Origin of the sequence: Geomonas subterranea (assembly GCF_019063845.1) — a bacterium.
Lineage (GTDB): Bacteria > Desulfobacterota > Desulfuromonadia > Geobacterales > Geobacteraceae > Geomonas > Geomonas subterranea.
Genome location: NZ_CP077683.1, coordinates 748,345 through 803,950 on the forward strand (window position 1 = coordinate 748,345; position 55,606 = coordinate 803,950).

At 63.5% G+C, this 55,606-nt stretch carries 57 protein-coding genes and 1 pseudogene (2 of these 58 running past the window's edge); 41 read left to right on the top strand and 17 right to left on the bottom strand.

Annotation, left to right across the window (positions count from 1 at the left end; translation table 11 throughout):
• Both KP001_RS03265 and KP001_RS03270 read left to right on the top strand, forming a co-directional pair.
• On the top strand, positions 1-332 hold the end of the coding sequence (locus KP001_RS03265) for a M24 family metallopeptidase (protein ID WP_217288159.1). The gene continues 859 nt to the left of window position 1, outside the view; the window shows 332 of its 1,191 coding nt (coding positions 860-1,191); the start codon falls outside the window, past its left edge; it ends in the stop codon at positions 330-332.
• A gap of 218 nt (positions 333-550) precedes the next feature.
• Entirely contained in the window at positions 551-1,876 is a 1,326-nt protein-coding gene (locus KP001_RS03270; protein ID WP_217288160.1) for a citrate (Si)-synthase, read from the top strand.
• 267 nt (positions 1,877-2,143) lie between these two features.
• Here the strand turns inward: KP001_RS03270 and amrA are convergent, their stop codons facing one another.
• On the bottom strand, positions 2,144-2,698 hold the full coding sequence (gene amrA, locus KP001_RS03275) for an AmmeMemoRadiSam system protein A (RefSeq protein ID WP_217288161.1): 555 nt from the start codon (positions 2,696-2,698) through the stop codon (positions 2,144-2,146).
• 485 nt (positions 2,699-3,183) lie between these two features.
• Between amrA and KP001_RS03280 the strand changes: the two genes are divergently transcribed.
• From KP001_RS03280 to coaBC, 16 genes are all read left to right on the top strand, one after another.
• Positions 3,184-3,390: a hypothetical protein gene (locus tag KP001_RS03280; protein ID WP_199388243.1), complete on the top strand. Its 207-nt coding sequence runs from the start codon at positions 3,184-3,186 to the stop codon at positions 3,388-3,390.
• A gap of 147 nt (positions 3,391-3,537) precedes the next feature.
• Positions 3,538-3,951, top strand: coding sequence for a nucleoside-diphosphate kinase (gene ndk / locus KP001_RS03285; RefSeq protein WP_183346629.1), 414 nt, complete (start codon positions 3,538-3,540; stop codon positions 3,949-3,951).
• Positions 3,952-4,016: 65 nt separating this feature from the next.
• Positions 4,017-5,048, top strand: a complete 1,032-nt coding sequence (rlmN, locus tag KP001_RS03290; protein WP_217288162.1) for a dual-specificity RNA methyltransferase RlmN — start codon at positions 4,017-4,019, stop codon at positions 5,046-5,048.
• 315 nt (positions 5,049-5,363) lie between these two features.
• Positions 5,364-6,227 carry an S-methyl-5'-thioadenosine phosphorylase gene (gene mtnP / locus KP001_RS03295; RefSeq protein WP_217288163.1) on the top strand — a complete coding sequence of 288 codons (864 nt, stop codon included), beginning with the start codon at positions 5,364-5,366 and terminating at the stop codon, positions 6,225-6,227.
• Positions 6,228-6,317: 90 nt separating this feature from the next.
• The gene (locus tag KP001_RS03300; protein WP_217288164.1) at positions 6,318-7,235 is read left to right on the top strand and encodes a PfkB family carbohydrate kinase; all 918 of its coding nucleotides are present in this window, start codon (positions 6,318-6,320) and stop codon (positions 7,233-7,235) included.
• Between the two features lie 103 nt (positions 7,236-7,338).
• Entirely contained in the window at positions 7,339-8,091 is a 753-nt protein-coding gene (locus KP001_RS03305) for a tetratricopeptide repeat protein (RefSeq protein WP_217288165.1), read from the top strand.
• A 1-nt stretch (position 8,092) separates the two neighbouring features.
• Positions 8,093-8,629 carry a helix-turn-helix domain-containing protein gene (locus KP001_RS21875; protein WP_239027879.1) on the top strand — a complete coding sequence of 179 codons (537 nt, stop codon included), beginning with the start codon at positions 8,093-8,095 and terminating at the stop codon, positions 8,627-8,629.
• Complete coding sequence (locus KP001_RS21880; protein ID WP_239027880.1) at positions 8,626-8,955, top strand: DUF4115 domain-containing protein; 330 nt, start codon at positions 8,626-8,628, stop codon at positions 8,953-8,955. The genes KP001_RS21875 and KP001_RS21880 overlap by 4 nt, the downstream gene beginning before the upstream one ends.
• A gap of 246 nt (positions 8,956-9,201) precedes the next feature.
• A complete protein-coding gene (locus KP001_RS03315) occupies positions 9,202-9,582 on the top strand; it encodes a response regulator (protein ID WP_015719816.1) in 381 nt (126 codons plus the stop codon).
• A gap of 28 nt (positions 9,583-9,610) precedes the next feature.
• Positions 9,611-10,054 carry a universal stress protein gene (locus KP001_RS03320; protein WP_217288166.1) on the top strand — a complete coding sequence of 148 codons (444 nt, stop codon included), beginning with the start codon at positions 9,611-9,613 and terminating at the stop codon, positions 10,052-10,054.
• An 88-nt stretch (positions 10,055-10,142) separates the two neighbouring features.
• Positions 10,143-11,333: a hybrid sensor histidine kinase/response regulator gene (locus tag KP001_RS03325; protein ID WP_217288167.1), complete on the top strand. Its 1,191-nt coding sequence runs from the start codon at positions 10,143-10,145 to the stop codon at positions 11,331-11,333.
• Between the two features lie 72 nt (positions 11,334-11,405).
• Positions 11,406-11,813: a response regulator gene (locus KP001_RS03330; RefSeq protein WP_217288168.1), complete on the top strand. Its 408-nt coding sequence runs from the start codon at positions 11,406-11,408 to the stop codon at positions 11,811-11,813.
• A gap of 10 nt (positions 11,814-11,823) precedes the next feature.
• Positions 11,824-13,395 (top strand): NAD(P)/FAD-dependent oxidoreductase, encoded by a 1,572-nt coding sequence (locus tag KP001_RS03335; protein WP_217288169.1) that lies wholly within the window; start codon positions 11,824-11,826, stop codon positions 13,393-13,395.
• A gap of 108 nt (positions 13,396-13,503) precedes the next feature.
• Positions 13,504-14,664, top strand: coding sequence for a 3'-5' exoribonuclease YhaM family protein (locus KP001_RS03340; protein WP_217289540.1), 1,161 nt, complete (start codon positions 13,504-13,506; stop codon positions 14,662-14,664).
• A gap of 34 nt (positions 14,665-14,698) precedes the next feature.
• Positions 14,699-15,328, top strand: coding sequence for an MBL fold metallo-hydrolase (locus KP001_RS03345; RefSeq protein ID WP_217288170.1), 630 nt, complete (start codon positions 14,699-14,701; stop codon positions 15,326-15,328).
• 8 nt (positions 15,329-15,336) lie between these two features.
• Positions 15,337-16,551 (top strand): bifunctional phosphopantothenoylcysteine decarboxylase/phosphopantothenate--cysteine ligase CoaBC, encoded by a 1,215-nt coding sequence (coaBC, locus tag KP001_RS03350; protein WP_217288171.1) that lies wholly within the window; start codon positions 15,337-15,339, stop codon positions 16,549-16,551.
• Between the two features lie 138 nt (positions 16,552-16,689).
• Here coaBC and KP001_RS03355 read toward each other — a convergent pair whose 3' ends face one another.
• Positions 16,690-17,610, bottom strand: a complete 921-nt coding sequence (locus KP001_RS03355; RefSeq protein WP_217288172.1) for a zinc dependent phospholipase C family protein — start codon at positions 17,608-17,610, stop codon at positions 16,690-16,692.
• 34 nt (positions 17,611-17,644) lie between these two features.
• On the opposite strand from KP001_RS03355, the gene KP001_RS03360 reads away from it, so the two are divergent.
• Positions 17,645-18,322, top strand: a complete 678-nt coding sequence (locus KP001_RS03360; RefSeq protein WP_217288173.1) for a uracil-DNA glycosylase family protein — start codon at positions 17,645-17,647, stop codon at positions 18,320-18,322.
• Here KP001_RS03360 and KP001_RS03365 read toward each other — a convergent pair.
• Positions 18,319-18,735 carry a hypothetical protein gene (locus tag KP001_RS03365; protein WP_217288174.1) on the bottom strand — a complete coding sequence of 139 codons (417 nt, stop codon included), beginning with the start codon at positions 18,733-18,735 and terminating at the stop codon, positions 18,319-18,321. The two genes, KP001_RS03360 and KP001_RS03365, sit on opposite strands and share 4 nt — an antisense overlap.
• A gap of 171 nt (positions 18,736-18,906) precedes the next feature.
• Here KP001_RS03365 and KP001_RS03370 point away from each other — a divergent pair, with 171 nt between their 5' ends.
• A complete protein-coding gene (locus KP001_RS03370; protein ID WP_217288175.1) occupies positions 18,907-19,227 on the top strand; it encodes a BON domain-containing protein in 321 nt (106 codons plus the stop codon).
• Between the two features lie 44 nt (positions 19,228-19,271).
• Here KP001_RS03370 and KP001_RS03375 read toward each other — a convergent pair whose 3' ends face one another.
• From KP001_RS03375 to treZ, 4 genes are all read right to left on the bottom strand, one after another.
• Positions 19,272-19,577, bottom strand: coding sequence for a DUF2795 domain-containing protein (locus KP001_RS03375; RefSeq protein WP_217288176.1), 306 nt, complete (start codon positions 19,575-19,577; stop codon positions 19,272-19,274).
• A gap of 109 nt (positions 19,578-19,686) precedes the next feature.
• The gene (locus KP001_RS03380; RefSeq protein WP_217288177.1) at positions 19,687-19,923 is read right to left on the bottom strand and encodes a hypothetical protein; all 237 of its coding nucleotides are present in this window, start codon (positions 19,921-19,923) and stop codon (positions 19,687-19,689) included.
• A 7-nt stretch (positions 19,924-19,930) separates the two neighbouring features.
• Positions 19,931-21,970, bottom strand: coding sequence for an amylo-alpha-1,6-glucosidase (locus KP001_RS03385; RefSeq protein WP_217288178.1), 2,040 nt, complete (start codon positions 21,968-21,970; stop codon positions 19,931-19,933).
• Positions 21,967-23,844 (bottom strand): malto-oligosyltrehalose trehalohydrolase, encoded by a 1,878-nt coding sequence (treZ, locus tag KP001_RS03390; RefSeq protein ID WP_217288179.1) that lies wholly within the window; start codon positions 23,842-23,844, stop codon positions 21,967-21,969. The genes KP001_RS03385 and treZ overlap by 4 nt, the downstream gene beginning before the upstream one ends.
• Before the next feature lie 335 nt (positions 23,845-24,179).
• On the opposite strand from treZ, the gene KP001_RS03395 reads away from it, so the two are divergent.
• From KP001_RS03395 to KP001_RS03475, 17 genes are all read left to right on the top strand, one after another.
• Entirely contained in the window at positions 24,180-25,301 is a 1,122-nt protein-coding gene (locus tag KP001_RS03395) for an NAD-dependent epimerase/dehydratase family protein (RefSeq protein ID WP_217288180.1), read from the top strand.
• Entirely contained in the window at positions 25,298-27,352 is a 2,055-nt protein-coding gene (locus KP001_RS03400) for an NAD-dependent epimerase/dehydratase family protein (RefSeq protein ID WP_217288181.1), read from the top strand. Before KP001_RS03395 ends, KP001_RS03400 begins: the two co-directional genes overlap by 4 nt.
• Positions 27,352-28,323, top strand: coding sequence for an MDR/zinc-dependent alcohol dehydrogenase-like family protein (locus KP001_RS03405; RefSeq protein ID WP_217288182.1), 972 nt, complete (start codon positions 27,352-27,354; stop codon positions 28,321-28,323). The genes KP001_RS03400 and KP001_RS03405 overlap by 1 nt, the downstream gene beginning before the upstream one ends.
• Before the next feature lie 13 nt (positions 28,324-28,336).
• On the top strand, positions 28,337-29,338 hold the full coding sequence (locus tag KP001_RS03410; protein ID WP_217288183.1) for a Gfo/Idh/MocA family protein: 1,002 nt from the start codon (positions 28,337-28,339) through the stop codon (positions 29,336-29,338).
• Between the two features lie 204 nt (positions 29,339-29,542).
• Positions 29,543-30,688, top strand: coding sequence for a glycosyltransferase family 4 protein (locus tag KP001_RS03415; protein ID WP_217288184.1), 1,146 nt, complete (start codon positions 29,543-29,545; stop codon positions 30,686-30,688).
• Between the two features lie 41 nt (positions 30,689-30,729).
• Positions 30,730-31,821, top strand: coding sequence for a CgeB family protein (locus KP001_RS03420; protein WP_217288185.1), 1,092 nt, complete (start codon positions 30,730-30,732; stop codon positions 31,819-31,821).
• A gap of 198 nt (positions 31,822-32,019) precedes the next feature.
• Positions 32,020-33,129 carry a CgeB family protein gene (locus KP001_RS03425; RefSeq protein ID WP_217288186.1) on the top strand — a complete coding sequence of 370 codons (1,110 nt, stop codon included), beginning with the start codon at positions 32,020-32,022 and terminating at the stop codon, positions 33,127-33,129.
• Positions 33,126-34,181, top strand: a complete 1,056-nt coding sequence (locus KP001_RS03430) for a CgeB family protein (RefSeq protein ID WP_217288187.1) — start codon at positions 33,126-33,128, stop codon at positions 34,179-34,181. Before KP001_RS03425 ends, KP001_RS03430 begins: the two co-directional genes overlap by 4 nt.
• 15 nt (positions 34,182-34,196) lie before the next feature.
• Positions 34,197-34,976, top strand: a complete 780-nt coding sequence (locus tag KP001_RS03435; RefSeq protein WP_217288188.1) for a TIGR04290 family methyltransferase — start codon at positions 34,197-34,199, stop codon at positions 34,974-34,976.
• 244 nt (positions 34,977-35,220) lie between these two features.
• Positions 35,221-36,033: a TOBE domain-containing protein gene (locus tag KP001_RS03440; protein ID WP_217288189.1), complete on the top strand. Its 813-nt coding sequence runs from the start codon at positions 35,221-35,223 to the stop codon at positions 36,031-36,033.
• Between the two features lie 175 nt (positions 36,034-36,208).
• On the top strand, positions 36,209-37,075 hold the full coding sequence (locus KP001_RS03445) for an ABC transporter substrate-binding protein (protein WP_217288190.1): 867 nt from the start codon (positions 36,209-36,211) through the stop codon (positions 37,073-37,075).
• Entirely contained in the window at positions 37,076-37,774 is a 699-nt protein-coding gene (locus tag KP001_RS03450) for an ABC transporter permease (RefSeq protein ID WP_217288191.1), read from the top strand.
• A complete protein-coding gene (locus KP001_RS03455; protein ID WP_217288192.1) occupies positions 37,771-38,871 on the top strand; it encodes an ABC transporter ATP-binding protein in 1,101 nt (366 codons plus the stop codon). Before KP001_RS03450 ends, KP001_RS03455 begins: the two co-directional genes overlap by 4 nt.
• A 75-nt stretch (positions 38,872-38,946) precedes the next feature.
• Positions 38,947-39,291, top strand: a complete 345-nt coding sequence (locus tag KP001_RS03460; RefSeq protein ID WP_217288193.1) for a DUF2845 domain-containing protein — start codon at positions 38,947-38,949, stop codon at positions 39,289-39,291.
• Between the two features lie 219 nt (positions 39,292-39,510).
• A complete protein-coding gene (locus KP001_RS03465; RefSeq protein WP_217288194.1) occupies positions 39,511-40,074 on the top strand; it encodes a manganese efflux pump MntP in 564 nt (187 codons plus the stop codon).
• Positions 40,075-40,250: 176 nt separating this feature from the next.
• A complete protein-coding gene (locus KP001_RS03470; RefSeq protein ID WP_217288195.1) occupies positions 40,251-41,969 on the top strand; it encodes a PAS domain-containing hybrid sensor histidine kinase/response regulator family protein in 1,719 nt (572 codons plus the stop codon).
• 11 nt (positions 41,970-41,980) lie between these two features.
• Complete coding sequence (locus KP001_RS03475) at positions 41,981-42,421, top strand: EamA family transporter (RefSeq protein ID WP_217288196.1); 441 nt, start codon at positions 41,981-41,983, stop codon at positions 42,419-42,421.
• An 8-nt stretch (positions 42,422-42,429) separates the two neighbouring features.
• Here the strand turns inward: KP001_RS03475 and KP001_RS03480 are convergent, their stop codons facing one another.
• Positions 42,430-42,705 (bottom strand): DUF2917 domain-containing protein, encoded by a 276-nt coding sequence (locus KP001_RS03480; protein ID WP_217288197.1) that lies wholly within the window; start codon positions 42,703-42,705, stop codon positions 42,430-42,432.
• Positions 42,706-42,799: 94 nt separating this feature from the next.
• Positions 42,800-43,696, bottom strand: a pseudogene (locus tag KP001_RS03485) (GlxA family transcriptional regulator); the annotation flags it as partial.
• Positions 43,697-43,891: 195 nt separating this feature from the next.
• Between KP001_RS03485 and KP001_RS03490 the strand changes: the two are divergent.
• Together KP001_RS03490 and KP001_RS03495 are read left to right on the top strand one after the other, a co-directional pair.
• Positions 43,892-44,161 carry a DUF4160 domain-containing protein gene (locus tag KP001_RS03490; protein ID WP_217288198.1) on the top strand — a complete coding sequence of 90 codons (270 nt, stop codon included), beginning with the start codon at positions 43,892-43,894 and terminating at the stop codon, positions 44,159-44,161.
• 10 nt (positions 44,162-44,171) lie between these two features.
• Positions 44,172-44,405 (top strand): DUF2442 domain-containing protein, encoded by a 234-nt coding sequence (locus tag KP001_RS03495; protein WP_217288199.1) that lies wholly within the window; start codon positions 44,172-44,174, stop codon positions 44,403-44,405.
• Positions 44,406-44,518: 113 nt separating this feature from the next.
• On the opposite strand, the gene KP001_RS03500 is transcribed toward KP001_RS03495, so the two are convergent.
• Entirely contained in the window at positions 44,519-45,022 is a 504-nt protein-coding gene (locus tag KP001_RS03500; RefSeq protein WP_217288200.1) for a ferritin-like domain-containing protein, read from the bottom strand.
• A gap of 227 nt (positions 45,023-45,249) precedes the next feature.
• Between KP001_RS03500 and KP001_RS03505 the strand changes: the two genes are divergently transcribed.
• Positions 45,250-46,869, top strand: coding sequence for an NADP-dependent glyceraldehyde-3-phosphate dehydrogenase (locus tag KP001_RS03505; protein WP_217288201.1), 1,620 nt, complete (start codon positions 45,250-45,252; stop codon positions 46,867-46,869).
• A gap of 8 nt (positions 46,870-46,877) precedes the next feature.
• Here KP001_RS03505 and KP001_RS03510 read toward each other — a convergent pair whose 3' ends face one another.
• Positions 46,878-49,490: a GGDEF/EAL domain-containing response regulator gene (locus KP001_RS03510; protein WP_217288202.1), complete on the bottom strand. Its 2,613-nt coding sequence runs from the start codon at positions 49,488-49,490 to the stop codon at positions 46,878-46,880.
• A gap of 282 nt (positions 49,491-49,772) precedes the next feature.
• Between KP001_RS03510 and pstS the strand changes: the two genes are divergently transcribed.
• On the top strand, positions 49,773-50,801 hold the full coding sequence (gene pstS, locus KP001_RS03515) for a phosphate ABC transporter substrate-binding protein PstS (protein ID WP_217288203.1): 1,029 nt from the start codon (positions 49,773-49,775) through the stop codon (positions 50,799-50,801).
• A gap of 554 nt (positions 50,802-51,355) precedes the next feature.
• Here the strand turns inward: pstS and phoU are convergent.
• The 6 genes from phoU to KP001_RS03540 all read right to left on the bottom strand — a co-directional run.
• Entirely contained in the window at positions 51,356-52,027 is a 672-nt protein-coding gene (gene phoU, locus KP001_RS03520; RefSeq protein ID WP_217288204.1) for a phosphate signaling complex protein PhoU, read from the bottom strand.
• Between the two features lie 47 nt (positions 52,028-52,074).
• Positions 52,075-52,833: a phosphate ABC transporter ATP-binding protein PstB gene (pstB, locus tag KP001_RS03525; protein ID WP_217288205.1), complete on the bottom strand. Its 759-nt coding sequence runs from the start codon at positions 52,831-52,833 to the stop codon at positions 52,075-52,077.
• Positions 52,834-52,868: 35 nt separating this feature from the next.
• On the bottom strand, positions 52,869-53,711 hold the full coding sequence (gene pstA / locus KP001_RS03530) for a phosphate ABC transporter permease PstA (RefSeq protein WP_217288206.1): 843 nt from the start codon (positions 53,709-53,711) through the stop codon (positions 52,869-52,871).
• Complete coding sequence (gene pstC, locus KP001_RS03535) at positions 53,708-54,712, bottom strand: phosphate ABC transporter permease subunit PstC (protein WP_404813551.1); 1,005 nt, start codon at positions 54,710-54,712, stop codon at positions 53,708-53,710. The genes pstA and pstC overlap by 4 nt, the downstream gene beginning before the upstream one ends.
• A 318-nt stretch (positions 54,713-55,030) precedes the next feature.
• Positions 55,031-55,162 (bottom strand): hypothetical protein, encoded by a 132-nt coding sequence (locus KP001_RS22180; RefSeq protein WP_275423347.1) that lies wholly within the window; start codon positions 55,160-55,162, stop codon positions 55,031-55,033.
• A gap of 9 nt (positions 55,163-55,171) precedes the next feature.
• Positions 55,172-55,606 carry the 3' portion of a universal stress protein gene (locus KP001_RS03540; RefSeq protein ID WP_217288207.1) on the bottom strand. Its footprint extends 27 nt past the window's final position, so the window shows 435 of its 462 coding nt (coding positions 28-462); its start codon lies off the right edge, out of view; it ends in the stop codon at positions 55,172-55,174.

Sequence of the window (55,606 nt, forward strand, 5' to 3'; positions counted from 1 at the left end):
TGGAGCGCGCGGTGGAGGGGGCCAGCTGGGGGGGGATCTACGACGCCTGCCTCGATCTGGCGCGGCGCATGGGGTACGCGGATCACTTCATGGGGACGGCGGGGAGCCAGATCTCCTTCATCGGACACGGGCTCGGCATCGAGATCGACGAGTATCCCTTCATCGCCAAGGGGTTTTCCGCCGAGACACTGGACGTGGGCATGGCGTTCGCCTTCGAGCCGAAACTCGTGTTTCCCGGGGAAGGGGCGGTCGGCATCGAAAATTCATTTTATCTCTCCGAACAAGGACTTAAGCGTCTAACCTTCTCAAGTCAGGAACTGGTACTGCTTTAGCGCGTATTAAAATGTATGCAAAATAGTAAAACGCAATTTTTTTGTGTTGAAATTGAATCTGCTCAATGGTATACATTTGAAAAATCTTTGTATACAGTATACCTACCTCACGCAACCGGCCGTATGACATAACTCACCGGCACGGTGTCAGCGGGCGATTCGATTTGCTGTTTTCTGACGTATGTACCTCAACCCCAACAGAAAAGGAGATCTGGCACATGACGCAATTAAAAGAGAAGTTGTTTGAGAAGATCCAGGCCCACCGTCCCCGCATCACCAGACTGACCAAGGAGTTCGGCTCCGTGATCATCGACAAGGTGGACATCGGTCAGTGCATCGGCGGCGCCCGCGACATCAGGTCGCTCGTCACCGACATCTCCTATCTCGACCCGCAGGAAGGCATCCGTTTCCGCGGCAAGACCATCCCGGAGACCTTCGAGGCCCTGCCGAAAGCTGCCGGCTCTGAGTATCCGACCGTCGAGTCCTTCTGGTACTTCCTGCTGACCGGTGAAGTTCCGACCCTGGACCAGGTCGCCGCCGTTGAAGCTGAGTTCAAGACCCGCCAGGTCGTCCCCGAGTACGTCTACACCGCCGTACGCGCCCTCCCGAAAGAGAGCCACCCGATGGTCATGCTCTCCGTCGGCATCATGGCGATGCAGAAGGATTCCAAGTTCGCTGCCTTCTACAGCGGCGGCAAGTTCAACAAGATGGACGCATGGGAGTACGTGTATGAGGATGCCAGCGACATCGTCGCCCGTATCCCGGTTCTCGCCGCCTTCATCTACAACCTGAAGTACCGCGGCGACAAGCAGATCGGCATCGATCCGAAGCTCGACATGGGTGCGAACTTCGCCCACATGATCGGCCAGAGCGATCAGTACAAGGACGTGGCAAGGATGTACTTCATCCTCCACTCCGACCACGAGTCCGGCAACGTCTCGGCGCACACCACCCACCTGGTGCACTCCGCCCTGTCCGACCCGTACTACGCCTACGCCGCAGGCCTCAACGGCCTTGCAGGCCCGCTGCACGGCCTCGCCAACCAGGAAGTGCTCGGCTGGATCATGGAGTTCCAGAAGAAGCTCAACGGCGCCGAGCCGACCAAAGAGAACGTCACCAAGGCTCTGTGGGATACCCTCAACGCCGGCCAGGTCGTTCCGGGCTACGGCCACGCCGTTCTCAGGAAGACCGACCCGCGCTACACCGCACAGCGCGAGTTCTGCCTCAAGACCCCGGGCCTCAAGGACGATCCGCTGTTCAAGCTGGTCGCAATGATCTTCGAGACCGCACCGGGCGTCCTCACCGAGCACGGCAAGACCAAGAACCCCTGGCCGAACGTCGACGCGCAGTCCGGCGTCATCCAGTGGTACTACGGCCTCAAGGAGTGGGACTTCTACACCGTTCTCTTCGGTGTGGGCCGCGCGCTTGGCTGCATGGCCAACATCACCTGGGACCGTGGTCTGGGCTACGCCATCGAGCGTCCGAAGTCCGTCACCACCGACATGCTCGAGAAGTGGGCTGCCGAGGGCGGCAGGAAGATGTAATCGGCTTCGCCGCATAACACCGCACAACGAGAAGGGGGCGCCTTATGGCGCCCCCTTTTTATTTAAAGATCCTCTGGTTTACGCGATCGTCGTGACGGTGATGAAACCGTTTAACAGGGATAAAAGCGGATACAGGGGATAAAACTAAATCAAAAACCTTCTTGCCAGAAAAGCCCCGACTGCTTCAAGACCGATACTTCTCCTCCCTGTCTTGGCGGCTTTGCGTTACAGGGGGCGCCTCTATCCCTTTCATCCCCTTCATCCCTGTTAACAGCCGCTTTCTCCGAACACCTGGGCGCTGAAGACGTAGAGGTCCGCCCCTTCCTTCCAGTCGTCCTTTTTCAGTCCGGCTTTCAGAGCGGTCTGGTTCAGGAAGGTCTCCCGGTCCCATTTATGTTCCACTGCGACCTGCGGAAGGAGCACCCCGCGCGAGAAGTTCTTCTCCAGGTAGAGCCCGTGCCGGCCAACCTCCACCTCTTCGGGGGATGTGATCTTGCTAAGGGGGGACAGCACGGAGATCTCGAGCTCGTATTCGACCAGGTCCGCCTCCTTCATCGGGTAGAAGCGCGGGTCCCTGGTGGCGGCGGAGGCGGCCATCTCCTGGACCAGCTGGTAAAGCGGCATGTCGGAACTGAAATTGCCGATGCACCCCCTCAGGGTCCCCTGCTTCTTTATGGTGACGAAGCACCCCCGGGGGGTGGCAAGCCTGGGGTCGACCACCTGCTGCATCTTCAGTTTTCCGGTCTGGACCGTGGCGGTTATCGCCTCCCGGGCCAGTTGCAATAGAAGCTTCTTGTCTGCCGAATTAAGCGTATCGTTCACGGGTTCCCCCCCTTGGTGGCGCTGCTCCGTGCTCGCCGGAGATTAATTGGCCCAAAATAATATATTTGGGAGCCGTTTACAAGAAAGAAGCGCGCTCAGCCCCCATGTTTGTCACCGTTTTTTTCGATCCCGCCGCTCGAGGCGGGTGCTGCGAGGGGTAAAGGAACGGGCGGCGGGGAGGGATGAGTCGCCGGCTACCCTTGCCGCCCGGGAGTTTGACGCAGGAACGGCACGTTACGCGCCGGTCTCCTTATCGCGTCATCATTTTCCAGGTGGCGTGAAATCTGATATTTTGTTTTCTGCATGTTTGATGACGCTATCCGAAAGTTGGGGAAAAAGTTTTAACAATTTTTTCGGTTTTCCAGCTTTAAAAAGTATTGACTTTTGCGCGAATGCTAGTATATTCGGCCTTTGTTGTCGCACGAAAAAACCATGCGCCTTGCGCAGTAATGGTAAATCTAAAAAGAAAAGAGGTGATATCGTCAATGAAAAAACTGATCTCCTTGGCACTTTGCCTGGCTCTGGCCCTGTCCTTTGCTGCTGGCTGCAAGAAGAAAGAAGAGGCTCCGGCTCCGGCTGCTGAGCAGGCTGCTCCGGCTGCTCCGGCTCAGGCTCCGATGTCCTCCGCTAAAGCTCCGGAAGCTGCTCCGGCTGCTCCGGCTGCTCCGGCCGCTCCGGCTGAGAAGAAGTAAGCCGAAACAGGGCCGCCCTGTTTCACGAAGCCCACAGATTCATCTGTGGGCTTTTTTTGTCTATCTATCCGGCCATTTGCCTTGACAACGGGCGGACCGGAATGCTAATTAGAAGGGTCGTCAACTACAATGGGTTCGGAGGAAACAATGGAAAGAACATTTGCCATCATAAAGCCTGATGCAGTCGAAAGAAACGTCACCGGCAAGGTGCTCGCCATGATCGAGGCGGGCGGCTTCAAGATCGTCGGCATGAAGAAGATCCTGCTCTCCAGGGCGCAGGCCGAAGGCTTCTACTACGTGCACAAAGAGCGTCCGTTCTTCGGCGACCTCTGCACCTTCATGTCCCGCGGCCCGGTCATCGCGCTGGTGCTGGAGAAGGAAAACGCCATCGCCGACTGGCGCGGCCTCATGGGCGCCACCAACCCGGCCAACGCCGAGGCTGGCACCATCCGCAAGGAGCTGGGCGTGAGCATCGAGGAGAACACCGTTCACGGTTCCGACTCCCCGGAGTCCGCTTCCTACGAGATCCCCTACTTCTTCAACCAACTGGAACTGGTTTAACCCGAAGCTGGTTCAGGCAGATCAAGAGCCCTTCGCGAGAAGGGCTTTTTTAGTATCCGGAAAGCATGGAAAAGACAGATATAAAGAATTTGACCCTGCAGGGGCTCGAAGCCTACATCTCGGGCCTTGGCAAGGAGCGCTTCCGCGCCAAGCAGATCTTCAAGTGGCTCTACCAGATGGACGCCACGGATTTCGACGAGATGACCAACGTCTCCAAGGAGTTCCGGGCCGTGTTGCAGGAACGGGCGCAGATCAGCAACCTGGTCCCCGAGGCGGTCGAGGCGTCGGAGGACGGCACCAGGAAGTACCTGTTCCGGCTCTCCGACGGCGCCACCGTGGAGAGCGTGCTCATCCCCGACGAGGGGAGAAACACGCTCTGCATCTCGAGCCAGGTCGGCTGCGCCATGAAATGCGCCTTCTGCCTGACCGGCACCTTCGGCCTTGCCCGCGACCTCACCACCTCCGAGATCGTGAACCAGGTCTGCGCTGTGAAACGCGAGCACCCGGTAAACAACATCGTCTTCATGGGGATGGGTGAGCCTCTGGCCAACCTGGGCGCCGTGATCCCGGCGGTGAACATCCTCACCGACCCGGACGGTTTCCAGTTCTCCACCCGCAAGGTCACCGTCTCCACCTCGGGACTGGTGCCTCAGATGGCGGAACTGGGACGGGGGTGCACCGTGAACCTCGCCGTCTCCCTGAACGCGACCACCGACGAGGTGAGGGACCAGATCATGCCGGTGAACCGGGCCTACCCGCTCAAGGAGCTTCTGGCCGCGTGCAAGGCCTTCCCGCTTCCTTCCCGGCGCTGGATCACCATCGAGTACGTCATGATCCGCGACCTGAACGACACCCTGGAGGACGCGAAGCGCCTGGTGCGCCTGATCAGTAACATCCCGTCCAAGGTGAACCTGATCCCGTTCAACGAGCATGATGGCTGCGGCTTCAAGAGCCCGACCCAGGACACGATCGACCGTTTCCACAAGTACCTCCTGGACAAGCACGTCACCGTCATCACCCGCTCCAGCCGCGGGGGGGACATCTCTGCAGCCTGCGGACAGTTGAAGGGAAAGCTGGACCAGATGGGGCGGGAGTAGCCGCTACATCGACCGACCTCCCCGGTGCAAAGCCCTCACCCCGACCCTCTCCCAGAGGGAGAGGGAGGACGGACTGGGAGGCTGGTCTGCCGCTTCACTACTACTCTCTCCCGGAGGGAGAGGGAGGACGGACTGAGAGGATGGTCTGCCGCTTCACTACTACCCTCTCCCTCCGGGAGAGGGTGCCCGAAGGGCGGGTGAGGGCGTTGCCACGAAGTGCCGCCCTGCCCGGGGTGAGGGGCAGGTGAGGGATCTGTTGGGCCGGAGTGGCGGACATACTGCCAATCAGATATTACAATGACGCTGGAGGAAGCTATGGCTAACGAGGTAATCGGGGTAATCGGCGGCAGCGGTCTGTACGAGATGGAGGGGATGAGCGGGGTCACCCAGGTGACCGTGGACACCCCCTTTGGCCGCCCAAGCGACGAGTACGTGACCGGCACGCTGGACGGCGTGCAGATGGTCTTCTTGCCGCGCCACGGCAAGGGGCACCGCTTCACCCCGAGCGAGGTGAACTACCGCGCCAACATCTACGGCATGAAGAAGCTCGGCGTCACCCGGATCATCTCGGTCTCCGCTGTGGGGAGCCTTCGGGAGGAGATCGTCCCGGGGCACATCGTGGTGCCGGACCAGTTCATCGACCGCACCCGCGGCTTCAGGAAGGACACCTTCTTCGGCAACGGCGTGGTGGGCCACGTCCAGTTCGCCGACCCGGTCTGCGGTGAGCTCTCCGAGATCCTGTACCGCTCTGCGGGCGAGGTGGGCGCCACCGTGCACAAGGGCGGGTGCTACGTCTGCATGGAGGGGCCGGCCTTCTCCACCCGCGCCGAGAGCCACCTGTACCGCTCCTTCGGCGCCTCCATCATCGGCATGACCAACCTGACCGAGGCGAAACTTGCCCGCGAGGCCGAGATCTGCTACGGCGTCATCGCCCTCTCCACCGACTACGACTGCTGGCACGAGTCCCACGACGACGTCTCGGTGGAGGCGATCATCGAGATCATCAAGAACAACGTCGCCACCGCCAAGAAGATCATCCGCCAGGCCGTGGCAAGGGTCGCTGCCGGGCGCGGCTGCGCCTGCGGAGAAGCGCTCAAATACGCGGTGATCAGTGACACCTCGGTGATCCCCGTCGAGACCCGCGAGAACCTGGAGCTGATCCTCGGCAAATACCTGTAACGTCCGTTGCGGCGCCCCCGGTTGTGACCGGCGGCGCCGCTTTCGTCTGTAAGCAGAACCAACCTGATCCCGCAGCACACCGGAGGCTTCATGAGCATACTTGTCGTTGGATCCGTCGCGCTTGATTCCGTGCAGACCCCGTTTGGCGAGAGGGACCGCGTCCTCGGGGGCTCGGCCACCTACTTCTCCACCTCGGCCAGCTTCTTCACCGACGTCAACCTGGTCGCGGTGGTGGGGGAGGACTTCCCCGAAGAGCACACCCGCTTTCTCACCTCGAGAAACATCGATCTCACGGGACTTTCCCGCGTTCCCGGCAAGACCTTTCACTGGAAGGGGCGCTACGGCTATGATCTCAACGAGGCGCAGACCCTGGAAACCCACCTGAACGTCTTCGAGACCTTCAAGCCGGTGATTCCCGAGGCATACGCGGACGCGCAGTACCTGATTCTGGCCAACATCGACCCCGAGCTGCAGATGGAGGTGCTGAACCAGGTGAAGAACCCGCGCGTGGTTGCGTGCGATACCATGAATTTCTGGATCTCCTCCAAGGTCGAGGCGCTCAAGAAGGTGATCAGCAGGGTCGACTTCCTGATCATCAACGAAGGTGAGGCGCGCCAGCTCTCCGGCGAGGCGAACCTGGTCCGGGCGGCACGCTCCATCATCGCCCTCGGGGTCAAGAACCTGATCGTCAAGCGCGGCGAGTACGGCGTCCTGATGTTCAACGGCCACTCCGTCTTCGCCGCTCCCGCGTTTCCTCTGGAGGAGGTGTACGATCCCACCGGCGCGGGGGACACCTTCGCCGGCGGATTCATGGGGTATCTCGCCAACACCGGCAACCTCTCCGACGAGGGGGTGCGGCAGGCGATCGTCTTCGGTTCCGTGATGGCTTCCTTCAACGTCGAGGCCTTCAGCCTGGACCGCCTGAAGAGCCTGACCTATCCGGAGATCGAGGCCCGTTACCGCAGCTTCAAGAACATGACCCACTTCCAGGGGGTGGGAGAGCTGTAACAAGGCCGCGGCGTGGGACAAGGTAAAGGGGTCTTCATTGACAATGATGATCATTTCTGTTAGTTTTTTCCGGGTGTATTTCCGCGTGTTTACCGTGAGGTTTATGATCCGTCCCAAAACCTTCATGCCGGTTGCCTTCCTCCTGCTTGCCTCTGGATGCGCCTTGAGCCAGGCCGAGAAGAACAAGTCCATCTATCACTACCAGATGGGGCAGTCCTTCTTCGTCGAGAACAACTTCACCGGCGCGCTCCAGGAGCTGACCGAGGCCGAGAAGCTCACGCCAAAAGACCCCGAACTGCTCAACCTTTTGGGGCTCACCTACTTCCGCAAGGGGCGCTATGAACTTGCGGAGGCCAAGTACCTGAAGGCGCTCGATCTAAGGGAGAACTACTCCGAGGCGCGCAACAACCTCGGGGTGAACTACCTGGAGATGAAGCGCTGGGACGACGCCATCGCGCAGTTCAAAATCGTGCAGGAAGACCTGTTCTTCCAGGGGCAGGACAACGCGGCCGGCAACCTCGGGCTCGCCTACCTGGGGAAGGGGGACTACCCGCAGGCCCTGGCCGTGCTGCGCGCCCTGGTCGCCAAAAACGGCAGCGATCCGCGCTCCCGGGTGAACCTCGGCCGCGTCTACTTCGCCATGGACAAGACCGAACTCGCCGTGGAGGAGTACCAAAAGGCCCTGCGTTTGAACCGTTCCTACGCCAGCGCCCACTACCATATGGGGCTTGCGCAGATGAAACTGAAGGATGCCGAGGCCGCCAAAAGCGCCTTCCAGGAAGTGGTGCGAATGGCCCCCGATTCCGAGATGGGGCAGCTCTCCAGGGAGTACCTGGACCTGCTCAAGGTGAGGTAACGTGGCTGATCCAGAGGTTGAAAGCGGCGTCGAGACACCGGTTGGGGAGTACCTGCGTGGCGTCCGTGAGACGAAGGGACTCGAACTGGAGGAGGCGTCACGGGTCACCAAGATCGGCAAGAACTACCTTGCCGCCATCGAGCAGGGGGAGTTTCAGAAACTTCCCAACGCCGCTTACATCAAAGGGTTTTTGAGGCTTTACGCCGGCTTTCTCTCCCTTTCGGGAGACGAGGTGGTGGCGCGTTACGAGAGGGGGCTCGCTCCCCCGCCGGGAGCCCAGCCCGAGGCGGGTGCCCCGCGCGCAGCGCACGCCCCCCGGCCGCAGGCGATGGCGCCGCAGACCGGGATCGACACCCTGGAGCGGGCGAAGATCCGCACTCCCGGCCGCTGGATCATACCGGCGCTCCTTCTGGGTGCCGTGGTGATCGCGGCGCTCTTCTTCTCCGAGGGTGAACCGCCCAAGGTACAGGCGCCGGTGACCGCTCAGGCTCCGGCCGCCCCCCGGCGCCGGCCCCCCAGCCGGTGCAACAGCCCGTGAGCAGCGCGCGCAACGAGGGTGCTACCCTGCCCGCCGGGACCGAGACCGCACCTGCGGCACCGGCCGGCAGGCAAAGCGGCGTCGTGCTGAGGCTGCGCTTCAACCGCGACAGCTGGCTCAGCATCACCATCGATGACAGCATCTCCCAGCGCTACGACCTGAAAGCCGGCGACATCATCGAGTGGAAGGGGCAGCGTTCCTTCGCTCTGGACCTTGGGGACGGCGGCGCCGTGGAGGGTGAATTCAACGGGCGTCCTCTGAAGGCGCTTGGCGAAGCGGGGAAGCCGGCGCATGTGGAATTGAAGGGTGACCAGCCGGGCCCATGACGGCTGCCGTGAGAGTCGTGGCGCGTTTTCAAGCCGGGTCCCCGACCGGCTTAATGTGAATTCTGCCACCGGTGGACGACGCGCCGGTGTGGATGGGGATCTCCCGTTAAACGTCACAAGCTTTACCTGGCGCGGGGTTAGCCCTTCGCTGGATAATCGCGCGGGCGTCACGCAAGCACGCTTGACACATCTAGCCGCAGTGTTAGAATCAATCCTGCGGTTTTTAATAAGAATCTGGAGCCGATCTTGCCAAAGCAGCCGAAGCGAATACTGGTAGTAGACGACGAGGAGAATGCGCGCATCGGCCTCTCCCGGTTGCTGGCCAAGGAAGGGTTCCTGGTAGACAGTGTGGCAAACGGATTCGAGGCGCTCAACTACCTGCGCGAGCAGGAGGTTAACCTTATCGTCACCGACATCAACATGCCGGAGATGAACGGAATCACCTTCCTGAAGGAGTTGAACCGCAGCTACCCCGCGAGCAACGTGATCATGATCACCGCCTACGGCGGCGTGGAGTCCTACATCGAGGCGATGAACCTGGGAGCCTTCGAGTACATCAACAAGCCGGTGAAAATCGACGAACTGAAGTCGATCCTGAAAAAGATCTTCAAGGAAACGAGCCACTGACCCAAATCGCAGCAGAGCGGGGGAACAGATGCCAAACTTCGACAAGATACTCTTCGCCACCGATTTCTCCGAGAACTCCGACCACGCTTTCGAGTACGCGCTCACCCTGGCCAGGCAGTTCAACGGCCGGCTGACCATCATCCACGTCATAAACGAGCCGGTGGACCTGCGCGGCTTCTATGTCCCGCACGTCTCCTTCGAGAACCTGGAGAAGGAGATCGAGGAGGGGGCGCAGAAGATGATGGCGACCTTCGTCGCCACCAACGTCACCGGTTTCAACAACTACGAGACGGCGATCGTGACCGGCGTGCCCTGGGAGGAGATCCTGAAGCGGGCGGAGACCGACCGCTCCTCCTGCATCGTGCTGGGTACCCAGGGGAGAAGCGGCATCGACCACCTGCTGTTCGGCTCTACCGCCGAGCGCGTGGTGCGAAAGGCCCACTGTCCGGTAGTTACCGTCAGACTTCCCTGACGGTGGCGGCATACATCCATGCGGGGCAGCGTTCGCTGCCCCTTTTTTTTGACGAATGTGATCCTAATCCGAAGGAGCAGGCCCCGACATGACCAACCCGGAGAAAGAGCCGCGCGGCCGCGTGCTTATCGTCGATGACGAGAAGGTCATCCTCGATCTCACCGGCATCATCCTCAAAAACCGCGGCTACCAAGTCTTCACCGCCCTGAGCGCACAGGAGGGGCTCGCGACCATAGAGGTCGAACGCCCCGAGCTGGTCCTTTTGGACTACATGATGCCCAACATGGACGGCCTCACCGCGCTCAAGGAGATCAAGAGGCTCTACCCCGACACCTACGTGATCATGTTCACCGGCAAGGGGAGCGAGGAGATCGCCGTCGAGCTCATGAAGGCCGGCGCCTCCGACTACATCCTGAAGCCGTTCAACAACCAGGACCTCGTGGAAAGGATCGAGAGCGTCCTGAAGCTGCGTGGTATAGAGCTGCAGAACAAGGCCCTCTTGAGCGAGCGCGAGCGGCTTCTGGCCGAGATCGCCGACTGGAACCGCGAGCTTGAGGCCCGGGTGCAGGAGAAGAGCGAGGCCCTGTCCCGCGCCCAGGCCGAGGTGGTCCAGTCCGAGAAGCTCGCGTCTCTTGGCTACCTCTCCGCCGGTATGGCGCACGAGATCCGCAACCCGCTCAACTCCATCGCGCTCTTCGTGCAGCTCATCAAGGGGGGGCTGGACGAGCCCGAGCGCCAGGAATACGTGGAGAAGATCCTCAAGGAGGTGGACCGGATCGACAACATCCTGGGAAAACTCCTGGACGCATCGAAGCGCCCGAAATTCGAGATCAGCGAGGTGAGGGTGGACCGCATCCTGGAGCACACCCTGGAGGCGTTCACGCCGCAGCTGCGCCAGAAGAGGATCAAGGTGGTCCGCGACTTCAAAAGCATCCCGCCGGCCATCAAGGCGGACCCGATGGAGATCGAGCAGATCTTCACCAACCTGTTTTTGAACTCCATCCATGTCATGCCCGAGGAGGGGACCCTCACCGTGGAGCTGGACCAGGACCAGGACTACATAAAGCTCAGGGTTTCCGACACCGGCCCCGGCATCCCCGCCGAGAACCTCCCCAACATCTTCGACCCCTTCTTCACCACCAACAGCCGCGGCACCGGCCTCGGGCTCTCGGTGGTGCTGCGTATCGTCAAGACGTACCGGGGGAAAATCGAGGTCGAGAAAAGCGACCCCAGCGGCACCACCTTCACCGTCCGGCTGCCGCTCAACGCGCCGAGGTAAGGGGCGGTTTCCACTTTTCTTTTCGGCCGCGTTCTTGTATGATGGCCCATTCCATCATGCCTTGAGGTCGCAATGACAGCAGAAAGCAGGGGCAAAATCCTCCTGGTAGACGACGACAAGTTCTTCCTGAAGGTGATGTCCGACGCCTTTACGGGCGCGGGCTTCTCCGTAGTGACCGCGGAGGACGGCGTCCTCGGCGTCGAGGCCTACTCCGCCGGGACCTTCGATGCCGTCATACTCGACCTGGTCATGCCCCGGATGGGAGGGGTGAGCGCTTCGCTGGAGATCGGGCGCCTGGCCAACGAGCCGGACCCGATCATCATCATGCTGACCTCCATGTTCCAGGGCGCCCCGCACGAGCACCCCGTTCCCGAGATGGGCGCCAAGGTACACATCCCTAAATCCACACCTCCGCTGGACATCGTCATCATCGTCGAACAGCTCCTGGAAAGAAAACGGCGCGGCCCCGGCGCCGCCTGACGGACACCCCATGCCATTTCTGCTACGAAACCTCACCCTGAGCCCCGGGGTGGAGGAGAGTGCGCTACGCCCGCTGGCAGCTGCCAGGCTGGGGGTGCGCGAATCCGAGATCACGGCGCTCACCCTGGTTAGAAAGGGTGTGGACGCCAGGAAAAAGGGTGCCATCAAGCTGGTGTACACGGTCCAGGTGACGCTCAGGGACGAATCGCGGGTACGCACCGGCGAAGACCTGACGCGGGTCGAGGCGGCAGCGCCTCCCCGTTTCCCGAAACTCGCCTCCGCCGGGCGCATCGTCATCGTCGGCATGGGGCCGGCGGGGCTCTTCGCGGCGCTGCGGCTCGCCGAATACGGCCTCACCGCCCGGGTCCTCGAGCGGGGGCGCGACGTGGACCGGCGCTCCACCGACGTGTCGCGCTTTTGGCGCCTGGGCGATTTGTGCGAAGAGAGCAACGTGCAGTTCGGCGAGGGGGGAGCCGGGACCTTCTCCGACGGCAAGCTCACCACCAGGGTCAAGGACCCCAACTGCGGCTGGGTGCTCGAGCGCCTGGTTCAATTCGGCGCGCCTCCCGAGATCCTCTACGCCGCCAAGCCCCATATCGGCACCGACCGCCTGCGCGCCGTGGTGCGCGGCATCCGGGAGCGGCTCCTCGAGAGCGGTTTCCATATCGGCTTCGAGAGCCGCCTCACCGGCATCGGGATGACCGGAGGGGAGGTGAAGAGCGTGGTGGTGAACGACGCCGGCGAGGAGCCGTGCGACTCCCTGGTGCTGGCGCCAGGTCACAGCGCGCGCGACACCTACGCCATGCTGCACGGGCTTGGGGTCGCCCTCGAACAGAAGCCGTTCGCGGTGGGGCTCCGGGTGGAGCACCCGCAGGCGCTCATCAACGAGATCCAGTACGGCCGCAACGCGCATCCCTCGCTGCCGCCGGCCGAGTACGCCCAGACCTACAACAACGAGGCGACCGGGCGCTCCGCCTATTCCTTCTGCATGTGTCCCGGCGGAGTGGTCGTCGCGGCCGCCTCCGAGGCGGGGGGGGTGGTGGTGAACGGCATGAGCGGCTACCGCAGAAACGGTCCCTACGCGAACAGCGCCCTGGTGGCCACCGTGGGGCCGGCAGATTTTGCGGGGAGCTCGCCGCTTGCGGGGGTCGAGTTCCAGCGCGAGCTGGAGCGGCGTGCCTTCGTCGCGGGTGGCAGCGGCTACCGCGCCCCGGCGCAGAGCCTGCTCGACTTCATCGGCCGGGGGGGAAGGGGGATACGTTCCAGCTACCGTCCCGGCGTGACCGAATACGACCTCGCCTCGCTCCTGCCGGTCCCGGTCGCAGCGACGCTCAGGGAGGGAATCGAGCAGTTCGACCGCAGGATGCGCGGCTTCGTGAGCGCCGAGGCGACCCTCACCGGGGTCGAGACCCGGACCTCCGCCCCCTTGCGCATCTTGCGCGGCGCGGACCTGCAGTCCCTGAGCCACCGCGGCCTCTACCCCACCGGGGAGGGGGCCGGCTATGCCGGAGGCATCATGAGCGCCGCCCTGGACGGCATACGGGTGGCCGACGCCATCGCGGCGCGGATCGCCGCCTCCTGACGACCCGGCAAGGACGCCGGGACGCCGCGCGCGAGCGCCGCAGCCGGCGGCACCTGAAAGTACGACCCTTTGCGGATCCCGCAGCGGAACCTGTCCCACAAGGAGCCTATCTTGAAAAAAACCGTTGCCGAAATAAAGGACCGCGACATCGTCGAGGCGGTCTTCCTGGTCAAGGAGAAGATCGTCGCCATGGCCAAAAACGGCAAGCCGTACCTCACCCTGAAGCTGATGGACAAGACGGGGGAGGTGGACGCGAAGATCTGGGACAACGCCGACCAGGTCGGCTCCCTGTTCGACCGCAACGACTTCCTGGCGGTGAAGGGGAAGGCGAGCGTCTACCTCGGCAAGATGCAGCTCATCGTCTCCGAGTTGAAGCGGGTCCCCGAGGAGTCGGTGCAACTTGCTGATTTCCTGCCGGAGACGGCCAGCGACATCGAGGCCATGGTCGCGCAGCTGCACGCCCTGGTGGCGAGCCTCACCGACCCGGACCTCGCGCGGCTTTTGCGCTCCTTCTTCGAGGACCCGGAGCTTTTGGCCCAGTACCGCACCGCACCCGCCGCCAAGGGGATGCACCACGTCTACCTGGGAGGGCTTTTGGAGCACTCGCTCGCCGTGGCGAAGCTGGTCGACGCGATGGTGCCTCTCTACCAGGGGCTGAACCGCGACCTCCTCGTCGCCGGTGCTCTTTTGCACGACATCGGCAAGGTGCGCGAGATGACCTACCTGCGCTGCTTCGACTACTCCGACGAGGGGAAGCTGATCGGCCACATCACCATCGGCGTCGAGATGCTGCAGGAGCGGATCGCCCGGCTCCCCGGCTTCCCGGTGGAACTCGCCATGCTCCTGAAGCACATGATCCTGTCGCACCACGGCCAGTACGAGTACGGCTCACCCAAGCGCCCGAAGACGCTGGAGGCGACCATCCTGAACTACCTGGACGACCTCGACTCCAAGATCAACGGCATCAGGACCCACATCCGCAAGGAGCCGGACAACCCGTCGCGCTGGACCTCGTACCACCGTCTCTACGACCGCTACTTCTTCAAGGAGAAGCCGCCCGTGGAAATGGGGGGAGAGGAGCCGGCAGAGCCCGCACCCCTCGATGGTCTGGAGCCGTCCGAGCTGATGCCGGAGACGGTTCCGGCCCCCGCCGCGCACGCGGGCGAACCGCAGAGGCCCGCTCCCGAAAAGGGGCGCCAGGAGCAGCGTGGCGGCGAGCAGGGGCGCAAGAGCTTCAGCAACAACCCCTTCGCCATCCTGAAGAAGTGATGGCGTCAGGGGCATCCAGCATGGAGGAGATGTCATGTTATTCGAAACGATAGTGGTGGGCCCGCTGGGGGTGAACTGCTTCATCCTGGGGGACAAGCAAAGCAACGAGGGGATCGTGGTCGATCCCGGCGCCGACTGCGAGATGATCCTCGCGGCCATCGCCCAGTTCGGGCTCAAGGTGAAGTACATCGTCAACACCCACGGCCACTTCGACCATATCGGCTGCAACCGCATACTCAAGGAGAAGACGGGGGCGCAGCTTCTGGCCCACGAGGAGGATGTCCCCTTCCTGGTCAACGCGGGACGCTCCGCCCGGAAATACGGCCTCACCGTCGAGGATTCACCGCAGCCCGACGCGTTCCTGGTCGACGGCATGAAGCTCGAATTCGGGCGGCGCGAGCTGGAGGTGCTGCACACCCCGGGGCACACCCAGGGAGGGTGCTGCCTCTACCTCGCCAACGAGAAGCTGGTGATCACGGGCGACACCCTTTTCGCCGACTCGGTGGGGCGCACCGACCTTCCCGGGGGGGACCACGGCCAGCTCGTCGATTCCATCAGGACGAAGCTCATGCCGCTCCCCGATGACACCGTCGTCTGGCCCGGTCACGGCCCCTCCAGCACCATCGGGCAGGAGCGGCGCTCCAACCCGTACCTCAACGAGTAGGGGGAGCCATGCTCAAAGGCAAGGAGATCGTACTCGGGGTGACCGGCGGCATCGCCGTCTACAAGGCGGTGGAGCTCCTGCGCCTTCTGGTCAAGGCCGGTGCCAACGTGCACGTGGTCATGACCAGGTCGGCCACCGAATTCGTCACGCCGCTCACCTTCCAGACCCTGTCCAAAAATCCGGTGCACCTGGAGCTCTTCAACCTGATCTCCGAGGAGAAGATCGGGCACATAGCGCTCGCCGACCGCGCCGACCTCTACATCATCGCGCCCGCGACGGCCAACTGCATCGGCAAGATCGCGCACGGCCTCGCGGACGACCTCCTGACCACCACGGTCATGGCGACCAGGGCGCCGGTCCTGATCGCACCCGCGATGAACGTCAACATGTACCAGAACCCGATCTACCGTGAGAACGAGGCGCGCCTTAAATCCCTCGGCTACCTCTTCGTCGCCCCGGCCTGCGGCATGCTCGCCTGCGGTTACGAGGGGGAGGGGAAACTGCAGCCCCCCGAGGTGATCTTCGAGGAGGCCGTCGCCGCCCTCACCCCCAAGCGCATGGCAGGGGAGAGGATACTGGTGACCGCCGGGCCGACGCTCGAGGAGATCGACCCGGTGCGCTACATCAGCAACCATTCCTCCGGGAAGATGGGGTACGCCATCGCGCGCCAGGCGCGCCTGAGGGGTGCGCAGGTGACCCTGGTGAGCGGTCCCACCTGCCTTGCCCCCCCGGTCGGGGTGGAGGTGATCCGGGTGCGAAACGCCCAGGAGATGCGGGACGCGGTGCAGGGATGCCTTAGCCGGATCGACATCGTGATCAAGGCGGCCGCCGTGGCCGATTACCGGCCGAAGACGCGCGCCGGGGAGAAGGTCAAGAAGAGCCAGGAGAGCCTCTGCATCGAACTGGAGAAGAACCCGGACATCCTGGCCGAGCTGGGCGCCGCCAAGGGGGACCGGATACTGGTCGGGTTCGCCGCCGAAACCCAGGACCTGCTGCGCAACGCGGGGGCGAAACTAAAGGCCAAGAACCTGGACCTGGTGGTGGCCAACGACGTGTCGCAGGAAGGGGCCGGCTTCAACGTCGACACCAACATCGCGAAGCTCCTGTTCAGCGACGGCCGCGTCGAGGACCTGCCGATCATGGGGAAAGAGGAACTGGCGGGGGTGATCCTGGAAAACGTGGAGACGTTGCGCGGTGAAAAGCGCGGCGGGACCAAGGGGTAGAAGAGCAGGATGGCCCCGGACCCGCTGTAGGGGCGAATAATCATTCGCCCAAGGCTTCCCCCTCCCCGACCCTCCCCCTCCGGGGGAGGGAGCAGAAGAAGAGGGAGCACAGGAAGAGGGAGCTCCTTCGAAACGGTGCTACTTGGAGAGGATCTGCAGCAGCAGCTCGGGCTCGCAGATCGCTTCCTTCAACTTCAGCTTCAGTTCGTCCAGTTCCGCGTAGGCCTGCGGCTTGGTGATCTTCCCGGTGCGGTACAAAAGCCTCAGGTTCTTGCGCACCGCCTCCGCCGCAGCCAGCGCCCTTTCACCGGTCGGATCGGCGTGGAAGAAGCGCGAGGTCGTATCGTTGTTCAGGAAGTCGAAGACCGCTTCCTGGGCGAGCTGCATGTACTCCTCCCGGTCGTTCTCCTCGAGGGCATAGCGCGAGGTGTCGGAGAGGGTCTGCAGGATGCTCTGCCATTTCTCCAGGCGGCTCACCAGCAGGATGGAGTTGAAGATCTTCTTGTTGGTGCCGAAGGAGAAGATGGTGTCCGAGAGGACCTTGCGCAGCAATTCGTCGTTGCCGCTGAAGTGTTCCAGCGAAACCTTCTTCGCGGTCTCCCAGATCTCCTTTTCCACGTAATTTTCGAAGCGCATCTCCCAGTACGCGTGCTTCAGGGTGAGCGACGAAAAGCTGCGCATCACCTTGTAGGGGACGTAGTAGTTATGGGCGATGCAGTCCGCGGCCAGGTGGGAGAGATACCCGTAGGCGCAGGCCTGCTGTGCCGGGTCGCCCGCCTTGTCAAGGACGCGGTGCCCGATGCGCCAGCGGTGGCAGTGCTGCAGGTAGTGGGTGAACTTCTTGCCGAGGGTGATGTCGGCGGCGATGGTGCCGTAGAGGAAGTCGTAGGGATGGGCCGAGATGATGGCGGCGACGGCCGGCTTCAAGAGGTCCAGGTTGTTGAGCACGTTCATGCCCAGCTGGAGGTGCACACCGGCCCCCCAGGCGAAGGCCTGCCCGGGAAGCGCCAGGACCAGCAAAGATGTGGCGAGAAGTAAAAGCGGCATGCCTTCGAGCATAGTTAATGAATCCGGAAAAGTAAAGGGGTTAAGGATGGCGGAGATGGAGGAGCGTGAACTGCTGTTGCGCTCGCTGAAGGGGTACCTGACGGATCTGGCCGACAGCGGCGTGGAGGAACTGAGCTACGGTCCCCCGACGGCAGCGCCCCCGGCTCCTGTGACCGCTCCCCCGGCGGGAGCCGGGACTCCCGCTCCCGCCGCAGCCGCGCCGGTCGCCGAAGCAGCTCCGGCAGCCGTTGTTTCCCCGTCTGCCTCCGGGGCTGATGTCGCTGGTCCGGCCGCGACCGGGGCCCTCTGCCGGCAGGAGGGGAACCCGCGCGCCCGTCTGCTCTTCCTGATGGCCGGTCCCGGGTATGCGGGCGCGGCCGGGGATCTGCTGACCAGGATCATCGCCGGTATGAAGTTCAGCACCGGGGATGTCTGCCTGATCAGCTTCGATGCAGGGGGGGACGCCGCCCTGACCGCCGGTTGCGTGGCGCAGCGGATTGCCGCCGTGGAACCGGAGGTGGTGGTCGCGCTGGGCGAGGAGGCCGCGGGCCTCATCCTTCCCGGGGTGGCCCTCGAGAAGGTGCGCGGGTGCTGGCACGACGCCCAGGGGAGGGGGGTCATGCCGACCCTGCACCCTGACGCCCTTCTGGCGAACGAAGGTCTCAAGCGCCTGGTCTGGGAGGATATGAAGCTCGTCATGCGCCGGCTGGCAGGGGCGCCCTAGCGCGGCGTGCTGCACGTCTTCAACCGGCCGGTTTCGAAGAGGGCGATGGGCTGCTGCTCCACGCAGATCTTGTCATCCACCTCGACCCGCGTGGCGAGGACGCACCCCTCGAGCTTGCCGGAGGGGTAGAAGCTGATCTGGCTGTATTCGTTGCAGACCAGGTCCTCGTAAGGGAAAAAGTTCTTGGTGATGCAGCTCTTCAGCATCCCCAACTCGTAGAACTCCGCATTCGACAGCATGTTGCAGGTCACGCCGCTCAATATGGTGATGTCTTTCAGGTTGCACGACTTCAGGTCGCCGTTGGGATAGTAGATGATGTCCGACCCCGGGTTGCAGATGGACGCATCCAGTGCCAGCACCGGTCCGCTCCCGGTTACCAGCAGTACCATCGCTATCAGCAGTACCATCCTCATGTCCCACCTCCTTGTGCCGTTTTGACTCCCCCCTCGTTTCCCCCGCAAAGTATAGAGTCGGGATTGGAAAACTCAAATACTGCCGGCGTTCCGCTTCTTGACACGGTCATAGCGTTAGATATTCTTAACCGGTTTCCGTGCTGGCAAATACCTGCAAGAAAGGAGATCGTCATGGCAAAAACGAAACGCATCGTAACAGCCCTTGTCTGTGCCTGCATGCTCACCTCCTTTGTCGGCTGCACTCACACCCACACGTCGAAGCACGAAACCGCCGGCGAGTACCTCGATGACGCGACGGTCACCACCCGGGTGAAGGCGGCCATCTTCGACGAGCTGGCCCTGAAGACCTTCCAGATCAACGTGACCACGTACCAGGGGGTGGTGCAGTTGAGCGGCTTCGTCGATTCGGCTGAAAATGCGAGAAAGGCCGGCGAGGTAGCGCGGGGGGTGAAGGGGGTCAAGGAGGTGAAGAACGACCTGATCACGAAATAGAGTCAAAGAAAAACCCCCTTCCTTTCGGAAGGGGGTTTTTGTCATCAGTGATGGGCCCTGCTGTGGGACTTACCCTGGCCTGCCTGTCCCCCGGTCTGCTGTTTTGTCTTCGCGGATTGGGAGGCTGCGCCTGATTCCTCGCCGCCACGCTCTTTCCCGAAGGATTTCATGACGTCCGCCATGTTGCCGTATTCCCGGTCTTCCATTTTCTGGATTTCATCCAGGACCACTTTCTCTGCTTTCATCTGCTGAGCATGTTTGAGAAGATCCTGTTTCTCAGCCGGGAAGTCTATGCCTTTGAGATGCTTCGTCACATTGGCCGGTGAATGTCCAGTACCACGCGTTGCCATAACTTCCTCCTTGTGCCGATGTATTTTCTCCTGATCACAAATCGATTATATTGAATTGGTTTTTTTTAATCAATTCTAAAAGCCGCTCAGAAAGAGGGAAGAGCAGGGATCAAAAAGAGACCAGGGCGAGGAACATGAGTAAGGAGGTGCCGCACATGAACCAGGTTATGTAATGGCCGACGTAACCGCTGTGGATGCGGCGCAAGAGTGCGACGGGGGCGGCGAGAAGCTTCTTGACGCTGTCGCGCGGACGCCCCCGCAGCGGACCGGGAGCGAGGAAGAAGGTCGCAACCGCCAGGGGCGCGGTGATGGTGGTCAATAGCGCCGTGATCTGGAAGACGCGCATCGGGCCGTCACTGCGCGGTCTTGAGCCAGCAGCGCAGCATCTCCGCCACGCTCCAGGCCTGCGCGATGCATCCCCTGGGGTTGTAGGGCTGCTCGGCGTCGAAGATCTCGCTGATGGAGCCGATGCACTGCTGGTTCAACTGCTGCACCAGGCCGTCCAGGAAGGCGCGCGCCGCCGGGACCTGGTCCGGGTAGAGCTTGAGCCATGAATCGATGAAGGTGCCGATGAGCCAGGGCCAGACCGTCCCCTGGTGGTAGGCGGCGTCCCGTGCACGGAGGTCGCCGTGGTAGGTCGCCTTGTAGTCGGGGTGCCCGGGGGCTAAGGTGCGCAGCCCCACCGGCGTCAACAGGCGCTGGCGCACCGTGTCCAGGACCTCGGGCCAGCGTTCCCGCTCAAGGACCGGGAACGGAAGCGATATGGCGAAGAGCTGGTTGGGGCGGCAGGCGTCGTCGTCGCCCAGTTCGCCGTCGACGACGTCGTAGAGGTACCCGCCGTCGTTGTACCAGAAGCGCTGGTTGAAGGAGCGGTAGGCCTGGTCGGCGTAGGCGCCGAGCTGGCGCGAGTACTGGTCGTCCCCGGACTGCTCGCTCCACTGCTGCATCAGGCGCAGGGCGTTGTACCAGAGCGCGTTCAGCTCCACGGCCTTGCCCCGCCGCGGTGTCACCACCCAGTCCCCGACCTTGGCGTCCATCCAGGTGAGCTGGTACCCCTCGGCCCCCTGCTTCAAAAGCCCGTCATTGGGGTCGACGCCGATGCCGAAGCTGGTGCCGGAGAGGTGCCGGTCGATGATCTCCCGCATCTGGGGCATGATCATGTGCAGCGTGGCGCGGTCGTTGGTGTACTCGAGGTAGCGGTTCAGGGCGTGGAAGAACCACAGGCTCGCGTCGGCGGTGTGGTAGAGCCCCTCGCTGTGCCCCTCCGGGAAGAGGTTCGGGATGAGGCCGTTTTTCACGTAGTGGGCGAAGGTGCGCAGGATCCACCCCGCCTCGGTGTGGCGCCCGGTGGCCAGGGTGAGCCCCTCGAGCGAGATCATGGTGTCGCGTCCCCAGTCGGTGAACCAGTGATATCCGGCGATGACCGTGCAGACCTCGTCCCCCATGGCATGGGCGCGCACGCTGTCCTTGTGGCGGCCGGCCGGGGTGATGATGAACTGGTCGGTGGCGAGGACCAGTTCGGCGGGGAGCCCCTGGCGCGCCCTGGGGTCGGCGGCAGCCAGGAGGAGCCGGCGCCGCTCCCGCTCCATGTCCAGGGCGGCCGCAGGCGTCAGCGCGGCGATGGTTTCCCAGGTCTCCGTGGAGGCGGTGAGGGCGGCGTCCTGGCCGATACCCAGGTCGACTGCGAAGTACCCGGCGGTCCAGAGCGTCCCCAGCGAATCGTAGCCGCGGGAGCTTTCCACGTCGTAGAAGATGTCGGTATTGTGCTTCTCTTCCAGGGTGAAGTTCCCCCTGACGCCGTCGATCACCAGCCTCAGCTGGGGGGAGTTGGCGCCGGAGGAGATCTGGTAGCGGTTCTGCACCGCCGTGAACATGTAGGGATCGTCCGACATCGCGTCCACGGAGGCGTCGTGCGGGCGGAACTGCAGGTAGGGCTGCAGCTTGAGCCGCACCATCTTCTCGCCGGAAACGAGGCGGTAGATCATGTGCACCGTGTTCTGCCGGTGCACCATGACCAGCTGCTTCTCGATCACGGTCCCGTTGATCTCGTAGCGCCAGACCGGCAGGCCGTCCTCCAGCCGGAACCCGGTCAGGTACTCCATGCCGTGGAAGTCGAGTCCCGCCTCCTTCTGGTCGCCGCCGAAGCGCACCATGCTCCCGTCGGGGAAGCGGATCGCCTCGGTGAGCCGGTTGAGCATCACGATGCGCCCCATGGGGGAGGGGTAGGCGGCGATGAGCAGGCCGTGGTAGCGCCTGGTCAGCGCGCCGCAGACGGTCCCGGAGGCATACCCGCCAAGGCCGTTGGTCAGGAGCCATTCCTGCTCCAGGAGTTGCCGCGTCTTCACTTCCTCGTCGTGGCGGTCGAAATGGAATTCCCGCGTCACCGTGGTCATGGCTGGTCCCCTCCTTCCGGCACCGGAATCAGTACCTGCGTCGCGTACCCCTGCAGGCGCCAGAACTTCTCGGTGTCGAGCTTCGGCGTGCCGGAACCGCCGAACTCGATCTTTTCGCTGCTCCAAAGTGTCTGCCACGCGCACCCCCGCGGAGGGGCGAGCATCGGCTCGGGGATGGGGACCAGGTGCAGCTCCCGACCCAGGTTGACCAGCACCAGGCGCTGCTCGCCGTCCAGGAAGTAGCGGAGCAAGAAGCCTCCCTGTCCCAGCACCGCCCCTTCTATGTGGCAGGCGTAGCCGCGGATAAAGACCGGGTCTTCGCGCCTTAGGCGGATCAGGTCCCGGTAGAGCGCGTAGACCTTTTGGTGGCGCTCCCGCTCCTTGAGGTCGATCACGGACTGCTGGAAGGTGTCCAGTTCGTACGGCTTGTCGATGGTGTCGATCACCTCGGGGGAATCGACGTTGGTGAACTGCTTCAGGAACTCGATGCGCCCGGCGTGGACCTGCTGGGAGGTATCCGGGCTCAGGTCGGCGAAGTAGAGGAAGGGGGCGCTGGCGCAAAACTCCTGTCCCTGGAAGATCATCGGGGTCTGGGGGAGGAGAAACAGCACGGCGGTCATGGCGCGCAGCGCCGCGGGGTTGGTCAGCTTGTGGACGCGGATGCCCCAGGCCGAGTTGCCGATCTGGTCGTGGTTCTGGATGTAATTGACGTAGCAGCTGGGACTGATGCCGAGGGTGGGGGAGCCGCGGCGCTTACCCTGCCAGAAATAGAACTGCCCCTGGTAGAGGTAGCTCCACTTGGCACAGGAGATCAGCTCCTGCGGAGAGCCGAAGTATTCGGAATAGTAGGCGTCGTGGTAGCCGGTAAGCGCCACGTGGGCGCTGTGGTGGAAATCGTCGTTCCAGACCCCGTCCATGCCGAAGCCCCCTTCCTCCCTGGGGCGCAGGCAGCGGTAGTCCTGGTTCTCGTTCTCGGCCACCAGGAACAGCTTGCGCCCCCGGGCGGCCTCCCGGGCGTGCCGCGTGATGTCCCCCAGGATATGGACCGGCGAGTCGTCGACGATGGCGTGGGTGGCGTCGAAGCGTAGGCCGTCCAGGTGGAACTCCTCGATCCAGTAGGCGGCGTTGGAGACGAAGAATTCGCGCACCGGGGCGCTTTGCCTGCCATCGAAGTTCATCACCTTGCCCCAGTCGCTGTCGTGCTCCCCGTAGTAGAACTGGGAGAAGCGGGCCAGGTAGTTCCCCTCCGGGCCGAAGTGGTTGTAGACCACGTCCAGCAGGACGCCGAGCCCGAGGGTGTGGGCGTGGTCCACGAAGCTGCGCATGTCGTCGGGCGTGCCATAGAGCCTGGTGGGGGCGAAGTGGTTCACGCCGTCGTACCCCCAGCCGAACCGGCCGGGGAAATCCGCCACCGGCATCACCTCCACCAGGGTGATGCCGAGCTCCTTGAGTGCGGGGAGCTGCTCCTGTGCGGCGCGCCAGGTTCCCTCCCTGGTGAAGGTGCCCAGGTGCAGTTCGTAGATGACCTGCCCCTCGCGCTCCACCCCGGGCCACCCCTCGTCGCTCCAGGTGAAATTCTCGGGGGCTATCACCTGGGAGGGGCCGTGCGGCCCCTCGGGCTGGAACCGGGAGGCGGGGTCGGGGAAACACTCGCCGCCGTCCAGGCAGTAGCGGTAACGTGAGCCGGCACCGGCCTCGCGGCAGATGCCGGAAAAATACCCCCCTTCTTCCGGGGCGAGCGCCGTCGCCTGTGGCGTCGGAGCCCCCTCGAGCACCACCTCCACCTCCCTGTGTCCCGGCGCCCAGACCCGGAAGTGCACCCCCTCCGGCACCATCTCCGCTCCGATCGGCAACTTTCTCTGTACCGCAGCCATCGCCCCTCCCGAGCCGTCCACTGTCCGGAAAAATTAACACGCTTTAAAATAACACACTCCCCGGATTTTAAAACCGAAGCGGCGCCGGGCCTTTCTCATGTGCCTTCATTTCCGTCGCCGCGATCTCCCCGTCGTCGCAACTGTGAATTGCGGGAGGGGTGCCAAGGGCCCCCATCTCCGCCAACTTACTGGGAGAAAGAGCACTTTTTTGCGCCATGCGGTTTGACAGAAAATCCGTCACTGCTAGTATTGAGTTTTGTTAATTTGAACCGATTAACCTTGTATTAATTAGATCTCCGCTACCGCAGATATCTCACCCCTTCAGGGAGGGTCCTATGGCTGGGAGCGTTCTTATCACGGGGGGGGCCGGTTTCATCGGTTCCCACCTGGCGGACGAGCTGCTGCGTCATGGTTACCGGGTGCGCGTGCTGGACAGTCTGGTGCCGCAGGTCCACGGCCCCGATGCCGGACGGCCTGGCTATCTCGACCCCGAGGTCGAACTGATCAAGGGTGACGTGCGGGACCAGGCTGCGGTGCAAAAGGCGCTCGCCGGCACCGAGGCGGTGTTCCATCTGGCCGCCATGGTCGGGGTCGGCCAGAGCATGTACGAGATCGAGCGCTACACCTCGGTGAACAACTGCGGCACGGCGGTGCTGCTCGAGGCGATGGCCAAGGAGCGGGGTGAGCGCAAGCTGATCGTCGCCTCCAGCATGAGCATCTACGGGGAAGGACGCTACCGGGACGGCAGCGGGGCGTACTACGACGACGTGAGAAGGGAGGTCGGGCAGTTGCAGCGGGGGGACTGGGAGCCGCTAATCGGGGAGCGCGAGCCGCTCATTCCGGTCCCGACACCGGAGGAGAAAGCGCCGTCGCTCGCCTCGGTCTACGCCCTTTCCAAGTACGACCAGGAGCGCATGGCGCTCATCGTGGGGGGATGCTACCGGATTCCGGTGATCGCCCTGCGCTTTTTCAACGTCTACGGCACCAGGCAGGCGCTTTCCAACCCCTACACCGGGGTGCTCGCCATCTTCGCCTCCAGGCTCATGAACGGTAACCCCCCACGCATCTTCGAGGATGGCCGCCAGCAGCGCGACTTCGTCAGCGTGCACGACGTGGCGACCGCCTGCCGCCTGGCGCTCGAGGTGGATCAGCAGAAGCAGCAGCTCTTCAACATAGGAAGCGGCGCCAGGATATCGGTGCTGCAGGTGCTGGAGCGTTTCTGCCAGGTCCTCAACGTTAATTCGATCGAGCCGGAGATAACCGGCAGCTACCGTGCCGGCGACATCCGGCACTGCTTCGCCGACATCACGAGCGCGCGCGAGGTGCTGGGGTACGCGCCGCGGGTCGGTTTCGAGGAGGGGCTCAGGGAACTGGCCGGCTGGCTGGAAGGGGAAGTGGCGGTAGACCGGGTCGCGCAGGCGCACGCCGAACTGGCCCAGCGGGGATTGACGCTATGAGCCGCCCGGGTGTGGAGTCGTTGCCGGAGAACTTCGGCATGGTGGAGTGGTTCCGTCCCGGCGAACGGGAGCGGGTGGAGCGGGTGCTCTCCGATATGAAGAGGCTCGGGGCGGGGCGCCTGCGCACCGGCATTTCCTGGGCCGACTGGTACACGAGCGAAGGGAGAAGCTGGTACGACTGGCTGATCCCGCGCCTTTGCAGCGAGGTGGAACTGCTCCCCTGCGTCCTGTACACGCCGCCGTCGATCGGGATCGAGGCGAAGACCTCCTCGCCCCCCAAAAGGGCGCGGGACTACGCCGACTTCATCGACCTCTTCATCACCGCCTTCGGGGAGCATTTCGAGTACGTGGAGCTTTGGAACGAGCCCAACAACTTAAGCGAATGGGACTGGACCCTCGACCCGCACTGGACCGGGTTCGGCGAGATGATCGGGGGGGCGGCCTACTGGGCCAGGAAGCGGGGCAAGAGGACCGTGCTGGGGGGGATGAGCCCCATCGACGGGCACTGGCTCTGCCGCATGTTCGAACTGGGGGTCATGGACTACATCGACGTGGTGGGGATCCACGGCTTCCCGGACATCTTCGACTACACCTGGAAGGGGTGGGGGAGAAACATCGCCATGGTGCGGGAGATCCTGGACCAGCATGGATCCTCCTGCGAGATCTGGGTCACGGAAGCGGGATTCTCCACCTGGCAGCACGACGAGTTCAAGCAGGCCCGGGTGTTCCTCGAGTTCCTGGAGGCCCCGGCGCAGCGCCTGTACTGGTACGGCGCCGACGACCTGGACCCTGCGCTGGCCGCGGTGGACCGGTTCCACCTGGATGAGCGTGAATACTATTTCGGTTTCCGCAAGGCGGACGGCACCCCGAAGCTGCTCTACCGCCTGCTCGAGGAGGGGAAGATGACGGCGCTCAAACAGGTCGGAGCGGTGGCGACACCGGCGCCGGCGCAGACGAAATCCGGGGAAAGGGCGGTCCTCGTGACCGGTGGCGCCGGCTTCATCGGCACGAACCTCGTGCACCACCTGGCCCGGGAGGGGCGCCGGGTCATCGTGTACGACAACCTCTCCCGCCCCGGCGTGGAGGAGAACCTCCTCTGGCTCAAGGAGAACTGCGGCGACCGCCTCGAGGTGAGGATCGCCGATACCAGGAACCACCTGGCGCTGCATGACGCCATCGCCCAGAGCTCGCACGTCTTCCACTTCGCCGCGCAGGTCGCGGTCACCACCAGCGTCGACAACCCGGCCGCCGATTTCGCCATCAACGGGGAGGGGACCTTCGCGCTTTTGGAGGCGATCCGCACCGCGAAGGAGCGCCCCTCCCTGTTGTTCACCTCGACCAACAAGGTCTACGGCGGGATCGAGGGGTGCGATATCCGCAAGAACGGCACCCGCTACCAGCCGCTGGATGCGGAGTTGCGCCGCTACGGTTTCAGTGAGGGGACGCCGCTCGATTTCCTGAGCCCCTACGGCTGCTCCAAGGGGTGCGCCGACCAGTACGTCCTCGACTACGCCCGCAGCTTCGGGATTCACGCCGCGGTCTTCAGGATGAGCTGCATCTATGGCCCGCACCAGTACGGCACGGAGGACCAGGGGTGGGTGGCACACTTCGCCATCAGGACCCTGAAAGGGGAGCCGATCACCCTCTACGGCGACGGTTACCAGGTGCGCGACCTCCTCTTCGTCGAGGACCTGGTGGACGCGATGTGCCGTGCCAGCGCCATGATGCCCGAGCTCACCGGCCAGGCCTTCAACATCGGGGGAGGACCGGAGCGCGCCGCGAGCCTGCTGGAACTTCTGGAGCTGTTGCGCGCCCTGCACGGGTCGCTGCCGCCGGTCAGTTTCGATGAGTGGCGCACAGGGGATCAGCGCTACTACGTCTCCGATACCATGAAATTCGAGGCCGCCACCGGCTGGACGCCGCGCCATTCCGTTCAGGAAGGGGTGGAGCGGCTCTACCGCTGGTTGTGCCAGTCGTTACGCGTCCCGCCGCCTGCCGCGGGGGATGCCAGGAGGGAAAGCTACCCGGCTTCGGGTGTGGAGGCGATGTGATGAGCGAGATGATGCAGGCGGCGGTGATCACCGGACCTGGCGTGGCCGCCGTGCAACTGGTGCCCCGGCCGGAACCGGGGGCGGGAGAGGTGCTGGTGGCGATGGAGGGATGCGGCGTCTGCGCCTCCAACCTCCCTTTGTGGCAGGGGCGCACATGGTTCGACTACCCGGCGCTCCCCGGCGCCCCCGGACACGAGGGGTGGGGGAGGGTGCAGGCGCTCGGAGCAGGGGTGCAGGGGGTGAGGGTGGGGGACCGGGTCACCTTCCTCTCCTACAACGCCTACGCGCAGTACGACCGGGTACAGGCGGACGCCCTGGTGAAGATCCCGGCCTCGCTGGACGGGCAGCCGTTCCCGGGAGAGCCGGTCGGCTGCGCCATGAACGTGTTCCGGCGCAGCGCCATCGAGCCGGGGCAGACCGTCGTACTGATCGGCGCGGGTTTTCTGGGCGCCATCTTCACCGCGCTCGCCACGGCGCGCGGGGCACGCGTGATCGCCATCTCGCGGCGCGGCTTCGCCCTGGAGCTCGCCCGGCGCTGCGGCGCCGAGGAGACCGTGATCCTCGACGATCACCAGCGGGTCATGGAGCGGGTGCGGCAGTTGGCCGGGGAGCGGGGATGCGACCGGGTGGTGGAGGCCACCGGCCACCAGTGGCCGCTGGATCTGGCCGGCGAACTGGTGCGGGAAGGGGGCAAGATCGTCATCGCCGGGTACCACCAGGACGGGCTGCGCCAGGTCAACGTCCAGCTCTGGAACTGGAAGGGTATCGACGTCATCAACGCGCACGAGCGCGACCCGCGGGTCTACCTCGAGGGGATGCGCGCAGGGATCGCCGCGGTGGAATCGAAGATGTTCCCGCTGAAGGAACTGATCACACACAGCTTTTCCCTGGAGGAACTCGGCCGCGCCTACCAGGCCCTGGAAGGGCGCCCCGACGGCTTTCTCAAGGCGATGATCCGCATCGAGCAGTAGGAAAGGGGAGGCAATGAAGAAGAAACAGGCATTGCCGAGGCTTGGTTTCCTCGGCACCGGCTGGATCGGCCGGCACAGGATGGAGGCCATCGTCAAAAGCGGGGAGGCCGAGGTGGCCGCCATCGCGGATCTTTCTCCCGACAACGCCCGGGAGGCGGGGAGGCTCGCGCCGGGGGCGCCGATTCTGGAGTCGCTGGAGGAGCTTTTGGAGCTCGACCTGGACGGCGTGGTGATCGCGACGCCGAGCGCCGGGCACTGTTACCAGGCGCTGCGCGCCTTGGACCGCGGGCTGGCCGTCTTCTGCCAGAAGCCTTTGGGGAGAAACGCGGAAGAGGCGCAACTCGTGGTGGGCGCGGCGCAGGCGGTGAACCGCCTTCTGGGGGTGGACTTCTCCTACCGCTACACCGACGCCCTGCAGAAGATGCATCAGCTGGTGAGTTCCGGCGAACTGGGGCAGGTCTACGCCGCCGACCTCGTCTTCCACAACGCCTACGGTCCGGACAAGGACTGGTTTTACGACCCCGAGCTCTCAGGTGGAGGGTGTCTCATGGACCTCGGCAGCCACCTGGTCGACCTGGCGCTCTGGTTCTTCGGTTATCCAGTGGTGCGCAGCGTCTCCAGCTCGATTTTCGCCGGAGGGGAGAGACTTAAGGGGGGCTCGGGGAAGGTGGAGGACTACGCCGTGGTCTCCCTGGTGCTGGACGAGGGGCACACGGTGCGGCTCGCCTGTTCCTGGAACGTATCGGCGGGACGGGACGCCGTCATCGAGTCGAGCTTCTACGGGACCCGCGGCGGCGTGAGCTTCAAGAACGTGCAGGGCTCCTTCTATGACTTCGTGGCTGAACGCTTCCGCGGCACGGCCTGCGAGACCATCGCCGCTCCCCCCGATGAGTGGGGCGGCCGCTGCGCCATCGCCTGGGCGCGCCAGTTAAGATTAGGAGGGGGCGCCTTCGATCCTCAGGCGGAGCACCTGGTCCGGGTGGCCGAGGTACTCGACGCGGCCTACGGAAGGTAGTCAGGTAAGTCGGTAAACAGATACATGTATAAAGCGATAAGCGCGACGGGCGTGCGTTACGGCAATGCTCTTTGTCCCGACGGAGGGGAGGGGCGCGCCCCCGTCTGCGCATGCGGAGCCTCGATCTCATGAGGCGGTAGCGCTTAATGGGCTAATTTTTCCACTGATTTTTCAACCCGATGCTGCAGGCGGGAAATTTTGTTCATGAATAATCCGGGCTCCACGAAAACGACAGGCGGCGACGGCACCCCCGGCGTCCCCAAGCTGATACTGATGACCGCCGATCCCATCGGCGGGGTCTGGAACTACGTCCTGGAATTAAGCCGGGGCCTGGCCCCCCACGGGGTGCACATCGCGCTCGCGACCATGGGTCGCCCCCTTTCACCGGGGCAGCGCCGGGAGGTGGCCGACGAGGCCAACGTCACGCTGTACGAGAGCGGGTACCGGCTGGAGTGGATGGAGAACCCCTGGGGGGACGTGGATCAGTGCGGCGACTGGCTCCTCTCGCTGGAAGCGGAACTGAAGCCGGACCTCGTGCATCTGAACGGCTACGTCCATGCCTCGCTCCCCTGGCGCAGCCCGTGCCTCGTGGTGGCACATTCCTGCGTCCTCTCCTGGTGGGAGGCGGTGCGTGGCGAACAGGCGCCGCAGCGGCTGGACGTCTACCGCAGCCGCGTCGCCCGCGGGCTCGCCGCCGCGGACCTGGTGGCCGCCCCCTCGTCGGCGATGCTCGACTGCATCAGGAGGCTCTACCTCCCGCTGCCCGACGCGCAGGTGGTCTACAACGCCCGCGGCCGCACGAGATTCCGTCCCGGCAGGAAGGAGGACTTCATCCTTTCCGTGGGGCGGGTCTGGGACGAGGCGAAGAACATCGGCGCCCTGGTGCGTAACGCCTACGACCTCCCATGGCCGGTGTACGTCGCCGGGGAGATCAACCAGCCCGGCGGCGGGGCGGCCAACGTCGACGGCGTGAACCGGCTCGGCTTCCTGGCGCCGGAGTCGCTGGCCCCCTGGTACGCGGCCGCCGCCATCTACGTGCTACCGGCGCGCTACGAGCCCTTCGGCCTCACCGTCCTGGAGGCGGCCCTTTCCGGCTGCGCCCTGGTCCTTGGCGACATCCCGAGTCTGCGGGAGCTCTGGGACGGGGCGGCCCTGTTCGTCGACCCCGATTCTGCCACGGACCTGCAGAAGCAGCTCCGGGCGCTCTGCGCCGACCGCAGCCGTCAGGCGAGCCTCAGGGAGAAGGCGCTGGAGAGAAGCCGCAGCTTCTCCGCCGCCCGGATGACGGAGGGATACCTGGCCCTTTACAGCCGGCTGCGCGCGGGCCGGGCCGTGGAGGTTGGGGAGTGAGTCGGGAGGGGGGAAACAACGCTCGGGAGGCACGCTGAATCATGCGCATCGTGATGTTCTACCACTCCATCCTTTCGGACTGGAACCACGGCAACGCCCATTTCCTGCGGGGTATCGTCACGGAGCTTGGGCAGCTCGGGCACGAGGTCACGGTCTACGAGCCGGAGAACGGCTGGAGCTACAGCAACATGCTGCGCGACTCTGGCGACGTGGCGCTGCGCGGCTTCGAGCGCGCCTATCCCGGACTCGCCGGCACCCGTTACCGGCTGGACGAGCTTGACCTCGACCGGGCCCTGGACGGTGCCGCCCTCGTCATCGTGCACGAGTGGAGCGACCACGAGTTGGTCCGGCGCCTGGGGGAGCATCGCAAAAACGGCGGCGGCTACCGCCTCCTGTTCCACGACACCCATCACAGAAGCGTTACCGACGAGGGGGCGATGGCGGCATATGACCTCTCCGGCTTCGACGGGGTGCTCGCCTACGGCGCCAGGATCCGGGAGATCTACCTTTCCCGCGGGTGGGCGAAGCGGGTCTGGCTCTGGCACGAGGCGGCGGACGTGCGGGTATTCCGGCCGCTCGACTCCCCCGACAAGGTCGGGGACGTGGTCTGGATCGGCAACTGGGGCGACGACGAGCGCAGCCAGGAGATCCGGGAATTCTTCGTGGAACCGGTGCGCAGGCTGCACCTGAAAGGTGTGGTGTACGGCGTGCGCTACCCTAACCAGGCGCTGCAGCTTCTGGCCGAGGCGGGGATCGGCTACGGCGGCTGGCTCCCCAACTTCGAGGTGCCAAAGGTTTTCAGCCGTTTCCGGCTCACGGTTCACATACCGCGCCGCCCCTACGTGGAGGCCCTCCCGGGCATCCCCACCATCCGTCCCTTCGAGGCGCTGGCCTGCGGCATCCCGCTGGTCTCCGCCCCGTGGGTCGACAGCGACGGGCTTTTCACCGGCGGCGCCGACCTCCTCTACGCCCGGGACGGGCGGGACATGGAGCGGCAGATGCGGAGCCTGCTGCAGGACCCGGAGCGGGCCAGGGGCCTCGCCGAGCACGGCCGCGCCACCATCCTGGCCCGGCATACCTGCCGCCACCGGGTCCAGGAACTGCTGGCCATATGCCGCGAGCTCGGCATTTGAGCGTGAAACGCTTTTGCCATCTTAGCCGGCTCCCGCTCCGTTTGCCGGAGGAGGCGGGGGGGAGCCGCAACATACGGAAATAATGGCACCTTCCCCCACCCCCTAACCCCCTCCCGCAGGGGAGGGGGGACCAAAGGCAACTTTGCGTAACCGTTTTACAGATCAGCTGTTTTCAACTTCCCCCTGAAAGGAACTGCCATGGCCGTACCACTGAACATCGCATTCTTCGCTTCGAGCCTGGTCTCCGCCTACTGGAACGGCGCGGCGACCTACTACCGCGGCATGGTGCGGGCGCTGTCGCGCCTGGGACACCGCATCACCTTCTACGAACCCGACGCCTACGACCGCCAGGCCCACCGCGACATCGAAGACCCCGACTGGGCCAGGGTCGTCGTCTACCCCGCCACGGAGAACGGCGTGTTCCGTTCGCTGGAGGCGGCCCGGGGCGCCGATTTGATCATCAAGGCGAGCGGGGTCGGCGTATTCGACGAGCTGCTCGAACGCGAAGTGCTCCACTTGAAGCGGGTGGGGACACAGGTCATCTTCTGGGACGTCGACGCCCCGGCGACCCTGGAGCGGATCGGCAGCGATACCGCCGACCCGCTCCGCGCCCTGATCCCGCGCTACGACCTGGTGCTCACCTACGGCGGCGGCGCGCCCATCGTCGCGGCTTACCGCCGATTCGGCGCCCGCGGCTGCATCCCCATCTACAACGCGCTCGACCCCGACACCCACTACCCGGTCCCCCCCGAGGCGCGCTTCAAGGCGGACCTTTCCTTCCTGGGGAACCGTCTGCCGGACCGCGAGCATCGCGTCGACACCTTCTTCCTCTCGGTGGCCCGCAACCTTCCCGACCGCAGTTTCCTTTTGGCCGGCAGCGGCTGGGACGACAAGGAGCGCTCGGGCAACGTGCGCTACCTGGGACACGTGGGGACCGGCGACCACAACGCCTTCAACTGCAGTTCGCGGGCCGTCCTCAACGTGAGCCGGGACGGCATGGCGCGCAACGGTTTTTCCCCGGCCACCCGCGTCTTCGAGGCCGCCGGCGCCGGCGCCTGCATCATCACCGACCAGTGGGACGGGATCGAGGAGTTCTTCGAGCCGGAGTGGGAGATCTGCGTCGCGGGGAGCGGTGAACAGGTGGCGGAGATCCTTGAGCGGCTTACCCCGTCGGTCGCGGCGGCCATGGGGACACGGGCCCTGGCGCGGGTGAGGGCGCACCACACCTACGCGCACCGGGCCAGGCAGTTCCAGGAGATCTTCGCCACGGGCTCCGTCGATCACGGCTACATCGGAGGCGCGCCATGAAAATCGTCGTTTTCGGCCTCTCCATCACCTCGTCCTGGGGCAACGGCCACGCCACCACCTACCGCGGGCTGTTGCGGGAAATGGAACGCCGCGGGCACGAGATCCTGTTCCTGGAGCGCGACGCGCAGTGGTACGAGAAGCACCGCGACCTCCCCGAGCCCCCTTTTTGCAACACGTTTATCTACAAGTCGCTGGACGAGCTCTTCGCCGAGTACGGCCCCGAGATCTGCGACGCCGACTGTGTCATCGTCGGCTCCTACGTCTACCAGGGGATCGAGGTGGGGCGGTGGATCAGCAAGCACGCCAAGGGTATCAAGGCGTTCTACGACATCGATACGCCGGTCACCCTGGCCTCCCTGGCCCGGGGGGAGTGCCAGTACCTGAGTGAGGATCTGATCCCCTGTTACGATCTTTACTTCTCCTTCACCGGCGGCCCGACGCTGGACCACCTCGAGCGCCACTACGGTTCCCGGGCGGCGCGCGCCCTGTACTGCTCGGTGGACCCCATGGTGCATTACCCGGTGCAGATCACCCCTCGCTGGGACCTTGGGTACCTGGGCACCTACAGCCGGGACCGTCAGCCCGGCCTGGAACAACTGCTCTGCCAGCCCGCGTCCTCCTGGGAGAAGGGGCGTTTCGTGGTGGCGGGGGCGCAGTACCCGTCCGACATCAAGTGGTCCAGGAACACGCACCGCATCGAGCACCTCCCCCCGGAGTGCCACAGCGAGTTCTACAGCTCGCAGCGTTTCACCCTGAACCTGACCAGGAAGCAGATGCAGGTGGCCGGCTATTCCCCCAGCGTGCGTCTCTTCGAGGCCGCCGCCTGCGCCGTCCCCATCGTGAGCGATCACTGGCCGGGGCTGGAGCAGTTCTTCGTGCCCGGCAAGGAGATCCTGCTCGCCTCCGGCAGCCAGGAGATGCTGCGCATACTGCAGCGCTTCCCCGACGAGGAGCGCCGCGCCATCGGCGAGCGCGCCCGCGCGCGGGTGCTGAAGTCACACTCCGCCGCCTGTCGGGCGGAGGAACTCGAGGAGTACCTGACCGCGCTGTGAAGGAGAGGGAAAAGCATGACCCACGCCAAACCGAGAACCGTTGAAGACGACATCAGGGAGCTGTCCCCCTGGTTTCACAACCTGCACCTGCCCGACGGGACCGAAACGGCCCCGGATCATTTCCTGGGGGACTTCCCCAGTTTCAAGTGGCGCGAGATTTCGGGCTGCATCCCGGAGGACCTGACCGGGTGGAGCGCGCTCGACATCGGCTGCAACGCGGGCTTTTACTCGTTCGAACTGGCGCGCCGCGGCGCCCGGGTGCTCGGCATCGACTGCGACAGCCACTACCTCGACCAGGCGAACTGGGCCGCCGCCCAGTACGGCCTGTGCGACCTCGTTGAGTTCAGGCAGATGCAGGTCTACGACCTGTCGCGAGTGAAGGGGAAGTTCGACCTGGTCCTCTTCATGGGGGTGTTCTACCACCTGCGCTACCCGATGCTGGCGCTCGACATCGTGGCGCAGAAGACGGCGGGCATGATGCTGTTCCAGACCATCACCATGCCCGGCCGCGAGGTCGCCGGACAGCACGATTTCTGGATCAACGAGCGGGAGGCCCTGCTCGACGGGGGGTGGCCCAAGATGGCGTTCATCGAGGAGCGTTTCGCCGGGGACCCGACCAACTGGTGGATCGCCAACCATGCCGGGATCGAGGCGATGCTCCGCTCCGCCGGGCTCAAGATTTCCGGCCATCCTGGCGACGAGATTTACCTCTGCAACCCGGACCCGGAGCATCCCTCCTGCATGACCACCTGGAACCGCCCGGAATACCTCTCCGCCACCAACGCCGGCGAATGAGCCGGCGTCACCCCATGACGCATTCACGCCTGTCATTGCAACGGCCGGCGATGCCTTTACAAAAAGGTATACGCAATTTCGAGTCACTTTTTGTGTCTACGTTATGATGTTTGTGATATAACGGCCGGACGAAGGGTAAAACCACCCGGCTTTACTCTCAATGAGATGATCGTATACTGGGTCAGATATTGGCAGATGCCTGTGCGGAACTCGTCACAGTCTCTGCTGTTAAACGAGGTGTGAATTGGGTCGTGGCGCGAAACGCGGCATTGAGCTTGAAGGCGCTCTCTGGTTCCACAAGGACGAGCAGAAGTTCCTGGGGTTGGACCGGATTGCCCTTTTGCAGAAGATAGACGACCTGGGTTCTATCACCAAGGCGGCCAAGGCCGTCGGCATCAGCTACAAGAACGCCTGGGATCTGGTCAACATGGTCAACAACCTCGCCGAAAAACCGCTGGTGGAGCGGGTGACCGGCGGGCGGGGGGGGGGAGGGACCACCCTCACCGCCTACGGCAAGGAAGTGGTGCAGCAGTACGGCGTGCTCCAGGAAGAGCACCGCAGATTCCTGGAGAATCTCGAGGGAAGGCTCGGCGATACGGCGAGTCTCTACAAGCTGTTACGGAGGATATCCATGAAAGTGAGTGCCCGTAACGTGTTGTCCGGAACCATCACCAAGATAACCAAGGGGGCGGTGAACGCGGAGGTGAACCTGGTTCTCACCGGCGGCGCGCCGCTGGTCGCCGTGATCACCAATGGCGCGGTGGAGAACCTTGCCCTCAAGGAGGGGAGTTCGGCCTACGCCATCATCAAGGCCAGTTCCGTCATGGTCGGCACCGATCTGCACGACGCGAAGATCAGCGCCCGCAACGTCATGTGCGGCACCGTGGCCAAGATCGTGGAGGGACCGGTTTCCACCGAAATCGACGTCGAGGTCGGGGGCGGCAACACCATAAGCGCCGTCATCACCCACGAAAGCGGGGCGAGCCTGGGCCTCAAGGTCGGCGCGCATGCCTGCACGCTGTTCAAGGCCTCCAGCGTCATCCTCGGAGTCAGTTGATACAACGCATTTCTCCTCCCCCTCCCGCAATGGAAGGGGGGAGGGGCCAGATGCAGCCCCGGATGAACCGGAGCAAGGGGGGGCGGCTCGCCGTTCCCCTTTTTCAGCCCATCCGCTGTAGCAAAAGCACCATAACGCTCGACACCATAACAAGTACTAAAGAAGGAGTCTGCCGATGAACCGAATTTTCAGAATGCTGCCGATTTTCGTTGCCCTGTTCCTCTTCTCCGCAGTCGCCCCGGTTTCCACCGGGTGGGCGGCGCAGCAGAAGAACCTGATCCTCGCCACCACGACCTCCACCCAGGATTCCGGGCTTCTGGACGTGCTGATCCCGATCTTCGAGAAGCAGACCGGCTACTTCGTGAAGACCATCTCGGTCGGCAGCGGCCAGGCCATGAAGATGGGGGAGAAGGGGGAGGCCGACGTCCTCCTGGTGCATTCCCCGGACGCGGAGAAGAAGTTCGTGGCCGACGGCTTTGGCGTGGACAGAAAGCTCGTCATGCACAACGACTTCATCGTGCTGGGACCGGCCAACGACCCGGCGAAGATCCGCGGCGCCAAGACCGCCGCCGATGCGCTGAAGACCGTCGCCAAGGCCAACGCGCTGTGGCTCTCCCGCGGTGACAACTCCGGCACCCACGCGAAGGAGAAAGGGCTCTTCAAGGCGGCAGGCATCAACCCGGAAGGGCAGAAGTGGTTCCAGCAGACCGGGCTTGGCATGGGCGAGACCCTGAACGTCGCCGCCGAGAAGAAGGGGTACCTCCTGGCCGACCGCGGCACCTACCTGGCGCTCAACAAGAAGGCGCACCTCGGGCTCGAGATCATGGTCCAGGGGGAGCCGAAGCTCCTCAACATCTACCACGTCATCGCGGTGAACCCGGCCAAGTGGCCCAAGGTGAACAACGTCGGCGCCAAGGCTTTCGCCGATTTCATGGTGTCGAAGAAGACCCAGGAGATCATCTCCACCTTCGGCAAGAAGGAGTTCGGCTCCCCGCTCTTCTTCCCCGATGCCGGCAGAAAACCGGAATCTTTGGGGCTGTAAATGGACGTAATTCTCGAAGGGTTCACAAAGGCGTTCCAGCTCCTCGCGTCGCTTGACCGCGAGGTGCTGGGCATCGCCTTGCTGTCGCTCAAGGTCTCGGGGCTCGCAACGCTCTTTTCGCTGGTCATAGGTCTTTCCGTCGGGACGCTGGTGGCGCTCACCAGCTTCCCCGGCAAGAAGATCCTGGTCAGCGTAGTCAACACGGGGATGGGGCTGCCGCCGGTGGTGGTCGGCCTCTTCGTCTCCATCATGCTCTGGAGAAACGGCCCCCTGGGCTACCTCGAGCTCCTCTACACCCCGACCGCCATCATCATCGCGCAGACCGTCATCGCGACCCCCATCGTCATGGGGGTCACCATCGGCGCGATGCAGAACCTCCCGGCGACCCTGAGGCTGCAGATCCTCGCTCTCGGGGCGACACGGGTCCAGATGGTCTGGATGCTGATCAAGGAGGCACGGCTCCCGCTCATGGCGGGGGTCATGGCCGGCTTCGGCGGCGTGATCTCCGAGGTGGGGGCCTCCATCATGGTCGGCGGCAACGTCAGGGGGTACACCCGGGTGCTCACCACCGCCACGGTCATGGAGACCGGCAGGGGCAACTTCGACATGGCCATTGCCCTGTCGGTGATACTTCTGTTATTCTGCTTCGCCGTCAACTACATCCTCACCTACATCCAGCAGCGGGAAAGACCCAGATGACCCAGCGACAAAACCTGCTCGAGCTGAAAGAGCTGAGGGTTGACCGAGGCGGCGTGCCGGTTCTCGACATACCCTCTTTTTCTTTGTACCAAAACGAGTTCGTCTCCCTGATCGGTCCCAACGGCGCGGGGAAGTCGACCCTGCTCCTTTCCGTTTTAGGGCTCATGAAGTGCCAGACCGGCACCGTTTCCTACCGCGGCAGCGTCATCGGCTCCCAGGCACAGTGGCTTGACCTGCGCCGCCGCACCGCGATGGTGCTGCAGGACCCCCTCCTTTTCGACGCCACGGTCTTCGACAACGTGGCGAGCGGCCTGAACATCAGGGGGATGGGGCGCGGCGAGATCAAGAAGCGGGTCGCCACCTACCTGGAGCGCTTCAACCTCGCCCACATGGCCCAGCGCTCGGCGCGCAAGCTCTCCGGCGGCGAGGCCCGGCGCGTGAGCCTCGCGCGCGCCTTCGCCGTTGAGCCCGAGGTGATCTTCTTCGACGAACCGTTCGCCAACCTCGATCCCCCCACGCGGCAGGCGCTCACCGACGACATGGACGGCATCATACGGGACCGGGGCATCGCCGCCATCCTGGTCACCCACGACCAGTCCGAGGCGCTCAGGATGTCGCAGCGCATCGTGGTTATGAACGGCGGCCGCATCGTGCAGCAGGGGACCCCGGCGGAGGTGATGAACCATCCGGTGAACGAGTTCGTCGCGAATTTCGTGGGGATGGAAACCATCCTCGAGGGTGAGGTCGTCAGCAACAACGACCAGCAGATGGCCGTGGTGGTGGCCGGGCGGGAGGTCGACACGGTAGGGGACGTTGAACCGGGCGCACGGGTCTACTGCTGCATCAGGCCGGAAAACGTCACCATCAGCGTGAGCCATCCGGACCAAAAAAGCAGCGCCAGGAACCTCTACGCGGGACGCGTCACCGACGTCGCCTCGATGGGGCCGTTTCTGCGGCTGCAGCTGGACTGCGGCTTCCCGCTCACCGCCTACGTGACCCGGGAGTCCTTTGCCAAGCTGGAACTGTGTGAGGGAAAGGAGGTTTACGCATCGTTCAAGGCCACCTCCGTTCATCTCATCCGCAGGCGTGCCGCGTAAATAGCGCTTTTCAAAAGAGCGCTTGTGCCTTATATTCCTATCTGTTTTGCCAACAGGAGAACAAGGAGGATGAGCATGAAAAAAGCCGTCAACCTGATCGCCGCCCTCTCGGCAGTCGTGATGCTGTCCCCCACCGCCTTCGCCGACACCGGCACCGACACCATGAGGTGCAAAGGTGGCATCGTGTCGGTCGGGGACTCCGCCGGAGAGGTGCTCGCCAAGTGCGGTCAGCCCGCCACGACCACTCAAAGTTCCAGGAAGGTGGTGCAGAAGGACCAGCAGTCCGGCCCTACCAGGAGCATCACCAACATCATCGTCGACAATTGGATCTTCAATTTCGGCCGCAACGAGTTTCAGTACCAGCTGGAGTTGCAGGACGGCCGGGTCTCCCGCATCCAGAGTCTCGATTACGGCTACTAGGGCATCCGCCTGTCGCTTTGTCAGCTGCCGTCCATTCCCTCGCCCTGCGGGAGAGGGTGGCCTCAGGCCGGGTGAGGGCGCTGCCGCCGGCTCCACTCTCCCTTCGTTACGCTGCCCTCACCCCGCCCCTCTCCCAGGGGGAGAGGGAGGATCCGCTGCTTGCAGAGGAAGAGGACATTATCGGATCTACAACAGAAGTTTGAATAAGTTGGAGTTTTAATGGATTGGATCAGCATCTTCGGCATCGCCCTGGCCCTGGCGATGGACGCTTTCGCCGTCGCCCTTGCCACGGGCGCCGTACTCAACCCGGTCACCAGCCGTCACCTGTTCCGCCTCGGTTTCCACTTCGGCCTGTTCCAGGCGCTCATGCCCATCGCGGGGTGGCTGCTCGGCCTCACGGTCCAGAAATGGATCACCGCCTATGACCATTGGATCGCTTTCGGCCTCCTGGCCTACGTCGGGGGCAGGATGATCGTCGAAGCCTTCGAGGAGGACGATGACTCCTCCCCGTCCGACCCCACCAGGGGGCTCACCATGGTGATGCTCTCGGTCGCCACCAGCATCGACGCGTTCGCGGTCGGGCTGTCCCTGGCCATGCTCGGCGTGAGCGTGTGGGTTCCCTCGGTCGTCATCGGCATCGTTGCCGCGGTATTGACCGTCACCGGCATGCTCCTTGGCCGCCGGCTCGGGGACAACTGGGGCAAGCGCGTGGAGGTTTGCGGCGGCGTGGTTCTCTGCCTGATAGGCCTGAAGATTCTACTGGAGCACACGCTCTTAAAGTAAGACGACAGGAGAATCTGCCGGGCGTCCGTGTCTTTCACTTTCCACAACCCTTCAAGTCTCATTGCCTCAACCTGTGAAAGAGACTTGAAGTGTCATAAAACCTCTGTATATTTTCCCACACCAAGTAGTCGCTTGTCTGATCCCGATGTAAGAGCTTGTCTGTAACAGAGGGCTGAGTGACCGATATTCTTCATCCCACCGAAGAACTGTGCCGCTTCATCATCGATACGATCCCCCAGATCGTCTGGACGGCGACGCCCGACGGCGCCCAGGACTTCGCCAACCTGCGCTGGTACGAGTTCAACGGCCTGACTCCGGGCGAGCCAGACCCCGAGCCCTGGCGCAGCATCATCCACCCCGACGACGTCGCCATCACCGCGCAAAAATGGAAACATTCCCTCGAGACCGGAGAGCCTTACAGCTGCCTGCACCGCAACCGTCGTTTCGACGGAGAGTACCGCTGGGTGCTGTCGCGGGCGGTCGCCCAAAAGGATGCGGACGGCCGTATCGTGCGCTGGATCGGCAGCGGCACCGATATCACCGAGCAGAAGGTCGCCGAAGCCGAACTGATCAAGTACCGCGACCACCTTGAGGACCTGGTCCGGGAGCGGACCGAGGAGCTGGTCGCGGCCAAGGAGCGGGCCGAGGTGGCCACGCGCGCCGTGCTGGAGGCCAACGACCTGCTGGAAATGCGGGTCGAGGCGCGGACGGCGGAACTGCGGAAAACCGAGAAGGAACTGCGCCAGGCTCAGAAGATGGAGGCGATCGGCACGCTCGCCGCCGGTATCGCCCACGACTTCAACAACATCCTCACTTCCATCCTCGGCTTCACCGACATGGTGCTGCACAAGGTGCCCGAGGGAGGGGTGGGGCGGGCGGAAATGCAGCAGGTCTTCACGGCGGCGCAGCGGGCGGCGGACCTGGTGCGGCAGATCCTCAGTTTCAGCAGGCACACCGAGCAGGAAAGAAAGCCGGTGCACCTGGCCGCCATCATTGACGATGCCTGCCGTCTGCTGCGCTCCTCGCTTCCCACCTCCATCGCCATGGTCAAGGAGGTCGCCGTTACCCCCGACGCCGACAAGGTGCTTGCCGATCCCACCCAGTTGCACCAGGTGCTGATGAACCTCGGCACCAACGCGGCCCACGCCATGCTGCCGGAGGGGGGTGCACTGACCGTTTCGCTGCGCGAGGTCGCGGCCGGCTCTCCTGAACTCGCCCCGTTTCCCTTTCTCGCCCCAGTACCGCACCTGCACCTCACCGTGCGCGACACCGGCCGCGGCATGGAAAGCCGCATGCTGGAGCGGATCTTCGACCCCTATTTCACCACGAAGCCCGCGGGGGAGGGGACCGGCCTCGGCCTCGCCGTCGTCCACGGGATCGTGAAGAACCACGGCGGTGCCATAGCGGTGCACAGCGAGCCGGGCCGGGGGACCTGCTTCGAGGTCTTCCTCCCGGCCGTCTCATTGGAGATCACCCTAGAAGAAGAAGTGCCGGAGCAATTGCTGCAGGGAAGCGAGCGCATCCTGTTCGTGGATGACGAGGAATCCCTCACCGTCCTGGGGCAGGGGATCCTGGAGAACCTGGGCTACAGCGTGGTCACCTCCAGCAACAGCGCCGGTGCCCTGGATATTTTCCGCGCCGATCCCTCCCGCTTCGACCTGGTGATCACCGACCTCACCATGCCGGGGCTGTCGGGGAAGTCGCTGGCCAAGGAGATCTCCGCGCTGCGTCCCGACTTACCGATCATCCTCTGCACCGGGTTCAAGGAAACCGTTGACGACAGGGATGCCGAGTACGGTATCCGTGCCTGCCTGATGAAGCCGTACACGTCGCTGACCCTGGGGCGGACCATCCGGCAGGTGCTGGAGCGCACGGGAGCCATCAAAGAAGATTAAGGAGGTCAGGCATGTGGAACTGGGTTACCCAGGCCCTCACCGCGCTGGTGAGCTTCGCTTTCATGGTGCTGTTCATGACCGCCGCCGTCAAACGCGGGGTCTCGGTCCAGTTCTCCATGCTGGTGCTCTCGCTGGTACTCACGGTGAGCTTCGCGGCCTGGTCCGCTGGGGATTGGGCGATGTGGACGGCCTGGAAGCCGGCTGTGCCCCTGCTGGTAGCGGCAGGGGCCTTCAGCGTCCTCGGCAATTGGGCCATGTTCCTCGCCACCTCGTCGAGCGCGAACGCGGGGTACGCCCTCGCCATCATAGGCTGTCAGTCCGCCCTGGTTCTGCTTCTTTCCTACTGGTTTCTGGGAGGGGAGATGCACTGGCTGCGGCTGGTCGGCATCGCCACCTGCATCCTCGGCGTCGTGATCATCAGCTGGCCGGTCGCCCCGGCGGTGAAGGGGTAACGGCGCGGTCAGGCGGTGCGGGGTGAGGTGTGAGGCCAGGCCGTGGTGATGTGGACACCGGCGCGGCGCAGGCGGCAGTTGACGGTCAGGGTGGCAGGGGTGAGGGCCTCGATGATCAGCGTCTCGCCGCGCACCACCGCCAGGCGCGTCCCTTCTTGCAGGCAGTAGTCGCGGGTATCCGAGGAGCGGGTCAGCCAGATCGCCCCGGCGAGAAGCGACAGCGATTCGATGGCGTCGCCGTTTTGCAGCGTGATGATTTCTCCTTGGGCCAACAGGTAGCGCATAAGAACCTCCTCGGTCAGAACCGGGTCCGGTAGGCGAGGGGGTGACCCCCATCTCGCGGATGAAGGCGCGCCGCATCTGCTCGGCGCAGGTGAAGCCGCTGTCCCGGGCAACACGTTCCAGCGGCAGGGTGGTTTCCTCCAGGAGGGCGACGGAGCGCTCCAGCCGGAGCTGGTCCAGGTACCTGGCCGGGGTCTTCCCGGTCTCGCGCAGGAACACCCGGGCGAAGTTGCGCGGGCTCATCGCCGCCCGCCGTGCCAGGTCCTCCACCGTCGCCTTGTGGCACGGGTTCTCCCTGAGCCAGGCGAGCAGCGGCGCGAGCGCTCCCCCCTCGACCATCTGGGCCCGGAGCTGGGTGCTGAACTGGGCCTGTCCTCCCGGCCTTTTCAGGAACATCACCAGACGCCGTGCCACGGCGAGCGCCGTCTTCCTTCCGAAATCCTCCTCGACCAGGGCGAGTGCCAGGTCCATCCCCGCGGTCACCCCGGCCGAGGTAGCCACCGCGCCGTCGCGCGTGTAGATGGCATCGTTCTCGACCAGCACCTCCGGGTAGTCGCGCCGCAGCCGCTCCAGGTCCATCCAGTGCGTGGTCGCCCGCTTCCCCTTTAAAAGCCCCGCCTCGGCCAGGATGAGCGAACCCGTGCAGACCGAGACCAGGCGCCTTGCCCGCGCCCCATCCGTCGCCAGCCATGAGACGAACCTCTCGTTCTTCATCGCCCGCTCCAGCGCGTCGTCCGGGCTTCCCGGGACCAGGATGGTGTCTGCCTGATCCGGCAGTTCCTCCCAGGCGTGGTCGGCAACGATTCTGACACCGGGGCAGGTTGTGAACGGCCCGGCCTTTTCCCCGAGGAGCACGATGCGGTAGCCCGGCCGCTTGGGCTGCGATTCGCCGAGGCAGCGGTTCAGCATGTTGAACACCTCGACAGGTCCGGTGACGTCGAGCAGTTCCGCGCCTTCATAGGCGGCGACCGCTATGGTAAGTGGCTCCTGCATGGGGACCTCCTGCTTTCTGGTTTGCTAGCCTGCGGGAATCATTGCACAACACCGGTTCCCGTTCAAGGACAACGAACCTGCAGATCCTGCCATTTCTTGCCCGCGGCGCAGGGGGAGTGTTGACACAACTTGCCAATTCCTCTAAAGTTTCCCGTCAGAAGTACGGTTCAGTAACCGGTTTTTTATGGAGGCAGTATGCCGACCATAAGCATGTTCTACGGGATCCTGGTCTTGATGTACTTCAGAGACAACCGGCGTCACCATCGTCCTCATATCCACTGCCGCTACCAGGGAGATGAAGCTGCAATTGCAATCGACGATGGCTCTATGCTGGACGGCTCTTTGCCAGCCAAGCAGCTCAAGCTGGTGCAGGCCTGGATCGAGATACACAAAGAAGAGTTAACGGTTGATTGGGAGCTGGCGGTGAACGGCGACGAGCCGTTCCGAATCGCTCCTCTTCAGTGAGGTGAACATGATGGTAGATGTTGTAAAGGTCGTTCCGCAGGTTGATTTTCGATTGGATCTTTTCTACGCCAACGGAGAAAAGCGCCGGTTCGACATGCGGCCATTGCTCAAGATGAAGCCGTGGGATAAGGTTGCCGCTCCCGAAGTGTTCAAGCTGGCGCGTGCTGAATATGGCACTGTCGTCTGGCCGGGAGAGATCGATATCGCCCCGGAGACACTCTACGACGAGTCCGTGCCGATCTGACAGTGGAGGCGTAGTTGAGTATGTACCGGCCTTCTTCAAAGAGAGAGGCGCCGGAAAAAAAGCCCCGTCCGGAAGGACAGGGCTTTTTTAGTGTGCATAACTCGCGGAGGGGGCTACCCCTTCAGCGCTCCCACCAGCAGCTCGTAGTCCTCCAGAAGCGCCTGCAGGTCCTCCTCGTGCTCGACCTCCTGCTGCAGGATGGTGAGCACCATGTTGTAGGTGACCGGGTCCTTCTCGCGGGTCAGGTCCAAAAGCCTCTTGTACACGCCGATGGCGCACTGCTCACCCTTGATGTTCTGCTCCAGGATGGTCTTCACGAAGGGGTCGTCCGGCGCGTCGTAGCCGCAGTTGGTGAACTTGTACCACTCCTCGGGCTTGGTGACCGGGGTGCCGCCCAACTGGATGATGCGCAGGGCCACCATGTCGGCATGGGCCAACTCCTCGGTGGCGTGCACCAAAAGCTCCGCCCCGACCGCGTCCTTCATCGGCCCCTTCACAAGCTTCGCGCCCAGCCAGTACTGATAGTAGGCGAACCACTCGTCACAGAACGCACGGTTGAGCAGGGTCAGCAGTTCCTCGACGTCCATTCCGACTATTTCACGTCCCTTTGATCCCATATGCATATCTCCTTTTGCCGATCTTGTGTCATCGGGGAATAATCCAGACTCAATGGAGTATACTGGCGCTTTGTCATTGCGCAATGAGTGCCGCCTCTACAACAAGAGCCGATCAAACAGGTTGACCCTGCTTCTGTGTTGGCGTATAGCTCATGAGTGACGCTTCGCGTCGACCAGAGGCCGGATCCATCTCTCCGGCAATCACGTCTGTCAGCAAGGAAGGCAAAGTGAAGAAGAAGATCGCAGGACTGTCCCCGTTGCCGCAGGAAATCCCCGCCCCGTACCGCATTGAAAAACCCATCCGCCAGGACTACTACCTGATCGGCGGCGAGCTGCGCCGCTGGAACGGACCGATGCAGGAGGTGCTCTCGCCGGTGCAGGTGATGGACGGTGAGCACCCCCGGGCGCAGAGGATCGGGGAGGCGCCCGCGCTTTCCGTGGCCGCCTCGCTCGAGGCGCTCGACGTCGCAGTCACCGCCTACGACAACGGCCGGGGCGCCTGGCCCACCATGTCGGTCGGGGAGCGCATCAAGTGCGTGACCTGCTTCAGCCGCGCGGTGCGGGAAAAGCGCGGCGAGGTGGTGAAACTCCTCATGTGGGAGATCGGCAAGTCCTTGAAGGAGGCCGAGGCCGAATTCGACCGGGCGCTCGCCTACGTGAAGGACACCATCGATGCGCTCAAGGAACTGGACCGGGTTTCCTCACGCTTTGTCATCCAGCAGGGGATCATCGGGCAGATCCGCCGCGCGCCGCTCGGAGTCGTGCTCTGCATGGGGCCCTACAACTTCCCCCTGTACGAGACCTTCACCACGCTCATCCCCGCACTGGTGATGGGGAACACCATCATCCTCAAGCCGCCGCGCTTCGGCATCCTCCTGTTCGAGCCGCTCCTGGCCGCCTTTCGCGACTGCTTCCCGGCCGGTGTCATCAACACGGTGTACGGCGACGGCGAGGAGGTGCTCCCCCCCTTGATGGCCACCGGGCGCGTCGACGTGCTGGGCTTCATCGGCACCAGCCGCGTGGCCGACGCCCTGCGCGCGAGCCATCCCCGCCCGCACCGGCTACGCTGCGTGCTCGGGCTCGACGCCAAGAATCCGGCCATTATCCTTCCCGACGCGGATCTCGACCTCGCCGTCGAGGAATGTCTTTCCGGAGCCCTGGGGTTCAACGGCCAGCGCTGCACCGCGCTCAAGATCATCTTCGTGCACCGCACCATCGCCGACCGCTTCCTGGAGGGGATGGCGCAGGGGATCGCGTCGCTCACCTGCGGGGTCCCCTGGCAGGAGGATGTGGCCATCACGGCACTTCCCGAGCCCGAGAAACCGGAGTACCTGGAAGGACTTCTTCGCGACGCCGGGGCCCTCGGTGCCCGGGTGGTGAACCCCGGCGGCGGTACCAGGAGTGCCTCTTTCTTCTACCCGGCGCTCCTGTACCCGGTGACCTCGCGGATGCGGCTCTACCACGAGGAGCAGTTCGGCCCGGTGGTCCCGGTGGTGGTGTACGACGACTTGAAAGAGACCATCGACTACGTGGTGCAGTCCAACTACGGCCAGCAGGCGAGCATCTTCGGCAGGAACGAAGAGCAGTTGGCGCAGCTGATCGACGCCCTGGTGAACCAGGTCTGCCGCATCAATATCAACAGCAAGTGCCAGAGAAGCCCGGACAGCTTCCCCTTCAACGGCCGCAAGAACTCCGCCGAAGGGACCCAGTCCGTCGCCGACGCGCTGCGCGTCTTCTCCATCCGCATCGTGGTGGCGGCGCGCGAGACCGACGCCAACCGCGACATCATCACGGGCATCGTGAAGGAAAGGAAGTCCCACTTCCTCTCCACCGATTACATCCTCTGAGTTTGCGGTCAGGTTCGTGGCAGGAGTGACGGGGCAGGGGAGCGTTTCAGGTAGGGAACGATCTCTTCCGGCGGGAGAGGGCGGCTGAAGTAATACCCTTGGACGATGTCGCAGCACTGCCCCTGCAGGAAACGGCACTGCGCCTCGGTCTCCACCCCTTCCGCGACCACCTCCTTGCCCAGCGTGTGCGCGAGCGCGATGGTCGCAGCGGCGATTTCCGCATCGTCGGTGTCGGTGTCGATGTCTTTCACGAAGGAGCGGTCGATCTTCAGGCGGTGCACCGGGAAGAGCTTCAGGTAGCTCAGCGACGAGTAGCCGGTGCCGAAGTCGTCGATGGCCAGTTCCACCCCCATCTCCCTGAAGCCCCGCAGGTGCAGGATGGCTTCCGCCGGGTTGTCCATCGCCGAACTTTCCGTTATCTCCAGTTCCAAAAGATGGGATTCGATCCCGGTCTCCCGGAGGATGTCCAGCAAAAGGGCGGGGAGGTTGTTCTGTTTGAACTGGCGCGCCGACAGGTTGACCGATACCCTGAGCGGCGGGAGCCCCGCCGCGCGCCAGGAGGCGAGCTGGCGGCAGGCGCTTTTGAGCGCCACTTCCCCTATGGCGACGATCATCCCGGTTTCCTCCGCGACGGGTATGAATTTGTCTGGCGTCACCAGCCCGTGCACCGGGTGCTGCCAGCGTAGCAGCGCTTCCACCCCCACAACCTTCCCGCTGCACATTTCGATCTGCGGCTGGTAATGCAGCAGGAATTCCCCGCGCTCGATCGCCACCCTCAGGTCCCCCTCAAGCGCTAGCCTTTCCTGCACCGTCTCGTTCATCTCCTGGGTAAAAAACTGGTAGTTGTTCCGCCCGCCCGCCTTGGCGTGGTACATGGCCAGGTCCGCGTTCTTCATCAGGTCCTGGACCGTCTCTCCGTCGTCGGGAAAGATGCTGATGCCGATGCTCGGCGTGACGCTCAACTCGTGCCCCTCCACGTAGTAGCTCTGGGAGAGGGCGTGCTGGATCTTGCTCAGCGCGTGCGCCGCGGAGATGTTGGACCGGAGCAGGGGTAGCCCCACCACGAACTCGTCTCCTCCCAACCGGGCAACGATGTCCGCCGTCCGGATCGATTCCAGAAGGCGCCCCGCCACCTGGAAGAGCAACTGGTCGCCCACGTGGTGCCCCAGCGAATCGTTGATGTTCTTGAAGCGGTCCAGGTCGATGAAAATCAGCGCCAGGCGGCTCCCGCACCGCTTGGCGAGTTCCAGCGAGTGGGCCAGCCGTGCCATCAGGCTGAAGCGGTTGGGGAGCTTGGTGACCGGGTCGTAGTGCGCGAGGTACTCGATCTTCTGCGCATGCTGTTCCCGCTCTTTCAGGCGGCGCGCCGTTTCTTCCAGGAGAGCATGTTCCACCTCCAGTCTGCGGTCCTCCCGGACCATGTTGCCCAGCGCGAAGGAGATGTCCGCCCCCATCTGGCGCAGCAGTTCCACCTGCGGCCGGTCGAAATAGTTCTTCTTGTCCGCGTAAAGGGTCAGCGCCCCGATAACCCGTCCCTCCTGTTGCAACGCGATGCTCGCCGATGCATGGATGCCGTAGTCCCGCCCGCGGTCGTGCCAGGGGGCCGTGATGGGGGCGTTGAGGAAATCGTTGCAGATGTAGAAGCTCCCGTTCTTGATGGCGCTGGCCGTCGGGCCGCTGCCGGTCGATTCATCGTCCAGCGCGATGGTGACGCCGTTTAGGTAGGCGGTGGTGCCCCGCGCCGCGGCCACCCGCAGCGTCGACCCGGCTTCGTCGACCAGCCCCACCCAGGCAAGCTTGAAGCAGCCGTGATCAACCGCGATGCGGCAGAAATCATGGAACAGCGAATTGCGGTCCTTGATGTGCACCACCGCCTTGCTCGTTTCCGAGAGCACCGAGTGGAGCCGGTTCAGCCGCCGTACACATTCTTCGGCACTTTCCCTGTCGGCTATCTCCTGTCTGAGTTCGTTGATGGTGTTCCTGAGCTCCGCCGTCCTCTTGGCAACGCGGGTTTCGAGCTCCTCGTTAAGCCTTCTCAGCGCGGCCTGCGTTTTCGATATCTTTTCGTTCTTCTCGACCGCGAGTTCATAGGTGGCCAGTAAAAGGTCGATGATCTGCGGTTTGGACGCCGTGATGGCGTACCGGTTGCCGTAGTAATTGCAGGTGACCGCGCCGTCCTTTGCGGCGACGCAGCACTCCTGGTCCCGCCGCAATGCCGCCGCGACCCGCGAAAGCAGGATGTCCTTGTGGTAAGGCTTGGAGATGAAATAGTTGGCCCCGGCCTCGAGGCTGCGCAGCACGTGGGTCGGGTCGTTGAGGTGGGTGAGCAGGATGACGGGGAGCTGATTCGCCTGTTTCAGCCCCCTGATCCGGCGGCACAACTCGAAACCATCCATCTCCGGCATGAGGACGTCGCTGATCACCAGGTCCGGCTCGACAGCCTCGATTTGGGCGAGGGCCGCACTGCCGCCGTGGCAGACCTGCACGCGGTACCCTTCAGCCGTAAGAACGTATTCAAGCACTTTCGCCTGGGTTTCGCTATCGTCCACGAGCAGTATGGTGCACCCCGCCGCTAATCGCTTCCGGTCCGGTTTGAGCGCTTCATTGCTGGTGGTAGCCATCTCTTCCCCCACGTATAGTCCCGCAGGTCTCCTGCAGGCTTTTTCGCCGCTTCCCTTTCTAGTTTCACGATCGTTATCTCAAAAGCCGCAATGCGGCCTTTTGGATCATTTATTAATATCGTTTTATTTTTGAGTGGCAAGGATGAATGTCCGGCACAGGCCTCACACCGGCTGCGGCTGGAGGGTTGTCTGGATCCTTATTTCACAAACTCTTGCAGAGGTTGTAACCGGACCGAAACATAACCTCGCTATAGTCGCCTCAAAACCAAAGAGGAGGAAAAGATGATTCAGACCATTAAGAAAGCATTCCTTGCCCTTGCCCTCGTAGCCGCGGTCGGTGCCGCAGGCGAGGCGTCCGCCGAGACCCTGATCAACGGAGCAGGAGCCACCTTCCCGTACCCGTTGTACTCCAAGTGGTTCAGTGAGTACGCCAAGGTCGACAAGAGCGTTAAGTTCAACTATCAGTCCATCGGCAGCGGTGGCGGCATCAAGCAGATCACCGCGCAGACCGTCGACTTCGGCGCCAGCGACAAATTCCTCACCGACGCGGAGCTGAAGGGGGCACCGGGCAAACTGATCCACATCCCGACCGTCATGGGTGCCGTCGTGGTAACCTATAACCTCCCCGGCGTTCCTTCCGGTATCAAGCTCAACTCCGAAGACCTGGCCAACATCTACCTCGGCAAGATCACCAAGTGGAACGACCCGCGCATCGCCGATGACAACAAAGGTGTGAACCTGCCGGCGAAACCGATCATCGTCGTCCATCGCTCCGACGGCAGCGGCACCACCAGCATCTTCACCGACTACCTCACCGGCGTGAACGGGGAGTGGGCGCAGAAGGTAGGTAAAGGTGCGTCAGTGAAGTGGCCGGTCGGCCTGGGGGGCAAGGGGAACGAAGGAGTTGCAGGTCAGATCAAGACCACACCGTATTCCATCGGTTACGTCGAACTCGCCTATGCTTTCGAGAACAAGCTCCCCTACGCATCCTTGAAGAACAAGGCGGGCGTCTTCGTGGAGCCTTCCATCAAGTCCACCTCGGCCGCTGCGGCGGCAGCCGTGAAGGGAATGCCTGCGGACTACCGGATCTCCCTGGTGAACCAGCCGGGGAAGGATGCGTATCCGGTGGTCGGTTTCACCTGGCTGCTGGTCTACGAGAATCAGAAGGACCCGGTCAAAGGAAAGAAGCTGGTGGAGTTCCTGAACTGGAGCATGACCAAAGGGCAGAAGATGGCCGCTCCCATGCTCTACGCGCCGCTTCCGGAGAGCGTGGTGAAGATGGTGCAGAAGACCGTAAAGAGCATCAAGTAGTCCAGAAGCAACAAGCAGTTTCTCCATGATCCGGGTGTGTCGGCGCTATGCCGGCACACCCGTTTTTTTGTTTCGGCGGTAAACTTCCCCCTCCCAGCCTCCCCCCTCCAGGGGGAGGAGTTGATCGGCAACTCCTTCAGGCTTTGACCTGTCCGACCTGTCCGACCTGTCCGACCTGTCCGACCAGTCCGACCAGTCCGACCAGTCCGACCAGTCCGACCAGTCCGAGCCTGTCTGCCCCTGTCTGCCCTGTCTGCCCTGTCTGCCCCTGTCTGCCCCTGTCTGCTCCTGTCTGCCCCTGTCTGAGGCTGTCTGAGGCTGTCTGAGGCTTGCTAAGGCTTGCTAAGGCTTGCTAAGGCTTGCTAAGGCTTGCTAAGGCTTGCTAAGGCTTGCTCGGCCTTATTGGGGGGAGCGGGGGGGGGAGTGGTTGCAGTGGCGCTGGAGCTTACCCGGACCCGCGGGGGCCTTCTGGGGCCGGCCTCCAAAAAAAACGGCTGCCGGGGATCTCCCCGGCAGCCGTTGGCTGTCTTGCGGTGCAGGCTGGCTGGCGCCAGCTAGGCGATGGTGTGGCGGATATCCTTCCCCTTGATCATGAAGATCACCATCTCCGCGATGTTGGTGGCGTGGTCCGCGATACGCTCCAGGCATTTGGAGACATGGATGATCTTCATGGCGCGGCTGATGGTCTTCGGGTCACCCATCATGAAGGTCAAAAGCTCACGCTGGATCTGCTCGTTCAACTCGTCGACACACTGGTCATCCTGGCAGACCTTGATGGCGAGCGCATCGTCGCCGCGCACGAAGGCGTCGAGCGCCTCCTTAACCATGTCGGACGAGGCCTTTGCCATGCGCGGCAGGTCGATGTAGGGCTTTAGGGACGGCTCCTGGTTCAGCTCCCGCGCGCGCTTGCAGATGTTGGCACACTGGTCGCCGATCCGCTCCAGATCGGTCACGATCTTGAGCGCCAGCGTGATGAAGCGCAGGTCCCGTGCGGCCGGCTGCCGGCGCGCCAGCACCTCCAGGCACTTCTCGTCGATCACCATCTCCAGGGTGTTGATCTCGTGGTCGAAGGCGATGGTCCGCTCCGCCAGCTCCGTATCCCGTTCCACAAGGGATTTCATGGCGTTGGCGATCATCGACTCCACCTTGCCACCCATCTCCAGAAGTTTCTCGCGTATAACGTTCAGTTCGTTGTCGAACTGCTTGCTGAAATGTTCTCTCTCCATTTAGTGTCTCCGGTATTCCTTTCGATGGCGAAGTTGCGCTTTGTGCTCTAGCCGAAGCGACCGGTTATGTAATCCTCGGTCCGCTTTTCTTCGGGGGTGGTGAAGATCTTCTTGGTCTCGCCGCACTCCACGAGATCACCCATGTATAAAAAGGCGGTGTAGTCCGAGACGCGCGCGGCCTGCTGCATGTTGTGGGTGACGATGATGATGGTGTAGCGCTCCTTGAGTTCCTCGATCAGTTCCTCGATTTTCAACGTCGAGATGGGGTCGAGCGCGGAGGCGGGCTCATCCATGAGGATGACCTCCGGCTTGACCGCGATGGTCCTCGCGATGCATAGGCGCTGCTGCTGACCGCCGGAGAGCATCATGGCGTTGCTCTTCAGGCGATCCTTAACCTCGTCCCAGAGCGCCACGCGCTTCAGGCAACTCTCGACGATCTCGTCCGCCTCCTCGCGGGGAAGCCTGCCGTTCAACTTGTAGCCGGCGATCACGTTGTCATAGATCGACATGGCCGGGAACGGGTTCGGCTTCTGGAACACCATGCCGACGCGACGGCGGATGGCCACCGGGTCGACTCCCCTGTCGTAGATGTCGCCGTCGTCCACCAGGATCTTCCCGGTGACGCGCGCGGAGGGAACCAGGTCGTGCATCCGGTTCATGGAGCGCAAGAGCGTCGATTTACCGCAGCCCGACGGCCCAATGATGGCGGTGACGCTGTGTTCCGGGAAGGTCATGCTGATGTCGCGCACGGCGTGGGTCTTGCCGAAGTGAATGTTGACCTGGTCCAGTTGTACCTTGTTGTTCATCTGTTTCCTCTTTTCGATTCGAAACTCTACGTTGGCTATCTCGCCTGCCCGGTCCGGCCGAAGTAGCGGGCGGTGAGGCTCAGGGCGAACATGACGGTCACCAGCACCAGCGCACCCGCCCAGGCCAGCCGGTGCCAGTCCTCGTACGGGGCGATGGCGAAGCTGAAGATCTGCAGGGGGAGCGCTGCCATCGGTTGCAGGACGTTCTTGCTCCAGAACTGGTTGCCGAGCGCGGTGAACAGAAGCGGCGCCGTTTCGCCGGCTATCCTCGCCACCGCGAGCAGCACGCCGGTGAGGACGCCCGAGAGGGCGCTTCTCAGGGTGACCTTGAGGCTCGTGCGCCAGAAGGGGACGCCAAGCGCAAGCGACGCCTCGCGCAGCGAACCGGGGACCATCTTCAACTGCTCCTCCGTGGTGCGAAGCACGATGGGAATCATGATCATGGCGAGCGCGACCGATCCGGCGAGGCCGGAAAACCCCTTCATCGGCACCACGAGCAGCGTGTAGGCGACCATTCCGGTGATAATGGACGGGGTGCCCGAGAGGACGTCGGCGGCGAACCGGATCAGGGTGGAGACCTTGGAACCGCCGAATTCGGAGAGGTAGATGGCACCGAGGATGCCGACGGGAAGCCCGAAGAGGGAAGCCCCACCGATCATGATCAGCGACCCGAGCATCCCGTTGGCCATGCCGCCTCCAGGCTCGCCCGTTGGCGCGGGGGCATGGGTGAAGAAATCGAGGGAGAGCGAGCTGACCCCCATCTTCAGGATGTGGAAGAAGATGAGCCCCAGGGGTATCAGCACGGCCAGCGTGCAGGCCAACATCACCCCGCTCATCAGGTGGTTCTTTGCCTTGCGGAACCCGACACTGCGCATCATGCCGCACCTCCCTTGGCGCTTCTGGACACGCTCCAGATCAAAAGCCTCGCCATGGCGTTGACGATCAGGGTGACCAGCATCAGGATCAGTCCGATTTCCATGAGCGCCGAGGCGTGCAGCTTCGACGTGGTCTCGGCGAACTCGTTGGCGATTACGCTGGGCATGGTGTAGGCGGGGGAGAGGAGCGACAGCGATATGTTGGGCGCGTTGCCGATGACCATGGTGACGGCCATGGTTTCGCCGATGGCCCTCCCCAGCCCGAGGATGGCGGCACCGAGGATGCCGGACTTGCCGTAGGGGAGGATGGCGATCTTGATGGTCTCCCAGCGGGTGGCGCCCAGGGCGATGGCGGCCTCCTTCTGGCTCTGCGGCACCGCCAGCAGCACCTCGCGGGTGATCGAGGTGATGATCGGCACCACCATGATCATCAGGATGAAGACGGCCGCCAGCATGCTGACACCGTAGGGGGCGCCCTCGAAGAACGGGATAAAGCCGAAGTGCTCGATCAGGAAAGGCTGGACCGTGCTCTGCAGCCAGGGCGCCATCACCAGTACGCCCCAAAGGCCGTAGATGACCGAGGGAATGGCGGCCAGCAATTCCACGAGCGGCGCCATCAGGGAGCCGAGTCGCCCCGGGGCCACCTCGGTTATGAAGAGCGCCGCGCCGATACTCAACGGGGTGGCGAGCAGCAAGGCCAGCACCGAGGAAACCACCGAGCCGTACAGGTAGGGCAGGGCACCGAACTGTCCCTGCACCGCGTCCCATTCCTTCGAGGTCACGAACTTCCAGCCGAATTCCCTGATGGCCGGCAAGCTCTCTCCGGTCATCTCGTAGAGCATGAGCGCCAGTATGGCGAGGATGCTGAAGGCGAAAAAGGTGGTCAGGTAGCGAAAGACGGCGTCTCCGCCCAGTTTCTTGGCCGGGGCCGGTTCGGTCCTCTTGCTCGCCGCGTCGGGCCGGTCCGTTTCATGTGTGCAGCAGGAACGCATCTCTAACTCCACGTATTTTCCTCCACGGGGGGGTCTCCCGGATCTGGCCGAGGGACCGCTTCAGATACGCCCACAGATTGGGGCATTGATGTTACAGCTTCGTTACAGTTGACCGAAATGTTCATGAACAACTATTTGGGGGGGCAGCGGGGGGAGAGGGGGATTCAGGTATGGCATGGACGGCTGGAATCACGCAGTGGCCGGCGGAGGTCTGGTGTTCGCTGTCATTGGGCGAGGTGACGTCATTTTTTCCGTGAGAAGAAGCAGATCGCCGCAATGACAGCCCAGCAGACGCTCATCCCCAATATCAGAGCGTTGGTCAGCATAGCGTCAATGCCTGGCCAGTAGATGCATGAGGTTGATGGGGAGGTCCTCCGGTGTCTCGCTGACCAGAATGAAGAAACAGACGGAGATCACGACGAGGGCGAACACGCAGTAAAATAGCAGCCTGGTTGTTTCCATTTCAGTACCTCAAGCTACCTGGTCGGTAGAGCGATGCACCAGCACCGGGATGGTAGAGTGGGTGAGCACCTTCTGAGTCTCGCTGCCGAGCAAAAAACCGCTGATACCCCGCCGCCCGTGCGACGCCATGAAGATGAGGTCGCACTCGTTTTCGGTTGCCGCTTCGATGATCGCTTCATACGGCTCGGTGCTCAAGAGGGCCGCCTTCCCGCACGCGACGCCGGCTGCCTCGGCTCGTTTTTGCGCCGCGTCGAGAATCTCATTGGCGGCCTCCACCATTTTTTCACGATAAGCGGTGCAGGTGTGGGCATCGAAGATGGCGCCCTCGGCGAAGTACATCTTGGGTAACGGCTGTACCGCACAGAAAAAGGTGATGCGGGCACCCGCCTCGCTGGCAAACGAGATGGCGCGGGTGACGGCCTCCTGGGAGAGCGGGGAACCGTC

What these genes read in the sequence shown, in the direction of transcription:
- rlmN (WP_217288162.1), top strand. Translation starts at nt 4,017, where the DNA reads ATGGAAAAGACAGATATAAAGAATTTGACCCTGCAGGGGCTCGAAGCC.
- KP001_RS03405 (WP_217288182.1), top strand. Translation starts at nt 27,352, where the DNA reads ATGAGCGAGATGATGCAGGCGGCGGTGATCACCGGACCTGGCGTGGCC.
- KP001_RS03500 (WP_217288200.1), bottom strand. Translation starts at nt 45,022, where the DNA reads ATGGGATCAAAGGGACGTGAAATAGTCGGAATGGACGTCGAGGAACTG.
- KP001_RS03330 (WP_217288168.1), top strand. Translation starts at nt 11,406, where the DNA reads ATGACAGCAGAAAGCAGGGGCAAAATCCTCCTGGTAGACGACGACAAG.
- mtnP (WP_217288163.1), top strand. Translation starts at nt 5,364, where the DNA reads ATGGCTAACGAGGTAATCGGGGTAATCGGCGGCAGCGGTCTGTACGAG.
- KP001_RS03335 (WP_217288169.1), top strand. Translation starts at nt 11,824, where the DNA reads ATGCCATTTCTGCTACGAAACCTCACCCTGAGCCCCGGGGTGGAGGAG.
- KP001_RS03415 (WP_217288184.1), top strand. Translation starts at nt 29,543, where the DNA reads ATGAATAATCCGGGCTCCACGAAAACGACAGGCGGCGACGGCACCCCC.
- KP001_RS03430 (WP_217288187.1), top strand. Translation starts at nt 33,126, where the DNA reads ATGAAAATCGTCGTTTTCGGCCTCTCCATCACCTCGTCCTGGGGCAAC.
- KP001_RS03445 (WP_217288190.1), top strand. Translation starts at nt 36,209, where the DNA reads ATGAACCGAATTTTCAGAATGCTGCCGATTTTCGTTGCCCTGTTCCTC.
- KP001_RS03510 (WP_217288202.1), bottom strand. Translation starts at nt 49,490, where the DNA reads ATGGCTACCACCAGCAATGAAGCGCTCAAACCGGACCGGAAGCGATTA.
- KP001_RS03305 (WP_217288165.1), top strand. Translation starts at nt 7,339, where the DNA reads ATGATCCGTCCCAAAACCTTCATGCCGGTTGCCTTCCTCCTGCTTGCC.
- KP001_RS03425 (WP_217288186.1), top strand. Translation starts at nt 32,020, where the DNA reads ATGGCCGTACCACTGAACATCGCATTCTTCGCTTCGAGCCTGGTCTCC.
- pstA (WP_217288206.1), bottom strand. Translation starts at nt 53,711, where the DNA reads ATGATGCGCAGTGTCGGGTTCCGCAAGGCAAAGAACCACCTGATGAGC.
- KP001_RS03450 (WP_217288191.1), top strand. Translation starts at nt 37,076, where the DNA reads ATGGACGTAATTCTCGAAGGGTTCACAAAGGCGTTCCAGCTCCTCGCG.
- phoU (WP_217288204.1), bottom strand. Translation starts at nt 52,027, where the DNA reads ATGGAGAGAGAACATTTCAGCAAGCAGTTCGACAACGAACTGAACGTT.
- KP001_RS03300 (WP_217288164.1), top strand. Translation starts at nt 6,318, where the DNA reads ATGAGCATACTTGTCGTTGGATCCGTCGCGCTTGATTCCGTGCAGACC.
- KP001_RS03460 (WP_217288193.1), top strand. Translation starts at nt 38,947, where the DNA reads ATGAAAAAAGCCGTCAACCTGATCGCCGCCCTCTCGGCAGTCGTGATG.
- KP001_RS03490 (WP_217288198.1), top strand. Translation starts at nt 43,892, where the DNA reads ATGCCGACCATAAGCATGTTCTACGGGATCCTGGTCTTGATGTACTTC.
- KP001_RS03400 (WP_217288181.1), top strand. Translation starts at nt 25,298, where the DNA reads ATGAGCCGCCCGGGTGTGGAGTCGTTGCCGGAGAACTTCGGCATGGTG.
- pstS (WP_217288203.1), top strand. Translation starts at nt 49,773, where the DNA reads ATGATTCAGACCATTAAGAAAGCATTCCTTGCCCTTGCCCTCGTAGCC.
- KP001_RS22180 (WP_275423347.1), bottom strand. Translation starts at nt 55,162, where the DNA reads ATGGAAACAACCAGGCTGCTATTTTACTGCGTGTTCGCCCTCGTCGTG.
- KP001_RS03455 (WP_217288192.1), top strand. Translation starts at nt 37,771, where the DNA reads ATGACCCAGCGACAAAACCTGCTCGAGCTGAAAGAGCTGAGGGTTGAC.
- KP001_RS03365 (WP_217288174.1), bottom strand. Translation starts at nt 18,735, where the DNA reads ATGAGGATGGTACTGCTGATAGCGATGGTACTGCTGGTAACCGGGAGC.
- KP001_RS03435 (WP_217288188.1), top strand. Translation starts at nt 34,197, where the DNA reads ATGACCCACGCCAAACCGAGAACCGTTGAAGACGACATCAGGGAGCTG.
- KP001_RS03385 (WP_217288178.1), bottom strand. Translation starts at nt 21,970, where the DNA reads ATGACCACGGTGACGCGGGAATTCCATTTCGACCGCCACGACGAGGAA.
- KP001_RS03420 (WP_217288185.1), top strand. Translation starts at nt 30,730, where the DNA reads ATGCGCATCGTGATGTTCTACCACTCCATCCTTTCGGACTGGAACCAC.
- KP001_RS03475 (WP_217288196.1), top strand. Translation starts at nt 41,981, where the DNA reads ATGTGGAACTGGGTTACCCAGGCCCTCACCGCGCTGGTGAGCTTCGCT.
- treZ (WP_217288179.1), bottom strand. Translation starts at nt 23,844, where the DNA reads ATGGCTGCGGTACAGAGAAAGTTGCCGATCGGAGCGGAGATGGTGCCG.
- KP001_RS03395 (WP_217288180.1), top strand. Translation starts at nt 24,180, where the DNA reads ATGGCTGGGAGCGTTCTTATCACGGGGGGGGCCGGTTTCATCGGTTCC.
- KP001_RS03325 (WP_217288167.1), top strand. Translation starts at nt 10,143, where the DNA reads ATGACCAACCCGGAGAAAGAGCCGCGCGGCCGCGTGCTTATCGTCGAT.
- KP001_RS03380 (WP_217288177.1), bottom strand. Translation starts at nt 19,923, where the DNA reads ATGCGCGTCTTCCAGATCACGGCGCTATTGACCACCATCACCGCGCCC.
- KP001_RS03480 (WP_217288197.1), bottom strand. Translation starts at nt 42,705, where the DNA reads ATGCGCTACCTGTTGGCCCAAGGAGAAATCATCACGCTGCAAAACGGC.
- KP001_RS03495 (WP_217288199.1), top strand. Translation starts at nt 44,172, where the DNA reads ATGGTAGATGTTGTAAAGGTCGTTCCGCAGGTTGATTTTCGATTGGAT.
- KP001_RS03375 (WP_217288176.1), bottom strand. Translation starts at nt 19,577, where the DNA reads ATGGCAACGCGTGGTACTGGACATTCACCGGCCAATGTGACGAAGCAT.
- KP001_RS03345 (WP_217288170.1), top strand. Translation starts at nt 14,699, where the DNA reads ATGTTATTCGAAACGATAGTGGTGGGCCCGCTGGGGGTGAACTGCTTC.
- KP001_RS03465 (WP_217288194.1), top strand. Translation starts at nt 39,511, where the DNA reads ATGGATTGGATCAGCATCTTCGGCATCGCCCTGGCCCTGGCGATGGAC.
- KP001_RS03320 (WP_217288166.1), top strand. Translation starts at nt 9,611, where the DNA reads ATGCCAAACTTCGACAAGATACTCTTCGCCACCGATTTCTCCGAGAAC.
- KP001_RS03360 (WP_217288173.1), top strand. Translation starts at nt 17,645, where the DNA reads ATGGCGGAGATGGAGGAGCGTGAACTGCTGTTGCGCTCGCTGAAGGGG.
- coaBC (WP_217288171.1), top strand. Translation starts at nt 15,337, where the DNA reads ATGCTCAAAGGCAAGGAGATCGTACTCGGGGTGACCGGCGGCATCGCC.
- KP001_RS03270 (WP_217288160.1), top strand. Translation starts at nt 551, where the DNA reads ATGACGCAATTAAAAGAGAAGTTGTTTGAGAAGATCCAGGCCCACCGT.
- KP001_RS03370 (WP_217288175.1), top strand. Translation starts at nt 18,907, where the DNA reads ATGGCAAAAACGAAACGCATCGTAACAGCCCTTGTCTGTGCCTGCATG.
- KP001_RS03410 (WP_217288183.1), top strand. Translation starts at nt 28,337, where the DNA reads ATGAAGAAGAAACAGGCATTGCCGAGGCTTGGTTTCCTCGGCACCGGC.
- KP001_RS03280 (WP_199388243.1), top strand. Translation starts at nt 3,184, where the DNA reads ATGAAAAAACTGATCTCCTTGGCACTTTGCCTGGCTCTGGCCCTGTCC.
- KP001_RS03355 (WP_217288172.1), bottom strand. Translation starts at nt 17,610, where the DNA reads ATGCTCGAAGGCATGCCGCTTTTACTTCTCGCCACATCTTTGCTGGTC.
- pstB (WP_217288205.1), bottom strand. Translation starts at nt 52,833, where the DNA reads ATGAACAACAAGGTACAACTGGACCAGGTCAACATTCACTTCGGCAAG.
- ndk (WP_183346629.1), top strand. Translation starts at nt 3,538, where the DNA reads ATGGAAAGAACATTTGCCATCATAAAGCCTGATGCAGTCGAAAGAAAC.